This is a genomic window from Thalassomonas sp. RHCl1 (assembly GCF_947387555.1).
GTDB lineage: Bacteria > Pseudomonadota > Gammaproteobacteria > Enterobacterales > Alteromonadaceae > Thalassomonas.
On sequence record NZ_CANDNZ010000001.1, the window covers coordinates 515,389 to 573,059 of the forward strand.

General features: G+C 47.8%; 52 protein-coding genes (1 of these 52 running past the window's edge). 22 read left to right on the forward strand and 30 right to left on the reverse strand.

All coding sequences use genetic code 11. The features are described from left to right. Positions 1-567: 567 nt before the first annotated feature. Genes QL234_RS02350 through QL234_RS02375 form a run of 6 tightly spaced genes read left to right on the forward strand, consistent with a single transcriptional unit; the run spans position 568 to position 5,658 of the window. Entirely contained in the window at positions 568-1,341 is a 774-nt protein-coding gene (locus QL234_RS02350) for a DUF3450 domain-containing protein (RefSeq protein WP_281556249.1), read from the forward strand. A gap of 21 nt (positions 1,342-1,362) precedes the next feature. Next, the gene (locus QL234_RS02355) at positions 1,363-2,727 is read left to right on the forward strand and encodes a MotA/TolQ/ExbB proton channel family protein (protein ID WP_281556250.1); all 1,365 of its coding nucleotides are present in this window, start codon (positions 1,363-1,365) and stop codon (positions 2,725-2,727) included. Between the two features lie 3 nt (positions 2,728-2,730). Further along, positions 2,731-3,258 carry a MotA/TolQ/ExbB proton channel family protein gene (locus tag QL234_RS02360; protein ID WP_281556251.1) on the forward strand — a complete coding sequence of 176 codons (528 nt, stop codon included), beginning with the start codon at positions 2,731-2,733 and terminating at the stop codon, positions 3,256-3,258. 54 nt (positions 3,259-3,312) lie between these two features. Further along, the gene (locus QL234_RS02365; protein ID WP_044832241.1) at positions 3,313-3,726 is read left to right on the forward strand and encodes a biopolymer transporter ExbD; all 414 of its coding nucleotides are present in this window, start codon (positions 3,313-3,315) and stop codon (positions 3,724-3,726) included. 3 nt (positions 3,727-3,729) lie between these two features. Next, a complete protein-coding gene (locus QL234_RS02370) occupies positions 3,730-4,335 on the forward strand; it encodes an energy transducer TonB (RefSeq protein ID WP_281556252.1) in 606 nt (201 codons plus the stop codon). A gap of 9 nt (positions 4,336-4,344) precedes the next feature. Further along, on the forward strand, positions 4,345-5,658 hold the full coding sequence (locus tag QL234_RS02375) for a CDC27 family protein (protein WP_281556253.1): 1,314 nt from the start codon (positions 4,345-4,347) through the stop codon (positions 5,656-5,658). A 19-nt stretch (positions 5,659-5,677) separates the two neighbouring features. On the opposite strand, the gene QL234_RS02380 is transcribed toward QL234_RS02375, so the two are convergent. From QL234_RS02380 to QL234_RS02395, 4 genes are all read right to left on the reverse strand, one after another. Beyond that, on the reverse strand, positions 5,678-7,312 hold the full coding sequence (locus QL234_RS02380; protein ID WP_281556254.1) for a methyl-accepting chemotaxis protein: 1,635 nt from the start codon (positions 7,310-7,312) through the stop codon (positions 5,678-5,680). 110 nt (positions 7,313-7,422) lie between these two features. Next, positions 7,423-8,130: a transporter substrate-binding domain-containing protein gene (locus QL234_RS02385; RefSeq protein ID WP_281556255.1), complete on the reverse strand. Its 708-nt coding sequence runs from the start codon at positions 8,128-8,130 to the stop codon at positions 7,423-7,425. Between the two features lie 179 nt (positions 8,131-8,309). Then, positions 8,310-9,332: an MJ1255/VC2487 family glycosyltransferase gene (locus tag QL234_RS02390; protein ID WP_281556256.1), complete on the reverse strand. Its 1,023-nt coding sequence runs from the start codon at positions 9,330-9,332 to the stop codon at positions 8,310-8,312. Positions 9,333-9,364: 32 nt separating this feature from the next. Further along, complete coding sequence (locus QL234_RS02395) at positions 9,365-9,880, reverse strand: phosphatase PAP2 family protein (protein ID WP_281556257.1); 516 nt, start codon at positions 9,878-9,880, stop codon at positions 9,365-9,367. Positions 9,881-10,540: 660 nt separating this feature from the next. Here QL234_RS02395 and QL234_RS02400 point away from each other — a divergent pair. Beyond that, positions 10,541-11,359 (forward strand): mechanosensitive ion channel domain-containing protein, encoded by an 819-nt coding sequence (locus QL234_RS02400; RefSeq protein WP_281556258.1) that lies wholly within the window; start codon positions 10,541-10,543, stop codon positions 11,357-11,359. 14 nt (positions 11,360-11,373) lie between these two features. Here QL234_RS02400 and QL234_RS02405 read toward each other — a convergent pair whose 3' ends face one another. Beyond that, complete coding sequence (locus tag QL234_RS02405; RefSeq protein ID WP_281556259.1) at positions 11,374-12,279, reverse strand: LysR family transcriptional regulator; 906 nt, start codon at positions 12,277-12,279, stop codon at positions 11,374-11,376. Positions 12,280-12,463: 184 nt separating this feature from the next. Between QL234_RS02405 and QL234_RS02410 the strand changes: the two genes are divergently transcribed. Beyond that, positions 12,464-12,937, forward strand: coding sequence for a carboxymuconolactone decarboxylase family protein (locus QL234_RS02410; protein WP_281556260.1), 474 nt, complete (start codon positions 12,464-12,466; stop codon positions 12,935-12,937). Positions 12,938-12,996: 59 nt separating this feature from the next. Here the strand turns inward: QL234_RS02410 and QL234_RS02415 are convergent, their stop codons facing one another. Further along, complete coding sequence (locus QL234_RS02415) at positions 12,997-13,380, reverse strand: VOC family protein (protein ID WP_281556261.1); 384 nt, start codon at positions 13,378-13,380, stop codon at positions 12,997-12,999. Between the two features lie 495 nt (positions 13,381-13,875). Between QL234_RS02415 and QL234_RS02420 the strand changes: the two genes are divergently transcribed. From QL234_RS02420 to QL234_RS02430, 3 genes are all read left to right on the forward strand, one after another. Continuing rightward, a complete protein-coding gene (locus QL234_RS02420; protein ID WP_281556262.1) occupies positions 13,876-14,778 on the forward strand; it encodes a DMT family transporter in 903 nt (300 codons plus the stop codon). Positions 14,779-14,879: 101 nt separating this feature from the next. Continuing rightward, positions 14,880-15,446, forward strand: coding sequence for a hypothetical protein (locus QL234_RS02425; RefSeq protein WP_281556263.1), 567 nt, complete (start codon positions 14,880-14,882; stop codon positions 15,444-15,446). Positions 15,447-15,838: 392 nt separating this feature from the next. After that, the gene (locus QL234_RS02430) at positions 15,839-18,445 is read left to right on the forward strand and encodes a M9 family metallopeptidase (protein ID WP_281556264.1); all 2,607 of its coding nucleotides are present in this window, start codon (positions 15,839-15,841) and stop codon (positions 18,443-18,445) included. A 100-nt stretch (positions 18,446-18,545) separates the two neighbouring features. Here QL234_RS02430 and QL234_RS02435 read toward each other — a convergent pair whose 3' ends face one another. The 9 genes from QL234_RS02435 to QL234_RS02475 form a co-directional block, all read right to left on the reverse strand. Next, the gene (locus QL234_RS02435; protein ID WP_281556265.1) at positions 18,546-19,628 is read right to left on the reverse strand and encodes a DNA alkylation repair protein; all 1,083 of its coding nucleotides are present in this window, start codon (positions 19,626-19,628) and stop codon (positions 18,546-18,548) included. 118 nt (positions 19,629-19,746) lie between these two features. After that, positions 19,747-20,706: a lipase secretion chaperone gene (locus QL234_RS02440; protein ID WP_281556266.1), complete on the reverse strand. Its 960-nt coding sequence runs from the start codon at positions 20,704-20,706 to the stop codon at positions 19,747-19,749. A 2-nt stretch (positions 20,707-20,708) separates the two neighbouring features. Beyond that, entirely contained in the window at positions 20,709-21,629 is a 921-nt protein-coding gene (locus QL234_RS02445) for a triacylglycerol lipase (RefSeq protein ID WP_281556267.1), read from the reverse strand. A gap of 175 nt (positions 21,630-21,804) precedes the next feature. Next, positions 21,805-22,011 carry a DUF3565 domain-containing protein gene (locus QL234_RS02450; RefSeq protein ID WP_281556268.1) on the reverse strand — a complete coding sequence of 69 codons (207 nt, stop codon included), beginning with the start codon at positions 22,009-22,011 and terminating at the stop codon, positions 21,805-21,807. Between the two features lie 26 nt (positions 22,012-22,037). Next, on the reverse strand, positions 22,038-22,736 hold the full coding sequence (locus tag QL234_RS02455; protein WP_044832258.1) for a response regulator: 699 nt from the start codon (positions 22,734-22,736) through the stop codon (positions 22,038-22,040). 80 nt (positions 22,737-22,816) lie between these two features. After that, the gene (locus QL234_RS02460) at positions 22,817-23,206 is read right to left on the reverse strand and encodes a hypothetical protein (protein ID WP_281556269.1); all 390 of its coding nucleotides are present in this window, start codon (positions 23,204-23,206) and stop codon (positions 22,817-22,819) included. A 158-nt stretch (positions 23,207-23,364) separates the two neighbouring features. Next, entirely contained in the window at positions 23,365-24,831 is a 1,467-nt protein-coding gene (locus QL234_RS02465) for a hypothetical protein (RefSeq protein WP_281556270.1), read from the reverse strand. Then, positions 24,791-25,339: a hypothetical protein gene (locus QL234_RS02470; RefSeq protein ID WP_281556271.1), complete on the reverse strand. Its 549-nt coding sequence runs from the start codon at positions 25,337-25,339 to the stop codon at positions 24,791-24,793. The genes QL234_RS02465 and QL234_RS02470 overlap by 41 nt, the downstream gene beginning before the upstream one ends. A gap of 57 nt (positions 25,340-25,396) precedes the next feature. Further along, entirely contained in the window at positions 25,397-26,944 is a 1,548-nt protein-coding gene (locus QL234_RS02475; RefSeq protein ID WP_281556272.1) for an ATP-binding protein, read from the reverse strand. A 563-nt stretch (positions 26,945-27,507) separates the two neighbouring features. Here QL234_RS02475 and QL234_RS02480 point away from each other — a divergent pair. From QL234_RS02480 to QL234_RS02490, 3 genes are all read left to right on the forward strand, one after another. After that, the gene (locus QL234_RS02480) at positions 27,508-29,067 is read left to right on the forward strand and encodes a serine protease (protein WP_281556273.1); all 1,560 of its coding nucleotides are present in this window, start codon (positions 27,508-27,510) and stop codon (positions 29,065-29,067) included. Positions 29,068-29,302: 235 nt separating this feature from the next. Next, positions 29,303-29,725, forward strand: coding sequence for a MaoC family dehydratase (locus QL234_RS02485; protein WP_281556274.1), 423 nt, complete (start codon positions 29,303-29,305; stop codon positions 29,723-29,725). Positions 29,726-30,239: 514 nt separating this feature from the next. After that, a complete protein-coding gene (locus tag QL234_RS02490; protein WP_281556275.1) occupies positions 30,240-32,975 on the forward strand; it encodes a TonB-dependent receptor in 2,736 nt (911 codons plus the stop codon). A gap of 184 nt (positions 32,976-33,159) precedes the next feature. Here QL234_RS02490 and QL234_RS02495 read toward each other — a convergent pair whose 3' ends face one another. Next, the gene (locus tag QL234_RS02495; RefSeq protein WP_281556276.1) at positions 33,160-33,576 is read right to left on the reverse strand and encodes a YbaN family protein; all 417 of its coding nucleotides are present in this window, start codon (positions 33,574-33,576) and stop codon (positions 33,160-33,162) included. Between the two features lie 146 nt (positions 33,577-33,722). Here QL234_RS02495 and QL234_RS02500 point away from each other — a divergent pair, with 146 nt between their 5' ends. From QL234_RS02500 to QL234_RS02520, 5 genes are all read left to right on the forward strand, one after another. After that, positions 33,723-33,908 (forward strand): hypothetical protein, encoded by a 186-nt coding sequence (locus QL234_RS02500; protein ID WP_348650695.1) that lies wholly within the window; start codon positions 33,723-33,725, stop codon positions 33,906-33,908. Positions 33,909-34,180: 272 nt separating this feature from the next. Continuing rightward, complete coding sequence (locus tag QL234_RS02505) at positions 34,181-35,806, forward strand: alpha-glucosidase (protein WP_281556278.1); 1,626 nt, start codon at positions 34,181-34,183, stop codon at positions 35,804-35,806. Positions 35,807-36,495: 689 nt separating this feature from the next. Next, complete coding sequence (locus QL234_RS02510; protein ID WP_281556279.1) at positions 36,496-39,093, forward strand: TonB-dependent receptor; 2,598 nt, start codon at positions 36,496-36,498, stop codon at positions 39,091-39,093. Between the two features lie 371 nt (positions 39,094-39,464). After that, positions 39,465-39,614 (forward strand): hypothetical protein, encoded by a 150-nt coding sequence (locus tag QL234_RS02515; protein WP_281556280.1) that lies wholly within the window; start codon positions 39,465-39,467, stop codon positions 39,612-39,614. Continuing rightward, entirely contained in the window at positions 39,607-39,888 is a 282-nt protein-coding gene (locus QL234_RS02520; RefSeq protein WP_281556281.1) for a hypothetical protein, read from the forward strand. Before QL234_RS02515 ends, QL234_RS02520 begins: the two co-directional genes overlap by 8 nt. Before the next feature lie 414 nt (positions 39,889-40,302). Here the strand turns inward: QL234_RS02520 and QL234_RS02525 are convergent, their stop codons facing one another. After that, positions 40,303-41,601 carry a multifunctional CCA addition/repair protein gene (locus QL234_RS02525; protein ID WP_281556282.1) on the reverse strand — a complete coding sequence of 433 codons (1,299 nt, stop codon included), beginning with the start codon at positions 41,599-41,601 and terminating at the stop codon, positions 40,303-40,305. 244 nt (positions 41,602-41,845) lie between these two features. Here QL234_RS02525 and QL234_RS02530 point away from each other — a divergent pair, with 244 nt between their 5' ends. After that, the gene (locus tag QL234_RS02530) at positions 41,846-43,429 is read left to right on the forward strand and encodes an AAA family ATPase (protein WP_348650696.1); all 1,584 of its coding nucleotides are present in this window, start codon (positions 41,846-41,848) and stop codon (positions 43,427-43,429) included. Between the two features lie 11 nt (positions 43,430-43,440). After that, positions 43,441-44,322 (forward strand): general secretion pathway protein GspB, encoded by an 882-nt coding sequence (locus QL234_RS02535; protein ID WP_281556284.1) that lies wholly within the window; start codon positions 43,441-43,443, stop codon positions 44,320-44,322. A 110-nt stretch (positions 44,323-44,432) separates the two neighbouring features. Here QL234_RS02535 and leuD read toward each other — a convergent pair whose 3' ends face one another. The 7 genes from leuD to QL234_RS02570 form a co-directional block, all read right to left on the reverse strand. Further along, positions 44,433-45,029, reverse strand: coding sequence for a 3-isopropylmalate dehydratase small subunit (gene leuD / locus QL234_RS02540; protein ID WP_281556285.1), 597 nt, complete (start codon positions 45,027-45,029; stop codon positions 44,433-44,435). 13 nt (positions 45,030-45,042) lie between these two features. After that, the gene (gene leuC, locus QL234_RS02545; RefSeq protein WP_281556286.1) at positions 45,043-46,437 is read right to left on the reverse strand and encodes a 3-isopropylmalate dehydratase large subunit; all 1,395 of its coding nucleotides are present in this window, start codon (positions 46,435-46,437) and stop codon (positions 45,043-45,045) included. Between the two features lie 84 nt (positions 46,438-46,521). Next, a complete protein-coding gene (leuB, locus tag QL234_RS02550) occupies positions 46,522-47,613 on the reverse strand; it encodes a 3-isopropylmalate dehydrogenase (RefSeq protein ID WP_281556287.1) in 1,092 nt (363 codons plus the stop codon). Positions 47,614-47,618: 5 nt separating this feature from the next. Then, positions 47,619-49,205 carry a 2-isopropylmalate synthase gene (gene leuA / locus QL234_RS02555; RefSeq protein ID WP_281556288.1) on the reverse strand — a complete coding sequence of 529 codons (1,587 nt, stop codon included), beginning with the start codon at positions 49,203-49,205 and terminating at the stop codon, positions 47,619-47,621. A 444-nt stretch (positions 49,206-49,649) separates the two neighbouring features. Then, the gene (locus QL234_RS02560) at positions 49,650-51,089 is read right to left on the reverse strand and encodes a capsule assembly Wzi family protein (protein WP_281556289.1); all 1,440 of its coding nucleotides are present in this window, start codon (positions 51,087-51,089) and stop codon (positions 49,650-49,652) included. Between the two features lie 12 nt (positions 51,090-51,101). After that, entirely contained in the window at positions 51,102-52,160 is a 1,059-nt protein-coding gene (locus QL234_RS02565; protein WP_281556290.1) for a CDP-glycerol glycerophosphotransferase family protein, read from the reverse strand. 16 nt (positions 52,161-52,176) lie between these two features. Then, positions 52,177-52,794, reverse strand: coding sequence for a TIGR04211 family SH3 domain-containing protein (locus QL234_RS02570; RefSeq protein ID WP_281556291.1), 618 nt, complete (start codon positions 52,792-52,794; stop codon positions 52,177-52,179). 242 nt (positions 52,795-53,036) lie between these two features. On the opposite strand from QL234_RS02570, the gene QL234_RS02575 reads away from it, so the two are divergent. Then, positions 53,037-54,122: a CYTH domain-containing protein gene (locus QL234_RS02575; protein ID WP_281556292.1), complete on the forward strand. Its 1,086-nt coding sequence runs from the start codon at positions 53,037-53,039 to the stop codon at positions 54,120-54,122. Positions 54,123-54,176: 54 nt separating this feature from the next. Here QL234_RS02575 and QL234_RS02580 read toward each other — a convergent pair whose 3' ends face one another. The 6 genes from QL234_RS02580 to QL234_RS02605 form a co-directional block, all read right to left on the reverse strand. Then, positions 54,177-54,647: a potassium channel family protein gene (locus tag QL234_RS02580; RefSeq protein ID WP_281556293.1), complete on the reverse strand. Its 471-nt coding sequence runs from the start codon at positions 54,645-54,647 to the stop codon at positions 54,177-54,179. An 11-nt stretch (positions 54,648-54,658) separates the two neighbouring features. After that, on the reverse strand, positions 54,659-54,985 hold the full coding sequence (locus tag QL234_RS02585; protein ID WP_281556294.1) for a hypothetical protein: 327 nt from the start codon (positions 54,983-54,985) through the stop codon (positions 54,659-54,661). Positions 54,986-54,988: 3 nt separating this feature from the next. Beyond that, the gene (locus tag QL234_RS02590) at positions 54,989-55,630 is read right to left on the reverse strand and encodes a hypothetical protein (protein ID WP_281556295.1); all 642 of its coding nucleotides are present in this window, start codon (positions 55,628-55,630) and stop codon (positions 54,989-54,991) included. 175 nt (positions 55,631-55,805) lie between these two features. Then, positions 55,806-56,501, reverse strand: a complete 696-nt coding sequence (locus tag QL234_RS02595) for a PspA/IM30 family protein (RefSeq protein ID WP_281556296.1) — start codon at positions 56,499-56,501, stop codon at positions 55,806-55,808. 26 nt (positions 56,502-56,527) lie between these two features. Continuing rightward, a complete protein-coding gene (locus QL234_RS02600; protein ID WP_044832281.1) occupies positions 56,528-56,941 on the reverse strand; it encodes a DUF2170 family protein in 414 nt (137 codons plus the stop codon). Between the two features lie 164 nt (positions 56,942-57,105). Next, on the reverse strand, positions 57,106-57,671 hold the final stretch of the coding sequence (locus QL234_RS02605) for a polyamine aminopropyltransferase (protein WP_281556297.1). The gene runs 1,183 nt beyond the window's last position; the window shows 566 of its 1,749 coding nt (coding positions 1,184-1,749); its start codon lies off the right edge, out of view — the gene reads right to left on this strand; its stop codon occupies positions 57,106-57,108.

The following is a 57,671-nucleotide window of genomic DNA, read 5'->3' on the forward strand; positions in this document are numbered from 1 at the left end:
TTTCCCGCCGAACAAATATTCAGGTTTGATTATGTCTTTATCTTATTGCTTAAGCGATATCAGGGTGAGATCCTCTTGGCGGGTCAGGCGTCCCTACAGCCTGTAGCGTGATTATGGCGCATGACCGGCTTGAATACAATAGTGTTTTTTGTTTCCCTCTGCCTGGCATCGCGGGCTTATTCTCAACAGCATAAGAAAAGACGTATAAGCACTGGTATAAACACTAAGATAAGAACTAAGGGTAAGAAAAGGTTAACCTTTTGTTCATGGTTACGTCATCCGCTGTTCATTTATTAACGGGTAAAATCTCTTCTCTGATTCACTTCAACAGCAAAGTTAAGGCACATAACTTTATGAGCTAAGAATTCGTGAGCTATCGGCGATACTTCGCCGTAAGAAAAAGTTAATGTATCCTTCATGGGCAAGTCATCCCTTGTTCATTTATTCCTTTATTTCATTAAGTTGCAATATTAGTGCAACTTAAGTGTCACAATTGCTGTTTACCATAGCTGGCAATTTCATAACCGAATATCAATTTTTTAGTATTAACTTTTATAAGGTTTTTATATGAACTTGTCCAAACTGGCGAAGGCTTGCGTATGCACCACACTTGCAACGCTGGCGTTGTCTACTCAGGCGCAGTCGGAAAATAACCAGCTTGATAATGTGGTTGCCCAGGGGCAGAAAATTAATCAATCCGCGAGTAAGTCCCAGCTGCGTGTTGATGCCCTTAACGACAAAACTCAGTCAAAATTACAACAATTTAAAACCGTTAATAAAGAAATCGATGGTTTGCAGGTTTATAACCAGCAAATGCAAACCCAGCTGGATAACCAGCTGGCGGAACTGGCGCAAATCAAAGAGTCGATGACCCAGGTCAGCATTATCGAGCGCCAGGTTTCTCCTTTGATGTCACGCATGATCACTACCCTGGAAAGTTTTGTTGAACTTGATGTGCCTTTTTTGCCCCAGGAGCGGGCACAAAGGCTTGCCGGTTTGAAGAAGATGATGGAGCGTGCCGATATCGCGGTAGCAGAAAAGTTTCGCCGGGTACTGGAAGCCTATCAGGTCGAGGTGGACTATGGCCGAACTATTGAAACCTACAGCGGTTTACTTGAGGTGGCGGGCAGCGAGCGTGATGTCGACTTTTTACGTATCGGCCGGGTGAGTTTTGTCTATCAAACCCGTGACGGCAATCACCTTGGCCTTTGGGATCAACAAAGCAAAAGCTGGCAGGAGTTGCCGGCAAAATACCGCACCGATATCAATAAAGCACTGCGTATTGCCCGTAAACAGCTGGCCCCTGATTTAATCATGGTGCCGCTGGATCTGGCTGAATAAGGGTAAACGGGAGTATCAACGATGAAAAAAATAATCAACACAGTATCCGGTTTATTACTGACCGTAACAACAAGCCTGAGTTATGCCCAGCAGGCGGCCAATTTAGACGAGCTGCTTAATCAGCTGGAACAGGGCAAGATTGCCCAGAGCGAACAAAATCAGCGAAGGGAAGCAGAGTTTAAAGCCAAACTCTCCCAACAGGATCAATTGTTAACCTCGGCGAAAAATACCCGGGATCAGCAAATCGCCCTGAGTAGCCGCCTGGAGCAGGATTTCCAGAACAATGAAATCAAACTGGCCAACCAAAGCGATGCCTTGAATAAACGCATGGGGGAGCTTAAGGAGCTGTTTGGTGTACTGCAGCAGGTCGCCGGTGATACCAAGAGCAAATTTCAAACTTCGGTAGTTTCTGCGCAAATTCCCGGACGTGATGTGTTTATGGATGAGTTGGCGAAAAGCATGGGCTCAAGCTCCAAGCTGGCGTCTATCGAAGAAATTGAACGTTTATGGTTTGAATTACAACGTGAAATGACCGAAAGCGGCAAAGTCGCCAAGTTTACCACCGAGATTGTATTGGCCAACGGCGAGCGCAAGCAAAGCGAAGTGACCCGGGTCGGCGGCTTTAACCTGCTAAGCCAGGGAAAATACCTGGAATATATCAATGAAACCGGCTCTATTGCCGAGCTTATCCGCCAACCTTCCGACCGTTACCTGGCTACTGCCGAGCAGGTCACTTTAGCGCCTGCTGCTATCACGCCTTTTGCCCTGGACCCTACCGGCGGCTCTATTCTAGGTCTGTTGGTACAGGCACCCGATACTCAGGAGCGCGTTGAGCAGGGCGGCCCGGTCGGTTATGTGATTTTAGCTATCGGCCTGGTGGGTTTGCTGATTGCGCTTGAACGTTTTATTACCTTGTTTATTGTCGGCTCTAAAGTCAGTCGCCAGTTAAAAGAAAAAACCGCATCCGACAACAATCCGCTTGGCCGGGTGATGTTGGTGAAAACGCAAAACCCGGACATAGACACGGAAACCCTGGAGTTAAAACTGTCTGAGTCAATCTTAAGAGAAGTACCGAAACTCTCCAGCCGGTTGACCCTGATTAAGATCATCTCGGTAGTGGCGCCGCTGATCGGTTTATTAGGTACGGTTACCGGTATGATCAATACCTTCCAGGCCATTACCCTGTTCGGCACCGGCGACCCTAAGCTGATGGCGGGCGGTATTTCCCAGGCGCTGGTCACTACGGTATTGGGTCTGGTGGTGGCCATTCCTATGGTGTTCCTATTTACCCTGCTACATACCCGCAGCCGTAACATCATCAATATCTTGCAGCAACAAAGCGCCGGCATTATTGCCGAGCGGGCAGAAGCGGAAAAAGGAGCATAAACCATGATCATGTTCATCGACATGATGAATGCCATCCGTGAGTTTATGGATACCGGCGGTCAGGTACTGACAGTGATCGCCATGGTTATTTTTGTGATGTGGTTGTTGATTTTTGAACGCCTGATGTTTGTGTTTTACGGCTACCGCAAGGTGAAAAAACAGCTGCAGCAAACCTGGTTTTCACGCAGTGAGCAGCATTCCTGGTATGCCGAGCAAATACGCACCGCCCTGGTGGCCCGGGGCAGTGCCAAGCTTAATCAAAACCTGCCGCTGATCCAGACCCTGGTGGTGTTGTGTCCCTTACTGGGATTGATGGGCACGGTAACCGGCATGATTGAAGTCTTTGATGTGATGGCGATTTCCGGTAGCGGTAATGCCCGTTCCATGGCGTCCGGGGTTTCCCGGGCGACGATCCCGACGATGGCAGGCATGGTGGCGTCATTATCCGGTGTATTTGCTTCAACCTGGTTACAGCGCACGGCAAAGCGGGAAACAGAACTGTTAGAGGATAGTATGCCGGTGGCTCACTAAGCCCTTAAGGGGGTGAGTAAGCACAGGTGATAAGTGAGATAAGGTGTAAAGATTATGCGTTCACAATTAAATAAAATGCTGCAGGAGCAGGAAGAAAACGAAGAAATCAACATGACCCCTATGTTGGATGTTGTATTTATCTTATTGATTTTCTTTATTGTTACCGCTTCTTTTGTCAAAGAAGCCGGTATTGAGGTGAATCGTCCGGAAGCGGCGACCGCAGTGAAAAAAGAGCGGGCCAATATCCTGGTGGCCATCAGTGATAAAGGCGAGATTTGGATCAACAAGCGCCGCATCGATATCCGTGCGGTCCAGGCCAATATCGAGCGCTTAAAGGCAGAAAACCCCCAGGGTACGGTTGTCATTCAGGCGGATAAAAAAGCCACCACAGATGTGTTGATCAAAGTAATGGACTCGGCCCGGGCTGCCGGGGTGTTTGATGTTTCCATTGCAGCGCAAGAGGCTTAATTCATGCGTTATATCACGGCAATCCTGCTGGCTTTAGGGGTAACTTTTTTGTTGCTGTGGGGAATGCAAACCCTGATCACCGGCGGCAATAACGCCCTGACCGAGCCGCCAAAAGGTAATGTGCTTGACTTTATCCGCCTGAAAAAAGAGCCCGATATCGTCAAGAAAGAGCGTAAACCGCAAAAGCCGCCCAAGCCGAAAGAGCCACCACCACCGATGGCACCGCCGCAGATGCAGCAGGCCAACCCTAATGCCTCGGCGGTAAGCAACAGCTTTAGCGCCGATATCCAGGCGGATATGAGCCTGGCGAAAGGGCTGAGTCTTGAAAGCGGCGACGGCGATTACCTGCCGATAGTCAAAGTCGCGCCGGTTTATCCGCGCCGTGCCCAGGCACGGGGGATCGAAGGTTTTGTGATTGTCGAGTTTACCGTCAGTAAAAACGGCTCGGTGATCAATCCTGTGGTGGTCCAGGCCCAGCCTGAGCATATTTTTGACCGGGCGGCGCTGGATGCGGCGGCTAAATTCAAATACAAACCCCGGGTAGTCGACGGAGTGGCGATGGAAGTTGCCGGGGTACAAAATAAAATCACGTTCCAGATAGACGGGTAGGAGATGGTAATGAACGTAAAAAATCATTTATTGATGCTGTTAACCGCCGGGGTTATGTTTACCGCGCCTGCGATCTCCGGTATTGCCGGGCAGGTACAGGCCGCTGAGCCGGTAGCTGCCAAGCAGAAAAAATCGGTGAAGGTGCCGGCGATGCGCGATAGGGTATACAGTCAACTGGCCCGGGCGCAAAAACTGGCGGATGAAGGCGACCGCGTATCGGGTTTTGCCGTGCTGGACAAGGTTAAAGATCGCCTCGACAGTTTAAACAGTTATGAAAAGGCGATGCTGTTTAATTTTTACGGTTTTATGCATTACGCCGGTGATGATATCCAGGCTGCCATTGCCAGTTTTGAGCAGGTGGTAAAAGAGCAGCAGATCCCCGAGTCTTTATTGCTCTCCACCAGTTACTCCCTGGCACAGCTCAATATGCAGCAAGAGAACTATGCCGGAGCCCTGGCCTGGCTGGAAAAATGGCAGGCAGCCAACAGCAAGCCGCTAACGGCAAACCAGCAAATTTTGCTGGCCCAGGTACATTTCCAGCTTAAGCAGTATCAAGGCGCCCTTGGTTATATCGAGCTGGCTATTGCCGGGACGGAAAATGCAGGCGATATTCCGAAAGAAAACTGGCTGGTATTACAAAGGGCGGCTTATTATGAGCTGGGCCAAAGCGATAAAGTCACCTTAGTCATGGAAGCCCTGGTGCGCTATTACGATAAGGCCGAATACTGGCTGCAACTTGGCGGCATGTACGGTGAAACCGGGCAGGAAAAGAAACAACTGGCGGTGATGGAAGCCGCCTGGCAAGCCGGTTACGTGGCTAAATCCAGCGATATTATCTCCCTGGCACAACTTTACCTTTATCATGGCGTGCCTTATAAAGCAGCGAAATTGCTTGATGAGGCAATTGAAAAAGGCGATGTCATTGCCCAAACCCAATACCTGGATTTGTTGGCACAAGCCTATATGCAGGCTAAAGAAGATAAAAAAGCCATTCCTGTGCTGAAAAAAGCGGCGGAGATTGCCGATAACGGCAAGTTTGATGAAAAGCTGGCCCAGACTTATTTGAACCTGGAGTTATGGCCACAAGCGATAACCAGTGCGGAAAAAGCCCTTGAACGGGGCCAGTTAAGCCAGGAAAGTAATATGTACCTGGTATTGGGCATGGCGCAGTTTAATCAGCAAAATTATGACCAGGCGATCCTGGCACTGCAAAGTGCGCAGAATGTTGCTGAAAAATCCGGGCAAAGCCAGAAAATGGCGAAACAATGGCTGGCCTATGTTAAGCGGGAAAAAGGCCAGCAAATGAAGCTGGCAAAACTTTAATCCTGTCTGCCGGGCTGTGTTAATCAAGCTTAAAGCGGGTTACCGAATCGCTTAAGGTGGTGGCGAGCTGCATAGTGCTGCTCGCCATTTCGCCGTTTTCCTGGGCGCATTCATGGTTGCCCCGGGTATGATCCGATAAAATGGTCAGGTTTTTACTGACATCTTCGGTAACCTGGCTTTGCTGCTCGGTTGCCGAGGCGGTTTGCGCGGCGACATCGGCCACCCGCATGGCAGCGGCACTGATGTCGTCTAAAGCGGTTAACGTTTTTTGTGACAGCTCCACGGTCGACTGGGTGGCGGCATTGCCGGTATTAATGGACTGGACGGCTTCATTGACCCCGTTTTGTAAGGCTTCTATCATTTTTTGAATATCTTCGGTACTTTGCTGGGTTTTACTGGCAAGATTGCGTACTTCGTCCGCTACCACGGCAAAACCCCGGCCCTGCTCTCCGGCACGGGCTGCTTCAATGGCGGCATTTAAGGCTAATAAATTGGTTTGCTCTGCGATGCCGCGGATCACCCCAAGCACAGAAGCAATATCGGTGGAATTTTCCGAGAGTTTTAATATTACCTGGGTGGCATTGGCGACGGTCTCAGATAAAGCGGTGATCTCTGCTACTGTGGTTTGTGTGACCTGTTTGCCTTCATGGGTCAGATCATTGACTTGTTGGATTTCCCCGGCGGTTTTCTGGGCATTTTCGGCAACCTCCTTGATGGCGTATGACATCTGGTTAACGGCGGTGACTATCATTTCCACCGACTCTAGCTGGTGCAAACTTGTTTCTTTGATATTGCCGGCGCCCTTATCCAGCTGATCGACTCCCGTGATCACCTGGGAAGACTGTCCGACGATAGACTTTATCAGCTGTGCCAGGCCATTGATTAGTTCGTCAAAGTCATCGGCCACCAGGCCTATTTCATCTTTTCGGTCGCTGTTGATGCGTTTGGTCAGGTCGCCGTCCCCCTGATTCAGTCCCTTAAGCTCAGAGGACAAATGCTCCAGGGCGTCTGCCATGGCTTTGGGGGCAATAATACCGGCGGTTAAAGTAAAGATAATGACGATCGAGCTGATGATCAGCAGGGCATTTTGCTGGCTGTCTACGGATGTGATGGTGTCTTCACTTAAGGTCAGGCTTTTCTCATCGGCAAGTTCCCCGGCAATGTTGTAAAAGTCCCTGAGGCTATCAAAGGCCTGCTTCGAGCCAGTTTCACTTTGTTTTCTTGCCGCATCGCTCTGGCCCTGGTTGACTAAAGTGAATACCTTGCCCGACTCCTGCTTCCATTGGCGGTAAGTGGCATCAAAGCGGCTGAGTTTAGCCAGTATATCCGGATACATAGATAGCAGCTGCTTGTATTTTGCCATGCGGTCACCGGCTTGTTTGGCATTTTCCTGATAGGATTCGAACTGCTTGCCTGCCAAGTCACTGCCGGGTGTTGTCACCAGTATTTGCAGCTCGGCGACACGGGCCTGATAAAGGTCCCGGTCGGCGTTGATAACGGCAGAAATGGCGGGATTAAAATTCTGCCCCAACAACACCATGACTTTTTCGGTTTTTGCCACCAGTAAAAAATTCATGGTGACCAGGATGATAAAAAATGCGGCGATACTGCAGAAAGTGGCGGTATAACGTACCCGGATACTACTAAAATTCATGTGACAACCTAAAATGCGGCCGTTGATTGATCAACTATAGCTCAGGAGCCGTGTTTTCGAAAATCTGGGCCGGGTACTGTCAAATTTTTGCAAGGGAGAAACCGGAACGTCTAAAACACTAAGATGTTATTGATCACTTCACTGGGGATATTTTGTTTGCTGCGCAGGCGGGTTTGCCACTTTAGGGCGATTGCTTTGAGTTCGCCGCTTTGCTGCAGCCGTGAAAATGCCTGTTGCCACCTGTGCAGCAAATCAGGGGAAGTTCCCGTTTTTGACATCAGAATATAAACATCCGATTGATTGGCGACGTATACCGACTCAAATACTTGCCGGTCCAGTTTGAGGCTGGTGGTTAAATGCAACAATCCCTGCAGTTCATATAATATCGAACTAACCCTGCCGGTTAATAACCGCCTGATATTTTGTTCATGGCTTGCAACTGCCGAGAGATTGTTAAATCCCTGCTCGGCCAGCCATTCTTCCCTGACATCGCCGCGCACGACGCCAATGGAAGGCAAGGCTTTAAGCTGATCCAGGCTCTCTATTTTCAGCTGATTTTTCTTTAAAGAAATGACATGCCACTTTTTGGTTTGCACTTGCCCAATCCAGTGAAATAAGTGCTCTCTTTTCGGGGTTCTTGAAAAACTAAACAATAAAATGTTGGCTTTTTGCCTGGCAAGGCGTAAGGCACGCACTTCGGGGATAAACTCTATTTGGGTGCTGTCATCGAGTTTCTTTTGCATGGCTTGGATGATGTTTGTGGCAAATCCGTCGGGCTCGTCCCAGGGGGTGAGATAATTAGCCGGTGGTTCGATCACTGATATGATCCTGAGGTTTTCGGCAGTTATTTTGCCTGAAAAAAATAGCATTAAAAGGACAAGTACCAGTTTCATCTTTACTGACGGGATGTTATTAGGCTCTTTATCTAGCATAGCAGGGAAGCAGTTGCTTCACCCGCTGTGCAGAGGATGCCCGGAGCCTTCCTGACTGAGTTAAGCTAATCTGTTGCCGGCCAGATTTGTTCGACTAAACTTGTCGGCGGCTGCCAGTCGCCTGAGGCAATCCAGCTGGCCAGGGCCTTGGCAACATCGGGTAAATGGCGGGGCTGGCAAGGTTTCAGCCGGGTTAACCAGTGCTCGATAGTGTCACCGTCCAAAGTGTGCATGACTCGGGCATACCCGAGTTTTTCCAGGCTCATGGCATTGGATAATTGCTCCATCTGTCCCTGGATGGGTTTTGTCAGTATCGGTAAGCCCAGGTGCAGGCATTCGCTGATCAGTTCAAAACCTGAGTTGCAGATCACGCCGCGGGCCTTGGTGAGATCATGTTTGAAACCGGCATAGCAGGTTTTCCTTTGTTTGACATTGGCCAGGGTTTTATCCTCAAGCTCGGGGGAGTAGAGGATAAATTCCTGGCCGCTAAATTGGCTCAGTAACCGGGTGACATCTTGCTGATCTTCAAAGGGCAGGTAAACCAGGATGCTGCCGTCTTGCTCGCCCGGGAGCAGTGTGGTGTCTATGATGGGGGGAAAAATGGTGTCATCAAAGGGATACCAGTGCAGGCCGGCGCTGATGCTGGCGGGGGCAAAGTATTTCATGACCATTTTGGCGATCGGGTTGGCTCCGGCCACCGGGGTCTTGTCGCCAAAGGCATACTGGTGGCCTATGCCGATCACGGTTTTATTCCTGAGTTTGCCGGCCCAGGCGGTGACAGGTTCGAAATCCGTGATAATGACATCATAAGGTTCCAGATCTAAGGCATAGATATCCCGGATAAAACGCGCCAGGTTATTATTCACCGCGGTTGCGGCATAATTTACCTTGCCGCGGTTGGTGACAAAGGTTAAGCCCTGACGGTGCTGAAAATCGCCGAACACTTCCATATCGAACAAATCTTCTTTTGCCCTGCCGGAAACCAAATAGGTGACATCAATATTTTGTTGTTTCAGGTATTTTGCCATGATGCGGCAGCGGGAAATATGTCCGTTGCCGGTTGCCTGTATGCCATAAAGTACTTTCATGCTTTGCCTTGGCTAATGGTTAAAGTTAAGGATCAGAATAACTGGCTTACCCCAAGCGCCAGAGTGCTGCCTAAGCAGGCGCCGGCGAGTATATCCGAAGGAAAATGCACCCCTAAGATCACACGTGAGCAGCCGACGGCAAAAGCCCACAGATATAGGGGCAGGGCGATCATCCCCAGGTAACCCAGGGCAATGCCGGCCAGTAAAAAAGCTGCCATGGTATGGCCGGACGGAAAGCTGAACTGGTCGGCCGGGGCGACAACACTGGTGAAATGGGCCACCACCTGTGGCGGGCGCCGGCGTTTCAGGGTGTTTTTTAGTATCAGGTATAACGGTCTTTCGATGCTAAAAGCAATTAAAATCAGGGACATAAATTGCCAGCCATCGTCGGGATATAACAGAGAGTAAACCAGGGGCAGGCTTAATTGCAAATAGCCGTCGCCGCTGCGGGAGACACCGCGGACGAAAGTGATGAATTGCGGATAAAACCGGGATTTCTGACACCATAATAACATGCGTAAATCATATTGATACAAGTCACTTAACATAGCCCTGCCTCCAATGCAGTCTCATTATTGACGAGCATAGAAGCAGCAGTTGACAGTTAAGTGACAGTGAGGTGTCTCTTTAATGACAATTAAGGATAAGTGCCGGTGCCATTATCGGCCGGGGAGGGAGCACTGTGGATATTTTACTGCAAAGGCTTGCGGATCGTCTTGATAGGCGCGAATACAGCTAGGGCAGATACAGCTCTTATCAGTTTGCTGCGGCAACAATCGCAGTAAGCCTTCAGGGATTTCGGCGCTGAAACACCAGCAATGATGGTCTGTCTGTGCCTGGCAAAAATTGTTGTTAAGGCAAAAGGGGCACTGCCTGGTATTTGCTGTTTGCATCATAGAATAAATTTTGTAGTTGCCTGTTTGATGTTATAAAATTCAACGCTATATTTTATATTGTAAATCAAGTGGCTATAAAGTTCTCTTTAGTGAAAATTTCAAATCAGGGCTATTGCTGATCTGCGGTTGCTATCCTGGGTAAGATATGTTGAGCGCAGCGTAAATGAAAGTTCCATTTACGCTGTCAGGATATGAGCAGGGAAAAATAACTCAGGTTGTTCTGAAATGGAGCTGCTGTTAAGGGGCCTGGCGGCGTAAGTGCCACTTTTTTAACGTTAATTCTTAATAATCATTATATTGTGAGTAATAAATATGTTTGAGTTACCTGAAATGGATACCCTGATGGACAGTTATGTCTTGCCCTGGGGTATCAATATTGTGATGGCCCTGGTGATTTTTATTCTTGGTCGTCTGCTGGTGAAATTTATCGTCAGTCTGACCGGTAAGGTTTTTGCCCGGTCGAAAATGGATGACATGCTGAGTAATTTTCTGCTGGTGATCCTCAACACCGTGTTATTGCTCTTTGTGGTGGTGGCCGCCCTGGATCAGTTAGGAGTAGATACCACTTCTCTGGTAGCCCTGGTGGGTGCCGCAGGTCTTGCCATCGGCTTGTCTTTGCAGGGCTCGCTGCAAAATTTTGCTGCCGGGGTCATGTTGCTGGTGTTTAAACCTTTCAGGGCCGGGGATTTTGTTGAAACCGCAGGTATCTCAGGCATAGTGGAAGAAATTCATATCTTTACCACGACCATTTGCACCACGGACAATAAAGAAGTGATAGTGCCTAACGGCGATATCTACGGCGGCAATATTGTGAACTACTCCGCCAAAGAAACCCGCAGGGTGGATATGGTCTTTGGCATAGGTTACGGCGATGATTTGAAAAAAGCCAAAGCGGTCCTTAACGATATTGTTAACAGCCACCCCCTGGTTTTGGCAGAGCCCGCGCCGACGGTTGCCCTGTCTGAGTTAGCCGACAGCAGCGTAAACTTTGTGGTGCGTCCCTGGGTGAAAACCGCAGATTACTGGACCGTGATGTTTGAAATCACGGAAACGGTGAAATTGCGCTTTGATCAGGAAGCCATTTCTATTCCTTTCCCGCAAATGGATCTCCATATGCCGAAAAGTGCTTAATACCTGTGCTAAGCTCAGCTGGCCAGACGGCCGGGCAGATGCTCGACAATAAAATCAATCAACAATCTCAGCAGCGGATTCGGATATTTACTGCCCTTATACAGGGCATAGATATCCCCGCAGTGCTGGTCATCAACAACCGTTTGCCACTCTGGCAGGCAGAGCTGCAATTGTTGTTCGGCCAGGACGTCAAACAACATCCAGTTTGCCAGCTGCACTATGCCTAAACCTTGCAGGGCCGCCTGTAATAAAGGGCTGCCGCCTTTAGTGCTGAAATTGCCGTTAACAGCAACCTTAGTGAGCTGTTTGTCCTTACAAAACTGCCAGTAGTTTTTTTGCCTGTGTCTGTCCAGCAGCAGGCAGTTGTGGCGGCTTAAGTCCTCGGGTACTTGCGGCTGGCCATATTGTTTAAGATATTGAGGGGCAGCGCATAGCTGCATCTTAGTTTTCAGCAATAATCTGCCTTTGAGGCCGGAGTCGACTGGATTGCCTATCCTGATGGCCAAATCAACATTTTCGCTTAGCAGGTCCACCGGTTTGTTGTCCAGATCCAGGATGATGTTTACTTTAGGATAAGTTTTCAGGAAGTCCGCCAATATCGGGGTCAAGTGCAGGCGGCCAAAACTCTCGAATACCGAAATTTTCAGCTCCCCCTTGGCTTCAACAAGTTCCGGTTTTAAAGCCGCCGTCAGGGCATCGGCATCCTGAATTAATTTTTCGGCTCCTTCAATAAACTGCAGACCTTCGGCCGTGAGGCTCAGTTGCCGGGTACTGCGGTTAAGCAAGTTGACCCCGAGCAGCAATTCCAGCTTATCTATCTTGCGGCTGATGGAGGAAGGGGCCATATTCAGCAGCAAACTGGCTTTGGAAAAGCTGCCAGCTTCGATCACTTTAATAAAAATTCGGCTTAACTCCAGCATAAGCATCCTCGCCTTTGTGATGAAATAGTTGCCGCCGGAGGCGGTTGAGTGCTTTCTTGTGTTTGTTTTAAATTATTTTTGCAAAATATGCAAAGCTGTTTTGGTTTTGAAGGGGATTCTAGCGAATGTCGCAATGGGTAACAATGCGCTTGATTGTTATCGCTTGTCAGTAAAAGGAAATAAAATGGAAGAAAGAATCTCTTATCAGCAAGTGCCCGGTGAGCTTATCGGCGCTATGATGCAAATTGAAAGCTATTTAAAGCAAAGCGGCCTTGATGAAAAGTTGCTGAATTTAATGCGTTATTACGTTTCGCAATTAAACGGCTGCGCCTATTGTCTTGATATGCACTTTAAAGAAGCCTTTGCCGGGGGAGAAGAGGATGTGCGCCTGCATTCGGTGGCCGCCTGGCGCGAGACCGACTATTACAGTGACCGGGAGCAGGCAGTGCTGGCCTGGGCGGAAACCGTGACCAAACTCGATAAAAATCCCGGGCAGCAAACGCTGGAGTTTGATGAGCTCAGGCAATATTTTTCACTCGAGCAAATTGCCCAGCTGACTTTGGCCATCACCCAGATAAATTCCTGGAACCGTTTGGTGAAAGCGTTTCACTTCAGGCCCGGGCGGTATCAGGCGGCTCGGGACAAGCTAGAGCATTGAGCATCCCTGGCGGGCTGTTTCACAGCCTGGAGTTGCCGGCGGGTATAGGGGCTTGCCGGCTACCTTTGGTATAACTCCAGCGGCAGGTCATCCGGATCGCTGAAAAAAGTGTATTTTTTGCCGGTATACTCATCCACCCTGACCGGCTCGGTTTCGATGCCGTATTTTGCCAGATGCTGAATAAAGGCCTGGATATCATCCAGGGCAAAGGCTAAGTGCCTTAATCCCCGGGCTTCCGGGTAGCTGGGCCTTACCGGTGCATTTTTAAAAGAGAACAATTCTATCTGGCTGCCGTCGGGTAATTGCAGGTCCAGCTTATAGGAATCCCGCTGCTGGCGGTAATTTTCGGCGAGAACTTTTAACCCTAAAATCTCAGTATAAAAATGTTTGGATTTTTCATAATCGCTGCAGATGATGGCAACATGATGCAGGCCGGTCAGCATAGGCAAGCTCCTGGGTTTTTCGGGTAAAAGTGTAAGTGAAAATACAGTGGAGGTACGTGTGTTTTTTCATTTTTATCATAGGCTTTTTTTGTCCGGCAGAAAACCGGTTTTTGGTTTTTATGACGGCGTTTTATGATGTTTTTATGAATTGAGGGTTTATTGTTTTTTTCCTGTTGACTCGACTCAAGCTTAAGGGCAAGATGTTGGGGTAAAATAAACAAGATTATTAATTAAAATACTGCGCCAACTAGTTACCATGAACTTTATGCTCTTATCGTCACAACCGAACCAGGTCTGCCTGAATATTACCAATAATGGTAATGTCCAATGGCAGAATTGCTCTGTGGCGGGAAGAAAGTGCTAATCTAGTTAGCCAACCCCAAGCCGCAGCAAGTAAAACTGCGGTGTTTGTCCTTTCTCTTTAAATTCCGCAACTTTTCTTACTGCACCTTTACCGTGTCTTAATGTGTTCAACTAAGGAAAAGGAAAAATAACATGTCAGTACCAGCCGCATATTTTGCCGTTGTATTAATCTGGTCTACAACACCTTTGGGAATCGTCTGGAGCAGCGAAACTGTCAGTCCCACCATAGCGGTACTGATGCGCATGGTGATTGCCGCGGTTTTAGGACTCGCCTTGCTCAAATTTAAAGGGATGTCGGTACCGGGTAATAAGCAGGCGATGAAGGTTTATTGGTTTTCGGCGCTCGGTATTTTTGGCGGTATGCTGTTTTCTTATATGGCGGCGGCTTATATCAGCTCGGGTATGATGTCGCTTATTTTTGGCTTATCACCGGTTTTTTCCGGTTTGCTGGCGCAAAAAATCCTTAACGAAGCAAAGTTCAGCCGTACGCGTAAATTGGCTATGCTGGTTTCTTTATCCGGCCTGGCCCTGGTGTGCTCGGATAACCTGTCGATGACGGAGCAAAATCCGTTGGGATTGATCTTTATCTTGTTGGCGGTATTTTTCTTTAGCCTGAGTGCGGTGCTGGTAAAAAGCGTGAAAGTGGCGATTCACCCGATGGCGACTACCGTGGGGGCTTTGCTGGTTTCGATTCCTTTGTTTTTGCTTGCCTGGCTGGTGCTGGACGGTACTATGCCGGTGCACGAATGGCAGGCGAGATCTTTGTGGGCGATCCTTTATCTGGGCGTGTTTGGCTCCCTGATAGGTTTTGTCGCTTATTATTATGTGTTGCAAAAATTAAGCGCCAGTACCGTTACCTTGATTACCATGATAACGCCGGTGATCGCTTTATCCATAGGGGCTTATCTCAATAATGAAACCGTGAGTACCAACCTGATCATCGGGGCGGTATTTGTGATGTCGGGTTTGGCAATATATAACTGGGGAGAAAAGCTGCTTCCGGGTAAGCGCCTGCCCGGCACGGCGCAAGAATAAAAAGTTCGGAGAAAAACAAACTTTTTTCCCCGGCTTACGACTTAGTAGTTATCAGTTAATTTATTAGCGGATAAAACTAGCAACCAAGTCGGGGAAGAGACATGAAACGATTAAATAAAAAAGTACCGGTGATCTTGTTATTAACGTTAGGGCTCACTGCGGCCTTAACCGGTTATAGCCAGGCGGGGCAGGAAACAGATACGGGTTATAGCCTTAATTTATTAAAAGATTGCCAGCTGGTAAAAACCTTGCCGATGACTCCTGAGTTGATAACGCTTCATCAGGAGTTACAGCAGCAAGAAACCCTGATGACTTCCCTGGAATTACCGATAAATGCTATTTCAGCAAAAATTGATGATTATTCTCAACAAATTGAACAGCTGAGCGTGCTGGCGGTACAAGAGGATGAAAATAACCTGCATATAGATAAGAGTTATCTAGCGCAGCAGCAAGTTGCTGTTGATGCCTTAAATCAATTAATTGCCGAGCATCAGCAGGATTTTGATGCCCTGGAACAGCAAGGCCATCAAATCAGCAAAATTGCCCATGATTTTGAAAGGGAAATGAAAACCGTCACTCAAGGTTTTGATTATGATCATATCCGGATCAGCTCTCCAGGCAATGATCATAGTGCAACCGGCTGTGAGCAAAGCGCTAATTTTTTATAAACGAATACTTTTCTTGCCGGAGTAAGCAAAATCTCGCTTGCTCCGTTTTCAACACCGGGGATCTTTTCGCGGATCCTTTCATTATTTTTCTTCGCTGTTTTTCTTTTTTGTAAGCCTTTGAAAATTAATTTTTTATTACCGGAAGGTTTCATTACGTCGTATTAATACGAAAAAATGTCGCCATTCTATTAGCTAAATATACAATATACATTATTCTTTATGTCGTGATTGCGTTCATACTTGGCTGCTGTTTATATACCTGTTCAGGGTTATTGCTATGCTTGCTCAGGTTTAAATGCCCGTCTGTCGCTGATATCACATTAAATAGAAGGAAGTTAACAACTAAAACTAAAACAGCTGCCGCCAAACGGCAGCAATAAAGGAAAATAACAATGAAAATGAAAAGGACGGTTACCCTGATTTCGATGGCGATGCTATCGGCGAGTTATTCGGTTTCGGCAAATGCTGCACATAACGAACATGCGGCGGTTGAGGCACACATCAAAGGCGGACATTCAAGCCATATTCACCATGGGAAAATCCCCCAACATTTACTTGAGCAGGCTCCCGGAACCGGGTTGAGTGCTGAGACTAAGGTTTCAAGATCTGATTTGCGACAAAGGAAAAGGCCGGTATTGTCAAAGCAAAGCAGCATCAGCAATAAATCACTTAACAGCGTTAGTCTGCAAGCGGATGAGCCGGCCATTGCCGCTTGTGATGTCACCGCACAAGGCTTGGCTGCGGTATCGGGTAAAGCCAGGAATGATCTGTTAAAAAGCAGCACCGACTTTGACTGTCTGGAAGACGAGTTATGGGGCGTGCAGCAAGACGTTTTACATTCCCTGTTTAATGAAGCGGCGATGATCGAAATTGCCCGGGAAGCGCAGGCGTTGACGGCGAGCTATCAGGGAGATAACAGCAATAAAATTGCCAACTTTGTGCTTTTCCTGCGGGTCGGTACCTGGGCGCAATGGGGCAATGCCGATGTCATCGGTGAATACACCAGTGCCTTTAACAATGCCGCCTTCGGCTTTTTAGATGCTTTTGCTGCCAACAGCCATTTTTATCAAACCAGTGAAGCCCATGGCGAGATTTTACGGGAAGTGATCACCCTGATGGGAGGCACGGACTTTAGTATCCGTTATCTGCCCCAGGCGATCAGCTGGTTAGGCCGTTACAGCAAAGACTGGGGTTATTATATGCAGGGCAGTTTCACCAGCGTGCTGACCTTGATTTATCGCGGTAATTTTGATGTCAATTTCAGGGATGCGGTTGAAGCAGATCCTACTGTGGTTAATGAGTTGGATGATTTCCTGAAAACGCATACCGACCTTATCGGTCATGACAAGGAATACCAGTTTAATGATGCCGCCATGGAGTTATCGCGCTTTTTAACTTATGGCGGGCAAACCTATGAGTCTGTCAAGGTATTGGTTAAGGCTTTTCTTGATAAGTACAGCGTAACCGGCACTGGTTCGGCTGCCTGGTTAAGAATGGCAAACATGGTAGATTATGCCGATGCGGATAACTGCAACTATTACGGCATTTGTAATTTTAAAGAAGATCTGATGGCTCAGGTATTACCTATTACCCATAATTGCAGCAGCAGTTTACGTGTCAGGGCGCAGGACTTGACCAATGGCCAGTTGCAGGAAATTTGTAGCGACCTGAGTGCCCAGGAAACTTATTTCCACCAGAAGTTAAAGACCAACAATACCCCGGTACCCGATGATAACAACAGCACCTTGGAACTGGTGATTTACGACAGCAGCAGTGACTATAAGCAGTATTCCGGTGTCTTGTTCGGCCACAGTACCGATAACGGCGGGATTTACCTGGAAGGGGATCCGTCCCAGGTCGGTAATATTCCGCGCTTTTTTGCCTATGAAGCGGAATGGATGCTGCCGGAATTTTCCGTGTGGAACCTGACCCATGAATATGTCCATTACCTGGACGGGCGCTTTGATCTTTACGGCGATTTCGCCACCGGCAATGCCCACGATACCGTATGGTGGTCGGAAGGTCTGGCGGAATATATTTCGAAAAAAGACCGCAATGACGATGCCGTGGCCCAGGCCCGGGATAAAACCCACAGCCTAAGCCAGCTATTGCGCACGGATTATAATGACAGCTCAAGTCAAATATATGACTGGGGTTACCTGGCGGTACGCTTTATGTTCGAGGAGAAAGCTGCGGATGTCGATACTATGCTCACTCATGTCAGAAGCGGTGACTATGCCAGCTATGATACCTGGTTAGACAATATCAACAGCCGTTACGACAGCCAATTCTCCAGCTGGCTGGAAACGGTACAAAGCACAGACGGTGAAGAGCCTCCTACGGGAGGGGATGTGCTCAATAACGGTGACCGCCGCACCATCAGTTCAGATGGCAGTGAGCAGCCGGCGTTTAGTTTTGAGCTGGACTCTGGCGCCAGCAATGTTGAAATCAGCATCAGCGGCGGCACCGGCGATGCGGATTTATATGTCAGACACGGTAGTGCGCCGACTCTTGACGATTATGACTATCGTCCGTGGGAAAACGGCAACAATGAAACCGTTAATATTGCCACTCCTGCGTCCGGCCAGTGGTTTATTATGGTGAATCCGTACAACCCTTTCAGTGGTGTTGAGTTGAGTGTCAACTGGCAGCAAAGTGCCCCCGGTGTTCCGGATGCCTGTTTAAGCCAGTCGCCGGTAAGTAGCGGTGAATTGTTTGATGCCACCCCTGTGTGTCTGGAGCAGGGTACCCGGTATGTCTATTTCTGGGCCGACGGCAGTGAAAGTTCGGTGACCATCGGCTCGGCCCATGGTGCAGGCGATATCAGCCTCTATCACAGCAGCGGTAACTGGCCAAGTGAACAGGATCACCACAATGCTTCTGCCACTGCCGGCAGCAATGAAGAGCAAATTGTTGTCAACGCTCCCGCGCGTGGCTGGCACTATATCAAGGCCACAGGGCAAGGCAGTGGTGTTAGCTTACAGCTCAGTATGAACTAGTTATCTTAAGTGTTAACTTGTGCTAATCAACTCAGCCTGCCGCCGTTATGGGGCAGGCTGAGTTTTATTTTATTGCTTGTTGTTAATTGTGCTAAGCAGATCAGGCCGCCGTCAGGGTAAATTCTCCCGCGGCTAATTCCTGGCCGTTGATAATGACCGCCATACCATGTACCCCGGGGTAATGTTTCCTGGTGGATATCGCTTTAAAGGACTGCTCCCGGGTGATGTCTTTTTGCCGGGCATTGTAATCGGCTTCGGCAATTTTAAAGATCTTTCTCGCCTGTTTGCCGTTGCTTTTCATATAATCTATCGCATATTCGATGCGTAACTTGCCCAGGGCCTGCGCCTTTGTCGCCAGGGTAAAGGAAAAGCTTAGCCGCTCTCCCATGGCCACCTGCTTTTGTACCTTAAGGGAGGTGACTTGTATTGCTTTGGGTGGTGCAAAACCAAACAAGGTTAAAATCTCCGGCTCGGCCTTTTTCAGCAGGGTGCGGCAGGCATGTTTGACTAAGCGGTCGGTATTTTCCGTTTGCCCGAACCAGTTTTTGGCTATTCCGGTTACCAGCTTTGGGTGATCTTTGGCAACATCATTGAGGTTATTGGCAACACTGCGCCTGACATATTCACTGGGATCGTCTTTCAGCACTTCCAGTATCGGCAACAGCGGCGAGGGATCTTGTTTAAAGTCCGGCAAGGCCATGGCCCAGGGCAGGCGCGGGCGACAGCCTTCGCTGGCCAGGCGCCTGAGGTGTTCATTGTCCATTCTCGCCCACAGCGCCATTTGCGCCATCATCTGGCGCGGATATTTGATGATAAAAGGTCGCACCGCAAACTCGCTGCTGGCAAATTCGGTAAAATGCGCCAGTGCCGGAATCGAAGCGACATAATCTTCCTGGCCGTACAGCTCAACATAAGCCGGTAAAAACATATACTCAAAGCCGCTGCGCTCGACCTTGATTTGCTTGAGCAATACCAGGTTATGATGATAAGGCCCGGGCAACAGCTGATGCAGGCTGTGGGCAATATGGTTCATGCGCGCTTTTAATTCTTTTTGCTGCCAGGCGGCATCAAAAATCAGCTGCTGGAATTTTTCGCTATCAAAGTCCGGGTAGATTGCCGTCAGTTGCTGTGTTAAAGCAGCGATAAATTCCTGTGTATATACGTTTTTCAGTAGTTCGGCCATAGTGATGATAAGTTTGCTGCAAAGAGAAGGGGCATGTTAGCAAAGGCTACTGACAGCATGTGTCAGTAGCCTTTGCTAAAAATGCTTTTTGTTTTCGCTTTTGTGCTTTACCCCGGAATCAGGGCGTTGTTAACAACTCAGGATGTTTTAAAAATACCTTAAGCCGTTTCAACTCGTTGTCGCTAAAATGCTGCAAGCGGTAGCTTTCAAGCTCTAGGTTATAGCTTTCCTTATCGAGATGGCCGATGGCGGCGATTTTTTGCTGGTAGCTCCTGACTTTTTGCTGCCATAAGCGGTTTTTTTCCCGGGCCACGCGGATCTTTGCTGAGACTTCGGGAGCTAAGGTTAGATTCTGCTCTTTTTCCCCGGTTAACAGCCGGGTAATTTTTCTGGCCGTCAGGGTTGGCTGCAGTGGCGCCAGCTCTTCGGGGTCAAGCTGGCTGAGTTGGTGCTCAATCAGCATTTGCCGCTGCTCTTTATCCAAACTGGTATCCTGGCGGATAGCAACACGCTCCAGGGTTTGCCGGTTATAGTTTTTTTCATGGGCGAAAAATGCCCTGATCTCCGGTTCAGAAAAATACTGGCTTTGCAGATCGTAGACTTGCTGTAAAAACATCCTGCTTTCAATGAGATCTATTTCCCTGTCCACCGCAGGTACATTTTCTTTTAGGGCAAACATGGCGCTAAGGTATTGGCGGTAGCGGTGAAACAGGGCCTGCAGGTTTTCACCGGCATCCGGGGTTAAGTTAAGCCTGTTGGTTAATGCTTGTAGCAAGCTCTCCAGGTTTTTTCCCGACATCTGATGCTGGTGGATAATATCGTCAAATTGGTAACGTAAGGCTAAGTTTAAGGTTAACTGTGCCTTGAGGAAGGTATCCGGCTCGCTGGTTTCACTTGGCAATACATTATTTTCCGGTTTATCTTTGAAGGTTTTTTCCTCCTCTGCCGGAGGCAAAAGCGTTTCTGCGTCCTGCTCTGATGTTAAAGCAGGGAAGTTGCTTACCTGCTGCAGCTTGAGCAAGCTCAGGCCAAACAGCAGCAGGGAAATCGCGGCCAAAGCCGCGAGTATTTTTTTCATGCTTATAAACCCGCTTGTTTTAAACGGTTAGCATGCTGGCGGTATAAGGTTACCGGGTCGGTTTCAAACCAGCTGGTTAAGCCAAAGGCCTGGTTCACTTCATCCAGGTGATTCATATAATAATCATCCTTGATCACTTTCCCCAGGTGAGAGCTGCATGAAGACACCAGGCCGTCATTTTTCTCATCAAAAACCAGGCTGGTAAGTTGCAGGGCGTAATCCAGCGGATCCACCAGGTGAGTGAAAGGCTGGGCGCCTGACCAGGAATAGTAATGAACGCCGTTGCCGGCAACTTTCTCTCCGTCTCCGCAATAGCTGCTTGGCATGCCTTCGGGATACTGGCTGTTAAACGCGATTGAGCCCGGAGTGGTTAACGATTCTGTCATTGCCAGGCTGTCTTCCGGTAATACTTCCCCTTCGCTCAGGCCGGTGATCACATGGGCGAGGGCGTTAAGTCCCTGGCGAATCAGATCTTCGGTAACAGAGTCTTCCTCAACCAGACCCCGCATGACATCGGCGAAGCGGCTGCCCCAGTTGACGCCGCCCACTGAAGTTACCGAAGCGACCAGTTCAGGGCTGACACTGGCGACATATCTTGCGGTAGGACCGCCATGGCTATGGCCTATGATATTGACTTTTTCCGCGCCGCTGTCGAGCAATACCGCCTGGATATAAGTGCGTAATTGCTCTCCCCTGAACTCGGTAGAGTTGGCGGGGGAAACCTGCGCCAGGTAAACCCGGCCTCCTTCTTCCCTTAAGGCCTGGGGGATGCCGTAGAAATAATCTATGCCCCAGATATCATCAAAGCCAAAAATACCGTGAACAAAAACAAATGGATACTTAGTGGCAGCGCTATTGCCCGCCTGAGCGTTTCCTATAACAGACAGCAAAGACATCATAAGAATTATTATACTTTTTTTCATATCTTCTCCCTGGATACCGGTTGATTGTTTTATGGTCGAATTGTTTAAAATTCGATCTATTAGTAATCTGGTCTAACCATTTAGGCAAGAAGTTTTTGCTTTTTTGTCTTGTATTTAGCTTTTTTCGTGAATTTTAACGACAGATGTGACCAGCTGTCATCAAAGGAGAGTTGTATTATTTTGTGTCTTTGGGGGCGCCGATAAGGCACTTTTTACAGTGCAAAGCGTAACCTAACATTTTTTTCCGTCCCTGTTCGGTGGTGACCCAAGGACGGCTCTGCCAGGGGGGCTGGTGGCGCACATGCTGGAAGTGGCCGCAGCTTAACTGCGCCACCCAGTGCTGTTCGTTATCGAGATGGTAACCGGTAATTTCCTGTTCCATAAATTACCGCTTGTAAGGTTTTATGATCACAGCGCCAATAAATAACCGACATTGCGCACGGTTTTGATAATTTTCGGCTCTTTGGGGTCGTCGTTGAGTTTTTTACGGATACGGGAAATACGCAAATCTATCGATCTGTCTATGCCGTCATAGGGCAAGCGGAAGATTTGCTGGTGTAATTCTTCCCGTTTGATGATAGTGCCGACGTTTTTTGCCAGCAGCCACAACAGATCGAATTCGGCGCTGGATAACAGTACCTGTTCGTTATTGTTGGTTACCGTGCGTTTGGTGGCGTCAAGTTTGATTTGCTGGCCATAGCAAAAGATGCCGTTTTCCTGGGATGTTTGCTGGATCGTACTCTGGCGGCGTAATTGCGAGCGGATATGGGCAAGCAATACCCTGGGTTTTACCGGCTTGGCCAGGTAATCATCGGCGCCGACTTCAAGTCCGGTGACTTCATCGATATCATCCCCCAGGGCGGTCAACATAATGATGGCGCCGTTAAAATCAGGACGGATATTTTTGCATATGGTCAGGCCGTCTATGCCCGGCAGCATCAGATCCAGGATAATGACATCGGGACGAAATTCTTCAATGGCTTCAAGGACATTTTCGCCATGATGTAAACATTTGACGGTAAAACCATTGGAGCTGAGGTAGGCGCTGATCAGCTCGGTTAATTCAATATCGTCGTCGATTAAAAGTACGTTGTAATTGCCTGCCATGGTAAAGCTTATATTCCTTAAAAATTGCAAAGGTGGAGTAAAAGGGGGCATTTAAGTGGCAATATTAGCAAATAATGCCCCTAAGATGCGAGTTTATTAATTACGGTAACGGAGGAAAATGCCTGTGGCAGATCAAAATCCAGCCATTTTTTATGGGGGCGGCGTCGGCAGAAATCTTCTTTGATGCGCTCCAGTTTCAGTTGGTTGTTGTACCAAACCTGTTTGAAATATTTTTCTGTGGTGCAGCCATTGGACATCAGCTGGATACTCAGGGTATTTCCCTGGTAATTAATGCCGTAAATAGTTTCTTGTTTTGTCAGCGCTTTTTTCTGTGGTTCGTTGTCAGTATTTTGGTCCTGAATAACCGCTTGCTGCTCGTTAGCACTGTTTTTAGTGCCGGCGTTGCCGGTTAGGCTACAGCTCAGCAGGGCTGTGGAAAGAAAAAACAGGGCAAAGATATTTTTTTTCATGATGATTTCACCTGATAACTATATATTCATATTTAACTGCGATAACGGCATTTTTGCCAGCGATGCTTTGTGTGAATTATGTAGCGCTATGTATCGGCTTGTAGCCTGTTGTCCCCGGCCGTTTTTACGCTTTGTTTCAGTTTCTGCTCCGGGTTTGCTTAAAACTGGTAGCTGAGAAACGCTTCTATCCGCTGCCAGTCATCCTTGCCTGACTGCCGGTTTTTATTGTTGCGGCTTATATGGCCGTTAATACCCAGGGCCAGGTTTTCTGTTAACGGGTATTGCAGGGTAGCGGCAATAGATTGTTTATATTCACGGCCCCAGTTAACCAGGGAAGGATCGTCGATCTCGTACATTAATCTATGGTAATTCACCGTGATAAAGCCGGTTAAGCCAAAAAGTGGTCCCGGGGGCAAGGCATAATTTAAACGGGCGTAAAAAGTTTGTTCATCATAGTTGTTATAAACATCCCGGGCATTATTTTGCAGATAGCGGCTGCCAAGATGAAGTTTCAGCATAGGGTTGAAGTTCAGAGAATATTCCAGGGCGACACTTGCCAGTTGGCTATCGTGAAAATCATATAAACCTTGGTAGCTTTTTTTCCCTTTTGTTACCGCCAGGGTCAGGCGGTTTTTATTTATCGGCATAGAGGCGGATAACATCAGCTTATCTTCATCAAGCAGCTGTTTGTTATCATAATAATGGCCGCGATGGCTGAAGTTGAAGTTAAATAACCATAAGCTGTCACTGAGCAAATTGAAGCCGGTATCGAGCTTTAGCTGGCGGTAACTAAGCTTTTTGTTTTGATCTATCACTTGATTATCCAGGCCTTTTTTTTGCCCTTGTTTTTGGTAATAAGAAAACTGATTACGCCAGCTAAATAATAATGGCGTGGCAAACAGCCGTAGCTTTTTGTCATGGCGGTAATAGTGTTTAAATTTTACTTTTTGGGCGTGATATCTGCTTTGCTTTTTCTCCCGGGCGGTGCTCGTTTCGATAATGTAATTGCTGTCTTCTACCGGGAAGGATTTTTCAGGGTAAACAGCATCATAATAGCTGCTGCTGTCGTAAGCTGTGTTTAGTTCGGGTTGATTACCCGGACTAAACCCTGAAGGGTCAACAACCTCTATGTAATAATCTACCGGGAAACGGGAGCTAAAGGCTTCAATACCGGCATAAGTGCTGAGCTGGGTAGTAAAAAGATGTGAAGCCCTTTGTTTTTTCTCTTTTTTCTTAATAAGTTGTTTTAACGCTGCTAATGTTTTTCTCTCGTTTGTGCTTAAATTCAGTGTTGCTATATGGGCGGCGATATCGCTTGCCAGGTGAAAGTCATTTAAGTTTATGTAATTAAAGGCTAATTCTATATTGATGCGCTTATGGTTTCCGTGCTGTTTTTTAAGCGGGGTCAGCAGCTCAAGCGCCTGGTGATATTGATTGTTTTTCCGCAAAGAAATTGCCTGTTTAAGTAACTCTGCGCTGGAGTTTTCCTTTGCCAGAAGCTGGGGAGGTGTCAGTAAAAACACGGTTAAAGGCAATAGTAATGCCGGGGTTTGCTTTTTCGGCTGGCAAAAGACCGGAAATATATCAGTAATAGTTGTCAGTATCGCTTGCTTGATCTTCAACAAGGTCGTCACTCCACACATCAAGGTTATCTTCAAAATCCATTAAGTCGCTGTTATCTAAGCTGTTAATTAAATTCTCCTGTTCACCGGCGATACCTGCACCAAATGCTTCGGCTGACTTGCCCTGTACTTCTGCGGGCTCTGCTGCCTCCAGCCATTCACCTGTCGGCTCTTCTGTCATTAAAGGGGGGAATTGCACTTGCTCAAAATTGTCCAGGGCAGACATTTGTTCGAGATCGGAAAGTTCCTGCTCCCAGTCATCGATTGGCTCAGGAGCTAAGGCTTCATTGTTTGTCCCCTGTTCGACTTCAAATAATTCGTTTTCCAGATCCAGGGCTAAGTTATCCAGGCTGGTTAATATTTCACTGTCTGTTTTTTCATCGCCTTGCTGGTATGAGTGTGGGGCGCTAATATCATCACTTGCCTGATGTTCAGCTGTTTCCCGGCCGGCCAGGGTAAAACTGGCCAGGAGTAACAAGCATGAAAATGTCGCAAGTGTTTTATATATCATGGCTAATACGGTTATCCGCTACAGGTCGGTAAAAATAATGGCACGGGCCATTGGCGGCTATTCATTGGCGCTGAGCTTTCTGGGCCAGCTAAAGAGCAACTTGGCGCCGCCGCTGCTGCTGTTGGCTACACTGATTTCGCCGGTATGCCAATGGGCGATTTGTTTTACGATTGCCAGGCCTAAACCATAACCGCCGGATTGCCGGTCGCGACTGGCGTCGAGCCGTTTAAAAGGTTCAAATACCGAGTTACGGTCTTTTTCCGGAATGCCGGGGCCGTTATCCGCTACCCAGATTTTTTGTTGCTGATCGCAAAAGTCATAGCCGATTTCTACTTTGTCGGTGGCATATTTAAGGGCATTGATGATCAGGTTTTCTATCGCCCGGTGCAGGTATCGCCGGTCAGCAAAAAAGGTTTCGCAGCTATTGGCCGGGTAGGTAATAGTGACGGCTGGGTTATTTATTTTCAGTTTATGGTTGAGCTGGCTGAAGAACTCACCCACCGAAATCGGTTCCAGATCCAGGGCCGGCAGATCCTGCTTTAATTTTGAAAAGGTCAGTACTTCATCGATCAGGCTTTCAAGTTCGTCGAGATCTTTTTCAATGCCGGAGGCCTGTTTGCTTAGCAGCGGATTTTGATAATCTTCGATTGCCGCAGTGCGAAAACGGATGCGGGTGACCGGGCTCCTGAGTTCATGGGAGATGGCGCCGATCATTTCGGTTTGGGCATCGATAAGTTTATGTATGCGTTGCGCCATGGTATTGACCGTGTTGGATAATTTCCCGATAGCATCTGAGCCCAAAGGGGCCGGCATGGATAAGTCTTTGTCATGGCCGATAAGTTCTATCTGTTTATCTATACTGGCCAGGCGTTTTTCCAGCGGGCTGACCAAGAGATAACTGGAGATGGCCATTAACACTAAAATGGCCAATACACCCAGTAGAATAAGGGATGCCGGGAACCATTCGAAAAAAGGAATATCCCCCAGGACCAGTACATAAGGGCTGTTACCCAGGGGAGCATAGGCCTGCAGTGCCGGTACGCTGGTGGTGGAGTTTTTTAATACCACGGAAATATCCCGTTTTTCTATGGTGCGGATATTGGTTGTCGGCAAATGCAATTTTTTTAAGGTTTTTAATTGAATAGGGTAGTTGAACATAGATCTGATATTGTCCAGTGCCTGCAGCCTTTGCTCGTTTTTATGGCGCCCGAGCTCATTAAGTATCAGAAACGCGCTGGTGCGTACCAGGGAGCTGCCAAAGTCTGCCAGCTTAACCTCTAAATACTGTTCTTTATCGGCGAGTTTGATCAGTACCTGCCCGCCGGATAACAGCGGATTGATATTAAAAACATATGTATCCCGTTGCAGTTGTTGATAGCGCTTAGTTGTCAGTGCTTTGCTGCTGATGTGCCTTTGTTCAAAAGTCAGATCACTGATTTTCTCAATTGCCGATAACCATAACCTTTGCTTTTCACCCTGGTGACGGGCTGCACCTTCGCTGATCAATCGAAAAGTACCGCCATAATTTTCCTGTACATGGGTAGAAATCCGGTGTTTGCTGACGTAATAACTGCACACGGCAATTACCAGCATTATGGCTATCATGGCCAGGAACATTCCCATGTAAATTCTTACAAAAATACTGCGCATTAACTGCTCACCCGGTTGTACTTGGTTCTTTTTATCTGCTTAGGTTTGCCGGGGGAATAAATAAGGTTAGTAAGTTTGCTAACAGGGCCGGTCAAAACTGAGATAGTGATTATGTAGAGTTAGTAAACCGTATTGGCTTGGGGATTAGTAGCAAGCCATTGTAGGCTTTTGTATCGGTTTGTACGGCCTGATTGTACATGCTGGCCTGTTGCCTGGTTTTCGCTGCTAAGCCATAGATTTTCTGGGTTCAGTGCCACTCCCCCTGTCTTGATAATCTCCGGATAATAATCTTTGAAAATATATTTAACTCTTAAAAATCATGTGGTTGATGGTTTTGTATGCGAGTAAGGGAGTTTTGGGCCTTGTTGATACATTTGGATACATTCCGCTAATTTTTGTCACTACAGCGGCGGTGGCCTTGGGGCAATAATCAACTGGCGACATCGGCAATAGCTAGTTGAATTTAATACAGCGGGTGTCGGTTAAGGAATACAACTAAAACTTCAGAGGTTAGAACTATGTTGAAAAAATCGTTAATAGCTTTAGCAGTATTAGCCAGTACATCGGCTTTTGCCGGAACCACCATTAAATCTAATAGTGGCTTGCCTTCTATCCGCATTGTCGGCGGGGAAGAATCAGTTCCTCATTCCCGTCCTTATCAGGTGTCTTTACAATCAACTGACGGCAGCCATTTTTGTGGCGGTTCGCTTATTGGTGACGACCTGGTATTAACGGCTGCCCATTGTATGGAAGGGGTTGATGGTAATAATCCTGAACTTCAGGTACGTGTCGGTGCTCACAGTTTAACTGACGGCTCAGGCCAGGTTATCCAGGTGGCAACTACCTATACCAATCAGGAATATCCGGATTTGTCAAAAGATGTCGCGGTACTGAAATTGGCTGAAAAGGTCACCGACAGCAATGCCGCAGCGCTAACTTTAGCTGATGATGCTTTCTTTACTGCCAACATGGCTGCCGGTAAAGACATGCTGGTTTCCGGCTGGGGGACGTTAAGCTCAGGCGGTGAAATGCCTGATAAACTGATGGAAGTCACCGTACCTTATGTCACCAATGAAATTTGTAACCAGGCATCGGCTTATGACGGTGAGGTTCAGGATACAGAAATGTGTGCCGGTTTAGCCGAAGGCGGTAAAGACTCGTGCCAGGGCGACAGTGGCGGACCTTTGGTGGTAGATACCGGCAATGGCATGGTACAAGTGGGTGTTGTCAGCTGGGGTGAAGGTTGTGCGGCCGAAGGTAAATATGGCGTATATGCCAATGTTGCCAGCCTTAAAACCTGGATAGACAGCGCCGCTGCCGGTAACGAAGAGCCGTCAGGCCTTGTTGGCGGTGATGATGACTGGGAAGGCGATGACTGGGAAGGAGATGATTATGAAGAAACCAGCTATATGGCCTTCCAGGAAAGCTTCAGCTACAGCCCGGATGAAGAAGCGTTAGAGTTTGTTTTAGATGTGCCTGAAGGTATCAATGTACTCTACATTGCCACTGCCGGCGGTGAAGGTGAACTTGATATCGTTGCCGAGAGAATTGGTGACAGCACAGGTGAAGGCGACTGGGGCGACGACGACTTCGGTGATGACGACTTTGGCGATGATGACTTTGGTGATGACGACTGGGGCGATGACGACCAGGGCGATGACGACTTTGGCGATGATGACTTTGGCGATGATGACTGGGGTGATGATGACTGGGGCGATGATGACTGGGGCGATGACGACCAGGGCGATGACGACTGGGGCGACGATGACTGGGGCGACGATGACTGGGGCGATGACGACCAGGGTGATGACTCTGGTGATGACGAATCCGGTGACGACGGCCGTGACTGGTTCTGGAAAAAAGACGGCAATAAAAAAGCCCTGAAAACAGCTAAAGCCACCAGAGAAGGTGATGACGAAGCTGCTGAAGAAGAAACTGAAAGCATTATCGTGGAAGCCGTTGGTGAAGGTACTAATAAAGTACTGTTACTTGAGCGTCCGGTATCGGGTGAGTGGAAGATCACTTTCTCTTCAGCCTCTGAGCTTGAAGATGTTGAATTGACAGTGTTCTCTCACTAAAGCGATAGATACTTTTGTGAATTTTAGTGGAGAAATTCTCTTGAACAGCTTGGTTGATGGACGCATTGATTAACTTGGTTTTTAGAGGAGAAAAGCAGACCTTAAAAGGTTGATGGCAAAAAGCTTCGTGGTAAAACACGAAGCTTTTTTATTTATTACCGGTTTTTAGCTGTGGTTATTTGCAGCTGAAAAGGTAATATCGAGATTTATTTGTAACTTTTAGCAAATGGTTGTCATGGACGAAAAAATTAAATCAGGATACAGCTTTGAAGAGAAAAGGATATTCTCTGAAAGTGACTTGCAAAAATTGGCTTTAGCATGCGGTGATATGAATTTTATTCATCATGATATCAACAAAGCCAAAGACAGCCGCTTTGGTGAGATTATTGCCAGTGGCAGTGCAATTTCAGCGCATTTTTCTGCGATGATTCCCACCCATATATCCAAAATGAGTCCTATGTTAGGTTTGGAAATGTCATTTAAGTTTCCGGCACCCATACGGGCAAATACCGAGATTACGATGAAGTGGCAGGTGAGTGAGACCCAGGAAAAACCAGATGCAGGCACTATAGTTAGACTAACAGGAAAAATCTTTGATGAGGAGAATACTGTTTTAGTCATAGGGACTGCCGCAATAATGTTATTGCCAAACTTATAAGGTCTTTCAGGTTTTTACTTGTCCTGATCCGGCGCCGGTGTTTTTTGGCAAATGGATAAAATACCTGATACCGGCAGTAACCGGCACAAGTTATGGTTCGTGATGTTCCTTTATATTAAGGCTCGAAACAAAAGCCTTTGAAATGCCAGCCCTCAAGTGTCTTTAGTTAAGCCTCTAATCACCGGAAGATATCTCAGCATGCCGGTTCCGGCGAAACCGGGAGATCTTAATGTCAGTTAGCAAGGGGATGCTTCAAAGCCGCAACCTTGCTGCTTTGAAGTACATTTTCTTCATTTTTTCTTCACGCTTATTTAACGAAAAATTCAATGAGTTGAAAAAATAACCTGCAAAAGGTGATTAATTCCTCTATACTCAAAATCCAGCAAATCATTGTATACAATATAATGTATATGTGTTGCTGGTATAACTTATTCCCGAAAATAATAAAAACTCTGATAAAAACAATGCCTTCAGCTGTAACTGGTATGTGGGCGCATAAGCTAAGAGAGGAAATATGAAAACTAAAGGCTTTGAATCTAATTTTAAAAAATCTCTGGTTGCCCTTGCTCTGGGGTCGTTATTGTCAACCGCACCGGGCGTGGTACTTGCTGAAGAAGTCGTGGTCGATGCGGCTGCGCAGCAGGTTGAACGTATTGAAATTACCGGTTCCCGTATTAAGCGGGTGGATACCGTCGGGGCTTCGCCGGTCACGGTTTTTGATTCGGTACATATTGAAAAGCTTGGCTTTTCTACCGTGGCGGAAGTGTTGCAGTTCAGTACTTTTAATGCCGAAGGCAGCGGCGGTAACCGCGCCAATAATACCTGGTCGTCACAGCAAACTATAGAGTTACGAGGCCAGAGCCTGTTTCATACCCTGGTATTATTAGACGGCCAGCCCATGGCTAAATCGCCGATTCTTGATGGCGGTGCGTCCAGTATCAATGACTTGCCCCTGGCGGCGGTTGAGCGTATTGAAGTGCTCACCGATGGTGCCTCGGCTGTTTATGGCTCAGATGCTATTGCCGGTGTGGTAAATATTATCCTGAAGAAAGACTTTGACGGTATTCAGGTAAAAGGCACCACAGAGCGGGCAGAAATCAGCGGCGGTGATCGCAATACCTTTAGCCTGGTTACCGGCACCCGGGGTGAGAGAAGTTCATCCATTTTTGTTTACGAGCATGACGAACGCAGCGCTATCGGCCTTGCGGATATTGATTATGCCAAAGCCCGGGTGGTAGATGGCGATCCCGGCGATATTAACAGCTGGTTTGGTTTGTCGACCTCGTCCCGTGTCATTGTAGACGGCAGTAATTATGACTGGAAATCCCCGCAACGGGATGGTCAGTGTGATAGTTTCGGCAAGCAATATGTCGGCCCTTTAGGTGATTCCGCCTACCCCAATGATGTGATTTGTGCCTATGACTACACCCAGGATGCCGAATATCGCCCTCATACGGTGCGCGATAACATTATGGCCAGCTTCCAGTATGAACTGACCGATGAACTTGAATTTTATGTGCGTGGTTACTGGGCCCATATGAACTCCACCGATGTCTCGGCTGCCGCCAGTGTTCGTGGTGTGACCTTTGAAAATGACCTGCCTGAAACCGATACTCTGATCGCTGTTAATGCTGGAGACAGCCTGCGCTACCGTTTTACCGAGTTTGGCCCGCGCACCGCAGAATATAATAATGATGTCCAGGATTTAAGCTTAAGTTTGACCGGCGACTATGAAGATTTTGACTGGGATTTCAACTATAACTTTAACCGTTATACCATGCGCTCGTTTGGCAGCAACTATGTCCAGGAAGGTTTGGTTGCCGGGGCTATCGGGGTTTATAACGAAGAGTTGGATCAAATTATCGACCCTAACTTATCTAATGTCAGCCAGGGAGAAATTGTTGCCGGTTGGGATCCACGCGATGCCAACTCTGCTGCGCCGGATTATATCAAGGCCAACTTTGACCGCGACCTGGAAATGAAACAGGAGAGTATCAGCGGCGGGGTCGGTTTTGAAACCTTTGAGTTACCAGGCGGCTCTATCGGGGTTTATCTTGGCGCTTCATATCGGGAAGTGCGACTGAAAAATCTGGTAGATGCCCAGTCGGATGCCGGTAATGTTGTTGGTGGCTCCGGTGGTTCTGCCGGCATTTCCGAGCGTGATATCGTTGCCGCCTTTGCTGAAGTTGGCATGCCGATCACCGATGAACTCGAGCTTAATATTGCTGCCCGCTATGATGACTACAGTGACTTTGGCGATACCTTTAACCCTCAGTTATCTGCCCGCTACCAGGTGATGGATGATTTGGTGGTACGCGCTTCCTGGGGTACGGGGTTCAGGGCGCCAACCCTGGTTGATATCAACCAGTTGTCGGCGGTAGGTTATGTTGACGTTAAAGATTATGTCGCCTGTTATAATGATGGCCTGGACTTGCTTGGCGGTGACGAATGTAACATTAGCCGTAATGTCGCCGTGGACACCTCAGGCAACAAAGAATTGACCCCGGAAGAGTCCACCACCTGGAATGTCGGTTTTGCCTATAACATTACCGATGATGCCTATATTAAAGCGGATTACTGGAGTATCGAACTTGAAGAGCTGATCACTGAATTTGATGAGCATGATGTCATGTGGCACTCCGCCCGTTTACTGGCCCAGGGCAGCAGTTCAACCGTAGCGGATGCCTTTCCCGGCACAGGTTTTGAGCGCGATGCCCAGGGTCGCCTGATCGGGGTTAACAGTACTAAGGTTAACCTCGGGGACTCTAAACGCCGCGGGATGGACATCGAGCTGGGCTGGAAGGCTACAACTGAACTCGGTGATTTTTCGGCCGTGGTTAACTGGGCCCATACCTTTGAAACGGTTTTTTCTGAAATCAACGATCAGGGGGTGTTAGAAGAGGGCACGGATGAAGCCGGTGATATTGGTTCGCCGGATGATATCGTCAACTTAAGCCTGAGCTGGAACATGGGGGATCATACCCTAAGTTCTTACACGGTTTTTTACGATAAGCAGGTTGATGCTTTTGATTCCGGGGATAACCCCAACAGCCTGCCTTCCTGGGCTATGACTAACTTTACCTACAGGTTAGATCTTGCCTGGAATGCCGATATTTCCGTCAAAGTGCTTAATGCCTTTGACCGTGAAGTGCCGTTGCAAAAATGGGAAGGTGATGTTACCGACTCTGATTACCGCCTGTACCCGGTGCGTGGTCGGGCATTATCGTTAAGTTACAGCCAAAGCTTTTAAGCTTATCAAATGATAGCTTCCGGGGGCGACCCGGTAGCTTTTAAATAAACGGCTCCGGATGTGAGCCGTTTTTTATACACGGATGTATTTATCCAGCGGATTCATGGACGAGCTGCTATCAGCAATTATGCTGTGAACTCATGTTTTTATAGGGCTCTGAACGACGGCCGTGATTGGCAGGGCATTAAACCTCATTGCCCTGTTTGTTTTGCTTTAAAACAGTCTCTCCTTCTTTGGCGTTAATGCGTGACGGCCTGCTCCAAATATAAGCCAGGGCAATGATCACGGTGAGCACTACCAAGAGCTTGGTCCACCAGGCAAGGCCAAGAAAAAATATCGGGTAGGAAATCATAACCAGCATCATAGTTGTAGACAGGCATTTTACTTTAAACGGAATAATACCGTAGCTTTCCCAGTCGCGCAGCATGCCGCCGAATAGGCGATGATTAAGCAGGTAAAGGTGAAATTTTTTCGAGCTTTTGGAAAAACAATAGGCGGCCAGGATAATAAAAGGGGTGGTGGGTAACAGCGGTAATATGACTCCGATGGCGCCGATCAATAAAAAGGTAAAACCCAGAAAAAGGTGAATAAGTCGGTACATGGAGATTATCCTGTGCTGTAATTAGCGCTATTATACCTGAAAATAAACAGGTCAAAAACCGCCTTAAAGTGAAGTATTTAGATCTCTTTAAGATGTTTGTAGTGCGCTAAAGGCACAGGAAAAGGAGAATATCAGTGAAGCTGATAATGAAAACTGAATTTGATAACCTGAGATTAAACGACGATCACGGTTATGAAACCGACAGTAACGGCGATAAGCAGGTGGTTAAAATCTACTGCGGAGAGCAATTGATAGCCAAAAAAATCAAGCATAAAAAGTCGCTGCGTTATTTTGCTATCGACGGCTATGAAAAATTTTTGACTGCGGAGTAATTTGCCTGCCGTTGCCGGAAAAAGGCAATGGAATTTTCTCCTATATCCGGCTGCGGCACGGGGAAGTTTATCAGGCGGTATTTATCGGTGACATTTTGGCTCCGCCATACATACGTATGCATAGCCGCTAAGCCCCCGGGAATGGCTGCATACGTATGCAGACTTATTGCACAAGGCCTGCCGGGTATTTATGCTGAATCCTCTTTCTCCTTCGTTGTGATCTTATTCACCAAAATGAAAAATAATCACCGTAATGACAATTTGGATTGCCAATGAAACAACAACCCTGGTGGCGTGGCGCCGTTATTTATCAAATTTATCCCCGCAGCTTTATGGATGCGAATCAGGACGGAATAGGAGATCTGGCCGGTATTGTTGATAAATTCCCGTATATCAAAAGCTTGGGCGTGGATGCGATTTGGGTGTCGCCCTTTTTTAAATCGCCGATGAAAGATTTTGGCTATGATATCAGTGACTATCGTGAAATTGACCCCATGTTCGGCTCTATGGCAGATTTTGACCGCTTGATTACCGTGGCCAAAGAGGCTGGGGTGAAAGTGATCATCGACCAGGTGCTCAGCCATACTTCAGATCAGCATGCCTGGTTCCAGCAAAGCCGCCAGGATAAAAGCAATGACAAGGCCGACTGGTACGTCTGGGCAGACGCCAAGCCCGACGGTACGCCGCCAAATAACTGGTTATCTATTTTCGGCGGCAGTGCCTGGCAGTGGGAACCGCGCAGAGAGCAGTATTACCTGCATAACTTTTTAACCGAACAGCCGGATTTGAATTTCCATAACCCTGAGGTACGTCGTCATGTGCTCGATAATGTCGAGTTTTGGCTTAAGCGCGGGGTAGACGGTTTCCGTCTTGATGCCATCAACTTCTGTTTCCATGATCAGCAATTACGGGATAACCCGGCCAAGGCCAGTGAAGACAGAAAAGGGCGGGGCTTTAGCGAAGATAATCCTTACGCCTATCAATATCACCATTATGATAATACCCGGCCGGAAAACCTTGGTTTTATGGAAGACATCCGTGCGTTAATGGATAAATATCCCGGGGTGGTATCGCTCGGGGAAATCTCCTGTGAAGACTCCCTCAAAGCCATGTCCGACTATACCCTGGGCAATAAACGCTTGCATATGGCCTACAGCTTTGAGCTGTTAACCAAAGATTTCAGTCCGGCCTATATCCGGAGCACAGTAGAAACCCTGGAAGCAAACTTAACCGACGGCTGGCCTTGCTGGGCGATAGGCAACCATGACGTTACCCGGGTGCTTAGCCGCTGGGGTAAAGGCAATACCAGCCCTCAATTGGCGAAAATGCTTAATGCCATGTTGTTATCCCTGCGCGGCAGTGTCTGCACCTACCAGGGGGAAGAGCTGGGCCTGACGGAAGCGGAAATTGCCTTTGAGCAGTTACAGGATCCTTACGGCATTACCTTCTGGCCAAACTTTAAAGGGCGTGACGGTTGCCGTACCCCTATGCCCTGGTTTGAACACCAGGTAAATGGCGGCTTTTCGTCGGGGGAGCAAACCTGGTTGCCTGTACCACAAGAGCACAGGGCCAGCGCCGTTGATCGTCAGCAGCAAGCGCAAGACTCGTTATTATCGGCTTACCGGCAATTTGTCCGCTGGCGTAAATCGTATCCTGAGCTGTTATACGGCGATATTGAATTTATTGATACGCCGGATGATATCTTAGCTTTTATCCGTCGCGATCAGGACAGGGCCCTGCTTTGCTGTTTTAACTTTGCTGATAGCACCAGCTTGATGCCATTAATGTCCGGGATGAAGTTGTCTGCGCTTGAAGGGCATGGATTTCAGTCGCTGAGCCAGGATAATGATGCTCTGGTGTTAGCCCCGCATCAGGCGGTATTTGCCCGGCTGGTCTAACCGGGCTTAGCCTGTTATAGATTTGTTTTTCCATCAGGCCGGCGGTAATTATTGCTTAATTACCGCCGGCTTTTTTTATTCTTCATTGTTTTCCCCGGGTATGCCTTGGCCGGATCTTTTAAGTTAACAGTCGTCTGTTAATGGCCGCCATTATCTGGTGTGTCAGGAATAGTTATTTAAAATTTTTAGCTAATTATTTGTTCTGGTTTGGCCTGGAATTGACGGATTAAGCAACAGCAGTTACCCGGGCGGTGACCGTCAATAAAAGTTGGCTGATTTTTGCTGTTGTATTCTTGTAAATTTATTGTACTTTATTTGTTTGATTTTTTTACGGATAAAAAAAATTTTTATTTTTATTTATTTTTTTTTGAACTTTTTCATTTTCGATGAAATACGAATAATTTCGCAGGTGTGTTTTTTTTGAAATGGCTATAAGTATCGCCAATTATGGGGCTGCGGGCTTTGATCATAATCAAGGTGTTTAAGGTTAAAGGTTAACTTACCTTGAATAATTGATGGTTATTTAACCGAATAAAGTTCGGTTTGAGTTCCAAGCCTCTTGTAATGCGGTTTTAGCTGTTTTATAAATAATTGCAGCTAGTGAATTTTTGAGCAATAACAAAAATCACTCAGTGAATAAAAATAGATAATTATAAAAACTTAATTACCATTATTGGGAAGGAAATAACATGTCTACTAAATTTCGTACCGCTACGTTAGCCCTAGCCGTGGGCTTTGCGTTAGGTACAGTGCCAGCCTACGCTGCCGAATCTGATGCCGCAGCAAAAGAAAAAGACGTTGAGAAAATAGTGGTTGTTGGTTCTAGGGCCGCGCCACGTTCTGTTGCCGATTCTCCGGTTCCTGTTGATCTGATCGGCGGTGACGAATTGGCTAAATCCGGCTCTACCGATATGCTCGATATGCTGGTGGGAGCGATTCCTTCTTTTAACGTTCGCGCTCAGCCTATCAGTGATGCTGCTACCTTGATTCGTCCGGTAAACCTGCGCGGTTTATCTTCAGACAGTACCTTAATTTTATTAAACGGCAAACGCCGTCACCGTGCCTCGGTTATTGCTTTCCAGGGAGGCGGGGTTAACGATGGTGCCCAGGGTCCTGATATTTCCGTTATTCCAAGTGTTGCATTAAAACAGGTGGAAGTATTACGTGACGGTGCTGCGGCCCAGTACGGTTCAGATGCCATTGCCGGTGTCATGAACTTTGTCTTAAAAGATGATGCCGACGGCGGTTCTATCTCGGTAAAACGTGGTGAATATTACGAAGGCGACGGCGCCGCAACAATTGTTGACGGTAACCTGGGTTTGCCTTTCACCGATGATGGTTTTGTCAATTTAAGTTTTCAGTTGAAAAACGCCGATGCGACCAGCCGCAGCGTACAAAGACCTGATGCCCAGGGATTGAGCGACTCAGGTAACACTTCGATAAATGATCCGGCGCAAGTCTGGGGTAACCCGGAAATTGAAGATGATATTACCCTTTTTGCTAATGTCGGCCTGGATTTAGGCAATGATAATGAGTTTTACATGTTTGGTAACTACTCCGAACGTGATGCTACCGGTGGTTTCTACTACCGTAACCCGCATAACCGCGGTAACGTTTACTCGGTTGATGACGGTGAAACCTTATTGGTGGGAGATTTGGACGGGGTAGGCACGGGTATTGAGTGTGAAACTATTCCTATTTTGGTTGACCCTGATACCGGTAACAGTAACGTCCTGGGGCAGGATGACTATGCCTTAATTGCCGATAACAGCACCGCATATGGACAGAACTGTTTTGCTGTGAATGAGATGTATCCGGGCGGTTATACCCCTTCATTTGCCGGTAATATTGTTGATACTGCGTTAACAATTGGAACTAAAGGGGAAATCAGTGGTGGTTTCCTTGATGAAGCCTACTATGATTTGAGCGGCTCGGTTGGCCGAAATGCTTCTACCTTCTTCCTGAACAATACCATTAACCCGTCATTAGGGCCGGAAAGTCCGATGTCATTTGAAACGGGTAAATATATCCAGTTAGAGAAAACCTTTAACTTTGATATTTCTAAAGGGGTTGAAGTTGGTCTGGAAGAGCCGATGAATGTTGCTGCCGGTCTGGAATGGCGTGAAGAAAGCTTTGAAATCGTGGCCGGTGAAGAAGCCTCCTGGAAAGCGGGTGACTTGGCGGATCAGGGCTTTAGCATAGGTTCACATGGTTTTAAAGGTTTTGGTCCTGAATCAGCCGGTGAAAATGTTCGCCGCAATGTTGCCGCTTATGTGGATGTAGAAACCTACTTTACCGATGCCTTTATGATGGGGGCCGCGGTACGTTATGAGGACTTCACCTCTTTCGGCGATACCCTTAACTATAAGCTAACGGGGCAATTCTCTGTTAACGATGAATTCTCTTTACGTGCTTCACACAGTACCGGTTTCAGGGCGCCGACCGTAGGTCAGGCCAATGTGGTTAACACCCAAACCTCTATTGTTGAAGGTGATTTAATTCAGACCTTCCTGGCGCCACCGACTGATCCGTTATCTTCTTTCTATGGCGGTAAAGAGCTGGATCCGGAAGAGTCAGTCAGCTACGCCTTTGGTGGGGTTTATTCTGACGGTGCTCTATTTGTAACTTTGGATTATTACAACATTGAAGTAACCGACCGTATTGCCCAGTCGAGCCAGATAGACGTAGATCCTAATGATTACGATGCTCTTAGGGCGGCAGGTGTACAAAATCCTGAATTGATTTCAGCGGTAACTTACTTTGCCAATGATTTTGATACCACTACTCAAGGTGTTGATTTAGTTGCTAACTATGGTATGGAGTTATTTAACGGTGATACTCAGCTTAGCCTGGCGTATAACTGGAATAAAACCGACGTAGATAAATTTAACCCTGAAACCACAAACGAAGGTAAAGTACGTCGCCTGGAAGAAGGTATGCCAGAGCACAGAGCCACCTTTACCATAGCCCAGAGCTGGGATTCGGTCAGTATGTTTGTACGTACCAACTATTTTGGTGAGTATTATGCTACCCATGCCGATGATACTTCTGAATGGGGTTCTGAAACTGCATCATCGGCTGTAACCGTTGATGCCGAAGTCAGCTACTTCTACAGCGACAGCATTACCTTATCAGCAGGTGCCAATAACCTGTTCGACCAGGAAGCTGAAGAATTAAAACGTGGTGATGACCCTGCTTACGGTGTTTTAGGCGCTAAGTTTTACGAAAGTGGTCCGTTTGATTACAACGGCGGTTACTACTACGTGAAAGCTACTTATAACTTTTAATCTTTTGAGGTTAATAAGTTAATAAAAAGCCACATCGACGGATGTGGCTTTTTTATACACGGATGTATTTATCCGGCTGTGTTTTCGTTGACTGTTGCAGCCCTGTAACAAGTCATCAACCCCTGTTTTTATTCATATTTTTCATGTGGTTGATGTTTTCGTACTGCTATCAATACAGTGCAGGCAATTAACATAAATATTAAATGCCAACCCAGCCTGATTTTTCCGGTATTTTGTACTATCACTAACAGGTGAATTCCCCGTCAACGGAGGTGTTTAAAGAAGAGAACCAGCAGATAAACCAAGCGCTGCCCCCAAGTGCGACCACACTCAGAGACAGCTAACCACAACAGATAAAGTGAGTATCCATCATGGCTAAACCTAATGATATGCCAGAGTTTCACTCGGTTAAAGTTTCTTTAACAGAAAATATACCAGCCCCCATCGCCAGGCAGCCGCCGGCAGGTTATACCAACAGCTATATGCCGTTAACCTGCAAGGGAGGCAGAACTCATGTCTGAATCAAACTTACCGCTTACAGAAGATGAAATCAGAAGAGAGCAGCTGTCGAGCGATTTTGTCAATCTTAGTGATGACTTTAGTAAATTCAGTGAAGAATGTGCCTTTTTGTTTGATGCTTTTGCTGCGGTTGGCCGCGAGCCTGAATGCATCACCCCACATACCAGCGAAGGTATCAGGCACCTATGTTATTGGCTCAAATATCAGGTTATCGGTTACCGGGAGAAAATAGATGGGATGCAAGATAGCTGGAGAGTGCTTAGCCGCAAGAAGTAATGTTAACTACATAAGATTGACTATGGCGTAAACGGAGCAAAAGCCGGGCGAGTTAACGATAATAAGAGTTTCAGCTATGTCAGTGACCCGCCCGGTACTAAATGCAATCCAGGCCCCCTGAGGGGAATCGCCTTCCTGTTAGCGCATTTTAACTTAAGCGTTCGTGTTTACCTGTCTGTCTCTAGCAATTTATACCTTTTATCGCTATTGGCTACTAATCCTTATGTCGTGATAATCCCCCGTATAACTGAACTTTTCATACCGCAGTCTATACCGTGGTAAATAATTAACAGCAACACTAAATGTAAACAAAGCCATTTATCCAGTGCTTTACTTGTATAAAAAAGGATGAATAGGAGCTGGTTTTATATATGGCTCTGTCCCGTCCTGAGCTGGCTTGAGTAAATGCTTTATTTAGGGATGAGCAGGTGCTGTATGCGCGAGTTTTACTTTTACTTCGCCGATTGCCGCCAACCTGGCTGCATCTATCGCTTTTTTAATTTCCAAGCCCTTAAGCCCCTGCTCAACAAAGGCTTTGGCATTGATGGCGCTGGCTGCTTTTGCCGCAGCTCTTAAGTAGGCGGCCTGGGGGTAGGTTTTGTCTTCAAAACCTAAACGTCCTTTATAGTCGGCTTCACAACTCAGGAGAAAGTCTTCAAATTCTTCTGCTTTGCGCCAGGCATCTAACTGGTTAAACAGTTTTAATATCCTATGCTCATCAAGCTGAAAAGCCTTGTGGCACATCAGGTGAAATTCGCACACTTTCAATGCCAGGCGTTTGCAGTCGTTGGGAATTTTAAAGCGTTGGCATACCGCCTCCACCAGGGGCAAGCCGCTGGTTTCATGGCCGGGGTGGCTGGGTAAGGTTTCTTCTTCCGTCAGCCCTTTGCCTAAATCATGGCACAGGGAGGCAAAGCGGACACTGGTTTTATTTGACAGCTTAACCGACTGGGCCAACACCATCATGGTATGTAGCCCGCTGCATATTTCCGGGTGCCAGCGCTCAGGGTTGGGAATACCCCAGAGAATATCCAGTTCGGGAAAGAGCTCTTTAAGGGCACCGCACTGGCGTAGTACCAAAAAGAAAACTTCGGGGTTTTCTTCATCCAGACTACGCTGCATTTCTTTCCAGACTCTTTCTGCCGTTAATTGCTGCAATTCGCCGCTGGCGGAAATTTCTGCCATTAACGCGAGTGTCTCCGGGGCGACACTAAAGCCATATTGGTAATAACGGGCGGCAAAGCGGGCAACCCGCAAGACCCGCAACGGATCTTCAACAAAGGCATCAGACACATGTCGTAACACTTTGTTATTAAGATCTTGCTGGCCGTTATAGGGGTCTATGATCTCGCCGCTGTCTGACATTGCCATGGCATTAACCGTTAGATCCCGGCGCTTAAGATCTTCTTCTATGGTAACGTCGCTATCGGCGTAACAGACAAAGCCGGTGTAGCCCTGTCCCTGTTTACGCTCGGTTCTGGCCAGGGCATATTCTTCCTTGGTTTTTGGATGCAGAAATACCGGAAAGTCTTTGCCTACGGGCATAAAGCCGAGATCAAGCATTTGTTCCGGCGTTGCCCCGACCACTAAATAATCCCGCTCGGTGACCTCCCGGCCCAGTAGCTGATCCCTGACGGCGCCCCCCACCAGATAGGTATCAAGCGTGGAAGAGATATTATTGTCAGCAGGTTTATCGGCAACAGACACAGACATAAAAAAGACCAAAAGTTAACGCACAAAAGAAGCAGTTTACCATAAATCTGCCTTTATCTGGGTGACAAATTGATGATAGCCGTCGATGTTAATGGCCAACTGGCCTTTCGGCCTTTGACTTATCACAGGCAAAGGGGTAGTTTTACACGGTAATTTTATTCACCGTTTTCAGCTTATGTACACAGGATATTTTGGTTTAAAGGAAATCCCCTTTTCAATAGCGCCCAACCCTCATTATTTATTTATGAGTGTCCGTCACCGTGAAGCCCTGGCCCATTTAACTTACGGTTTAGGTGAAACCGGCGGTTTTGTGCTGCTCACCGGGGAAGTGGGCACAGGGAAAACCACCGTCAGCCGTTGTTTGCTGGATCAGTTGCCGGAAAATACCCAGGCAGCCTTTATTTTAAACCCGACCTTATCAAGCCAGGAGTTGCTGGCTACCATCTGTGATGAGCTGAAAATTCGCTACCGAAAAACCGGGGCGACCCTGAAAACCCTGACCGATAAAATTCAGGAAAAATTGCTGAAAAATCATCAGGCGGGGTTAAATACCATTTTGATCATAGATGAAGCCCAGCACCTGCAGGCGGAAGTCTTAGAGCAGTTAAGGCTGTTAACCAACCTGGAAACCCACACCAAAAAGCTGTTGCAGGTGATCCTCATCGGCCAGCCGGAATTGCAGCAATTATTACAAAGGCGTGATTTAAGACAGCTGGCACAGCGCATCACCGCACGATACCATTTGCTGCCCCTTAACCGGGAAGAAGTGGCGCAATATATCCAGCACCGCCTGGCAATTGCTGAATGTCAGCAGCCCTTGTTTAACCGCCGGGCGATCACCACCATACACCAGCTGTCCAAGGGTATTCCCAGGCTGATTAACCTGTTATGTGACCGTGCGTTGCTCGGCGCCTACGGCGAAAACAAACAGGTTGTGGATAAAAAGCTGGTGTTGGGGGCTTCGGTTGAAGCACTCGGGGCTGAGCTTAGCAGGCAGCCCTGGTGGCAAAAAAGCGGCGGTAAATTAGCCCTGGCAGCGGGGCTGTTGGCACTGACCCTGACATTGGGCTTTGTTGCCGGAAATTATCAAGACAATGCTCTGGCTCAGCAACAAGAATCGTCCCTGCTGGCCGATGAAGCCAATAAGGCGCTGCAAACGACAGAAGCTGCTGAGCAAACACGGACTTCTCCTGAAACAAACTGGCCTTTAGTGATAGATTCCAGCCGCAGTTTACCCCTTGCTGTTAGGCATTTGTTTAGCCTGTGGCGTCTGCAGGTGGAAGATGAACTGAGTGAGCCGTGTCAGGTGGCAAGCAGTTATGAGTTAAGCTGTTATTGGTTTAAAGGTACTTTGCCGGCATTATTGAAGCTGAATTATCCGGCGGTCTTTAAGTTTATCGACACTAACGGCGTTGCCTTTTATGGTACCTTACTCGGGATCTCCCAATCAGGGGCATCAACCGATGGGGAAAGAGAGAGTTACCGTTTCCAGTTTAATCACCAGCAGCTGGAGATTGATAAAGCCTGGTTAGATCGCTATTGGCAGGGCGGGGCGGTGATATTCTGGCAGCCGCCTAAAAATGCCTTTTTTGAGGCCGTGACCAGCATAGGCGAGCAAAGCCCGGTTGAACTAATTCAGTGGCTGGAAAACAAGTTAAGCGAAAAGCAGCAACGACCGGCAAGAGAGGTTCAGGCCCTGGATGCGATGTTGAAAAACCAGCTGCGCCAGTTCCAGCGACAATACGGCATCGACAGCAGCGAAGCCAGGGAGCAAACCCTGATGTTATTGACCAATACCGTGGACCTGGGCCAGCCCATTTTTAAATAATTGAAGATTTTATGTCATATATATTAGAAGCACTTAAAAAAGAACAAACCAGTCAGGGACAGACGCCGACCTTACAGTCCGCTCCTGTGCCTGTGGCCATCGAAACCCGCTCAGCCTCAATAGGTTGGGGCGTATTGCTGACCCTGGCTATTTTTGCCGCTTTGCTGGCCGGTTACTGGTTGGGACAAAACAATCAGCAAGCGCAGGTTTTACCCGCTAATCACCAGCCGTTAAGTCAGGCTCCCGGGCAAGTTGATATTATTAGTGACAATAAGGGGCAAACGGCTCAGGCCTTAACACCCGTACCAAGTGAGCCTGTGGCTGAAGCTGCGACAGTTCCGGCAATAAATTCAGCGCCGCCTGTTAACAACAGCAATGAAAAAATTGCCGCCGAAAGCTACTTTGAACATCCCCCCGTTAAGCAGAAAGTGGAAAAACCTAGCGAGCCACAAATGGTGGTCAGTGCAGAAAAACCAAAGCAGCTGCCCCTTGATTTTAAAGTGGCACCACAAGCGGGAGTTTCCGATGATATGCTGGCCAGGTTCCAGTCTGCCATTGATGAAACCGGCAATAACGGTTTTGACGAAAACAGTGATGCTCAAGAGGGTGATGCTGATGATATGTCAAGTGCCGCCGCCTCAGGGGTAACGCCTTTAGGCAATATGCCGCTTTGGGTACAGCAAGGGATCCCGGATTTGCAATTTGAATTGCATATATTTGCCACTGATGGTGAAGGCTGGATCCGGGTCAACGGTGAAGATAAGTATCAGGGAGATCGTATTGCTGAAGACTTGACCCTGACGCAAATCTTGCCGCAGCAGGTGATTTTAAATTATCGCGGTGAAGACTTCAGTTTACCTGCCTTATCCAATTGGTCTTCGGCCGGAAATTAATTTTTCTTTTCTCACTCTTTCACATCCGTGTGATCGGGACAGTACATAAAAAAGGGCCGGATTTTATACCGGCCCCTTATTCTTAGTTCTTAGATATCAGCTATGCCGACCTATTGCCAGGCGGGCATTTTATCTTCGAATGCTTCAATTTTTTCCAGCTTGTTTAAGGTCCAGCCGACACTGTCGATGCCCTGCTCCAGGCAGTATTGCTGGAAGCTGTCCAGAGTAAAATCAAAGCGGCTGTCGCCAAAGCTGATATGATTGTTTGCCAGGTCGACATTTAACTCAATTTCCGTTTTTGCTGTGGCAGCAAACAACTGGTTAATTTCCTCATCGCTGAGCTTGATCGGCAAGATACCGATGTTAATGCAGTTGGCGTAAAAGATATCGGCAAAGCTCGGCGCAATAATCACCTTAAAGCCGTATTCCTGCAAGGCCCAGGGGGCATGCTCCCGGCTGGAGCCGCAACCGAAGTTCTCCCGCGCCAGCAAAATTGAGGCACCTTTATACCTGGCTTCATTTAAAATAAAATCAGGGTTATTTCGGGTGCCTGCGCCGTCGAGGTAGCGCCAGTCGTGGAATAAATGCTGGCCAAAACCAACACGTTCGGTTTTCTGTAAAAACTGTTTGGGAATGATTTGGTCGGTGTCGACATTGGCAATATCCAAAGGCACAACCAAACCTTGATGTCGGGTAAATTTTTCCATGATCTTTCCTGTATTAGCTGTTTAAGTCGACAAAGTGTCCGGCAATGGCCGCGGCGGCGGCAACTTCCGGGCTCACCAGGTGGGTGCGGCTGCCGCGCCCCTGGCGACCTTCAAAGTTTCGGTTACTGGTGGAAGCACATCTGTCGCCTTCCGCCAGTTTATCGTCGTTCATGCCCAAACACATGGAGCAGCCGGGCAGGCGCCATTCAAAACCGGCGTCGATAAAGATTTGCGCCAGGCCCTCTGCTTCCGCCTGCTCTTTTACCCGGTAGGAGCCAGGAACCACGATAGCATCTACCTTGGAAGAAACTTTTTTACCTTTAGCCACGGCGGCAGCGGCGCGTAAATCTTCGATGCGCGAGTTGGTACAGGAGCCGATAAAAACCTTATTGATATCGATATCGGTGATCTTGGTGCCTGCGGTTAAGCCCATATAGGCCAGGGCTTTAACGCAGGACTCTTTTTCAACCGGATCTGCAAAATCATCGGGGGAAGGCACCGCGCTGTCAATTGCCGTCACCTGGCCCGGCGTAGTGCCCCAGGTTACCTGGGCCTTGATGTCTTTGGCTTCTAAAGTGACCACGGCATCATATTGGGCATCGCTATCGGATTTCAGGGTTTGCCAGTCATTGACCGCTTGTTGCCAAAGTTCACCTTGAGGGGCATATTCCCTGTCTTTCAGGTAGGCAAAGGTGGTTTCATCCGGGGCAATTAAACCTGCCTTGGCGCCAAATTCTATGCTCATATTACAGACCGTCATGCGCTCTTCCATGCTCAGCGCTGTGATGGCCTCGCCGCAATATTCCACCACGTAACCTGTGGCTCCGGCGCTGCCGGTTTTACCGATAATCGCCAGGATAATATCTTTGGCGCTGATACCGACACCCACCTGGCCCTTAACCTCGATTTTCATGGTTTTGGCCTTGGTCTGGCGCAAGGTTTGCGTGGCCAGCACATGCTCGACTTCCGAGGTGCCGATACCAAAGGCCAGAGCGCCGAAGGCGCCATGGGTAGCGGTATGGGAGTCGCCGCATACGATAATGGTGCCCGGCAGGGTCAGGCCCAGCTCAGGTCCCATGACATGCACTATGCCCTGGTTTTTATGGCCCATGCCAAATAACTGGATACCGAATTCTTTACAGTTTTTCTCCAGGGTGCGCAGCTGATTGGCGGCCCCTTCTCCCGCGGCATCGATGGCGACAGAGCGGGTGGAAATATTGTGATCCATAGTGGCGATGGTGCGCTGGGGTTTACGCACCGGGCGGTTATGGAATTTTAAATTTGCAAATGCTTGCGGCGAGGTCACTTCGTGAATAAGGTGACGGTCAACATATAATAACGGCGTTTCACCGGCTTTTTCTTCAACCAGGTGCCGTTGCCATAATTTCTCGTATAAGGTGGTTGCCATGTTATAAGTCCTTACTGCTGATATATGGAAAATGAGCCTTGGTGTTGCAACTATCTATTGTCGGATATAAGGTGGTTGCCATGTTTATAAATCCTTAATGATATTGCAAATATAATCGCCCATCTCGCTGGTGGACTTGGCCTGGGAAGCGGTTTCCTGCGTTAACAGGTCCCGGGTAAATACCTGGTCAGCCAGGGTTTTTGCGACCGCCTGTTCTATAGCTGTTGCCGCCTGGTTTTGATTTAAGCTGTAACGCAGCAACAATGCCGCCGATAAAATCTGGGCGATGGGATTGGCGATGCCTTTACCTGCAATATCCGGCGCTGTGCCGCCGGCGGGTTCATACATGCCAAAGCCTTGCTCGTTTAAGCTGGCGGAGGGCAATAAACCCATGGAGCCGGTGATCATGGCGCAGATATCCGATAAAATATCGCCGAATAAATTCGAGCATAACATGACATCAAACTGGTCCGGATAACGCACCAACTGCATTGCGGCATTGTCGACATACATATGTTCAAGTTCAACATCCGGGTAGTCTTTTGCTACTTCATTAACCACTTCACGCCATAATTGCGAACTGGCCAGGACATTGGCCTTATCCACCGAAATGACCTTGTTGTTGCGCTTTTGCGCCGCTTCAAATGCCAGTTTGGCAATACGGGTGATTTCTTTGCGGCTGTAGACCATGGTGTCAAACCCGGTTTCATCCGGCGTGCCCTGGTTTTGGCGTCCCTTGGGTTCACCAAAATAGATGCCGCCGGTAAGCTCGCGCATCACCAGGATATCAAAACCCTGGCCTGAAATATCGGCCCTTAGCGGTGATAAATGGGACATGGCACTTTGCAATTGCGCCGGGCGCATATTGCAGAACAAACCAAAATGGCCGCGCAGCCCTAATAAAGAGGCGCGCTCCGGCTGCTCCGTTGGCGGCAGGTTTGCCCATTTGGGACCGCCGACCGAGCCGAAAAGAATCGCATCTGCCTGCTCACAGCCCTTGATGGTGGACTCGGGCAGGGCGGTGCCGTGATTGTCTATGGCGCAGCCGCCGACATCATAATGATGAAAATTCAGGGGAAAGCTGTATTTATCGGCAACGGTCTTCAGGACTTTTTCTGCCTGCGCCATAACTTCAGGGCCTATGCCATCACCGGCTAAAATTGCAATATTGGACATTTGGATTAAACACCTTGTGGTTTAGAGATTGAAGAGGATGGCGACTGCTTGGCACCGGCTTCTTTTTTTAACGCGCTGATGGTTTTCGCGCGATGAATACTGTTTAAGGTATGGATCAGCGCCTGCCCCGAGGCTTCGATGACGTCTGTTGCCAAGCCAAAACCGTGGAAGTTGCGCCCCTGCCAGGTGACCACTATATCTGCCTGGCCCAGACCGTCTTCCCCGGCACCTTTATTGGAAATCTTATAATCGGTGACTTCAAATTCGATATCCACCGCCTGTTTGATGGCGCGATATAACGCATCCACAGGTCCGTTGCCGGTGGCGGATTTGATTTGTCGCTCTTCACCCGAGGCCAGTTTGATACTGGCGGTGGCAAATTCGCCGCTGCCCGATTGCACCGTTAAATAATCGATATGATAAAAGTCCTGCATCTCCTGTTGCTGGATATTAAACAATAACGCCTCCAGGTCATCATCAAAGACCTGGCCTTTTTTATCCGCCAGCGCCAGGAAGTCGGCATATAACTGCTCCAGGTCATAATCGCTGTCCTGATAACCCAGGCTGGCCATGCGGTGTTTGATGACGTGGCGGCCGCTGCGGGAGGTTAAATTCAATTTGGTTTTGCTGATGCCGACACTTTCCGGGGTCATGATCTCATAGGTATTGCTGGCTTTTAACATACCGTCCTGGTGAATACCCGAGGAGTGGCTAAAGGCATTACCGCCGACGATAGCTTTATTTAATTGCACCGGCATATTGCATAAATGGCTGACCAGTTTGGAGGTACGGGCAATTTCCTGATGCTGGATGCCGGTGTGTAAACCCAACAGGCTTTCGCGGGTTTTTAAGATCATCGCCACTTCTTCCAGTGAGCAATTACCGGCACGCTCGCCGATGCCGTTGACGGTGCATTCGATTTGTCGGACCCCTGCCTGCACCGCGGCAATGGAGTTGGCTACCGCCAGGCCCAGGTCGTTATGGCAATGCACGGAAATAACCGCCTGGTCGATATTGGGCACCCGGTTGAATAACTGAGTGATGATGCCGCCGAATTCCGTCGGCACGGTATAACCTACGGTATCGGGAATATTGACGGTAGTGGCGCCGGCTTTAATTGCCTGTTCGACCATGCGGCATAAGTTGTCGATGGGCGTGCGCCCGGCATCTTCACAGGAGAATTCAACATCATCGGTGAAACGGCGGGCATATTTGACCGCATGTACTGCCATGGCTTCGATATCGGAAAACTCTTTGCGCAATTTTTGCTGAACATGCACGTCTGAGGTGGAAATAAAAGTATGGATGCGAAACGCTTCGGCGGGTTTTAACGCGTCGGCGCAGGCTTTGATATCGGCTTCCACCGCGCGGGCCAAGGCACATACCCGGGAGTTTTTGACGGTTTTGGCAATCTGTTGTACGGATTCAAAGTCACCGGGAGAGGACACCGGGAAACCCACTTCCATGATATCCACCCCCAAGCGTTCAATCGCCTGGGCAATTTGAAGTTTTTCATGCACAGACAAGCTGGCATTTAAGGCTTGTTCACCGTCCCGTAAGGTGGTGTCAAATATGATGACTTTGTTATCCATTGGTTATCCTTTGTTCTCTCTGTATGTTAAGTAAACCAGCGTCTAAAAACTCAGGCATAAAAAAACCCGCGTTACTGACGCGGGTTTTATATTTTTCATTATTAATTAAGCAATAAAAAACTATCCGCGTACCTTAAGTACGAGGAGGAGGTTAATTCGAATTGTCTTAATTAATTGTGTCATATGGTTTAACGTAAATTTGTTCGTTATTTGTAAGTTTAAACTAGCTTAAACGCGCCTGGGCTGTCAATGAAAAATTGTAATAAATTTACAGAAAAATGTTGTTAAAGGTCGGGCAGCTTTTTAAAGGCAATCACGAAAAAGAGAGCTAAGGTGATAGTCAGCAGACAACTAAGCTGAAAATAAAGGGCAGGTAAAGGCTTGAAGTACACTTTAGCAAAGAGAAGTGTACTTCAAACGCAGATGTGAGTTTTGAAATTTGGCTTAGAACTTATATTCCCAGCTCAGAGAAGCTTCAAAATCATTCTCGGTTTTGTTGTTGATTTCAGTTTTACGCGCCTGGGCGCCCACTTCCCAGCGGCTTTTCGCCCAGGTAAAGCGGTAACTGCCGCGCAGTTCCAGAATTTCCTGGTGGCTGAGGCTCTCGTCTGCAATGATTTTGTCTTCATTGTTTTTATTCAGCTCTATCATCGCCACACTGGCTTGCCAGTAGTTGTCGTTTTCCGGCTGGGCGATCACCCCTAAGGTGATGCTGCTGGCATTGCTGCCGTAGGTGCTGCCGATACCTTTGCCGCGGTAGCGGTAGCCTGTGCGGTAAATGTCGTGTTCATAGACACAAGCACATTCGGCATGATAGGTGTCCGAAGCTTCGAAATAGACGCTGTAGAGGTTGTCACCTAAAAAGAAGTCGGCGTCAATCCCACCAAGGTGGCTGCGCTTGGACGGTGCTACCGAGCTGATACCATAGTCTTCAAAACCCATCTCGTAATAAACGCCGACGTTTTGCCCCAGGACGCTGGTACTCCACCTTAAATCGACCGAACCCAGATCGTTAACATCGGTTTCGTTATTGACCTTATTATCCGATTCATTCGGTATTACGATATCCCAGAAATCCGAAAAGCCATTGCCCCGGCCATCTCCCCCCCACATGGTGGAGCGGGAAAGTCCCAATTCCAGCGAAGAAAAAGGCTTAAGGCTTAACCGGCTGCTCCAGAGCCGGGTGTTAGGGATTGCACGGCCGCGATCTTCCATTTTCCCGATAAAGGTGGTGAAGCTCCAGGGGCCGAGCCAGCTTAACCAGGGAGTATCAAATGGCACTGCCTGTTGGCGGTTAAGGCTGATGCCGGGGATTGGGCGGGCATTGGTCGACATTAACAAAGCCGTGTCCCAGCCCGGGCCCCACCACATAGGGACGGCGCCGCCGATAACATTCCAGTTGCCCAGTTTATAAGCGAGATAGGAGCCGTCGAGCCGGAAGTTTTTATCGTCTATGGCGTCGCTTACCTTGTGTATTTCCAGATGGGCGGCAAAGTTACTGCCGACAAAGGTTTTTTTGCTGGTTATTTCGGTTTTTTCACTCTGCGTGTCGCCAAAGTGTTTGAATTTAGGTCTGTCAGTGGCAGCGGCCACTTTAATCGAAGCCGGTTGGCTGGATTTCTTTGCCTGGTTTAAATGGAAGACCACACGCTGATAACTGCGCTCTAAATTTTTATCTAAGATGTTGAAGTCGACCTTATCCAGATCGGCGGCAATATCGGCCCACATCAGGGGGTAACGGTTGATGGGCGCTTTGATCACATCGTGATCGGATAACAGTTGGATATCGGCGCGCAGGTAAATATTATCGGCTTCAACCCAGGGGGCGGCCTGAACAAAAGAGCTAAGGGAAGCGCATGTTAAAAGGGCGCAAAAGAGTTTCATGGACATCCTAAATTAGTTGTTGGTCTGGTTCAGTTGGGGAAACAGCTCTTTTAAATAATTGGCGGCTCTAAGGCCTGCTTGACCGTCGAGCTGGTCGAACATAATTTTATTGGCTTTAGCCCTGGCCTGTGCCAGGTGCTGTGGTTTGGTCAGGGCTTGTTTAATTGCCCCTTGTAGCTGGTCAAATTGATCGATTTGAATGCTGAATTCTTTGATCAGCTGTTTAACTTCCTGTACCGTGCGTTTGCCGTCATCTACGGTGAAGGTCACCATATCTTTTTCCAGGGCGCAGCATTCCGCCAATACCGAGCTGGTATCGCCGATACAGACATCTGCCAGTTGGATATAAGGCACGATATCTGCGGTATCGATAAAAAACACCTGCTTGGTATTTTTTATCTTCTGTTTGATTTCGTCTTTGGTCCAGGGGTGTACCGTGACCAGGATGTTGTAATCGGCGGTTAAGCTGTCTAATTTATCATACCAGTGGCTGATGGCAGATACGCCGGAATCATTCCAGGTGGCGGTAAACAGCACCGTTGGCTTGCCTTCGTCCAGTCCTGCGCCTTTGGCCAGGGCAGCCAGCTGCTCGGTATCGACGCTGCCGTCAAACATGGGGTCGAGTTTTGGAAAACCTACCGCTTTGGCGCAGGTAATTCCTACCGCTTGTGCCCGCTCTACTTCCCGGGAGCTGGTCATATAGAAATGATCTAATAAATTATAACCTTTGCTATTGGCAAAAGGTTTAAAGGTATAGGCGCCGTGGCGCATGCCGACTTTTTTCATGCGTGAGGCCGGGAATTTATAACCCGCCTGGCGGCACATGATTACCCCTTTGGGGAATACCGGGTAAACTTTTGACGGCACGCCAATCGCCGCCAGCTCTTGCTGGGTTTTTTTGTCTTTGGCGATAATTTTTAACGGCGGCAAATGTTTTTGCACCGAGGCGAATATCTGGTAGTCGAGGGCGTTGGCGCAATAAAGCATGACATCTTTATTGAGGTTAAATAACTCGCGCACTTCCCAGATCACCGTATAGGGGATCTTTAACAGGTAATAAGATAAAACCACTTTGTGTTATTTCCGGTTAGGTCCAGCGATCCATCTTGTTGCTGCGGCCACCGATAAGTTTAGGAATGAGCAAGCCAAACAGCAGGCCAAGGGCAAGCACTATGGCGCCATTTTTAAACCATTCTATTTTGATGTCCTGATCCTGGCTTTTTAGCTGTTCTTTAACGACAGCAAGTTGCTGTTGCAACTGGGCGGTTTCGTCTTCAATGGCTTTGCTTTTGCCGTTTAAGCTCTCAATGGTTTTTTGCGCTTCATTCAGTTGTTGTTTTAACTGGCTGTTTTCATCGGCGGCGCTGGTAAGTTGCTCGTTAAGCTCGGCGATAACAAAGCGCAGTCCGGGTTTTTGAGAGATATATTTGCTCTCTACCCAGGCGGTTCTGTTGCGGCTGTCGATAATTTGTGTGTAATTGTTTTCTTCTTTGCCGGTCAGGGTGATTTGTGCACCGGCGGTGACGCTGCCTAATATTCTGAAGTTATTACCGGCGCCGGCATGCATATAGATGATAAGCTCATCGGCAATATAACCCGGAGTCTCTTCTGAAGATGGTGCCTGTGAAGCGGTTTCTTCTTGGGCTAACACGGGGAATGACAAGCCAAACAGGACACTGATAAGTAAACAACTCACTCTTTTCATTGAACAACCAAACGCAATTAAACCTTCTGGGACAAGATATTAGGTCTTTGGCTCTTTTTTGGCAAGCTAAGATTAAGGATCTTGTGCTAAAAATAGGCTTAACCGCCAGATAGAGACTCTAATTGCTGTTTTATTGCTATACCGGGTAAAAGACTATCGGGTATTATGGCGCTAAACAGTTATTGCCCTTCCTTAATTCCCTGTGGTTGCGGTAGCGGACAAAGAGTAGATAGACAACTTCCATGGCTATGAATAAAGCAGATGAAACCGAAATTGAGCTTAAATTTTTGCTTGGGCAAGTTATTGATGCAAAAGCGGTAACTGAGCTTTTACAGCAGCAAAACTTCAGTTTTGAGCAAAGCGCCGGCAAGCTTAAAAATAGTTATTTTGATACCCCGGCCCTTGATTTGGCACGAAATGATATCGGGCTTAGGATCCGTAGCGGTGAAAACCTGTACGAACAAACGGTGAAGACCGCCGGGCGGGTGTTGTCCGGACTGCATCAAAGGCCCGAGTATAATCTTGCTTTGGACAACAGGGAAACCTTGCCGAAATTGCAGCTGTTTCCCTCAGCTATCTGGCCGGATGGTGTAGACATAGCACAGATACAGCAAGCGCTGACGGCTATTTTTACTACTGACTTTTATCGCACCACCTGGAAAATAGCGGGTAAGCACGGCGTCGTTATCGAACTGGTTTTAGATTCGGGCACCATAGAAAGTCAAGGCAGGCAAGCAGCTATCGCCGAGTTTGAGCTGGAATTGTTTTCGGGTAAAGGTGCACCGGCTATGGAGATGCTTTTTGAGCTTGCCAACTTACTGCTGGGCTCCTTTAAACTACGTCCCGGGGTAAAAAGCAAAGCGGCGCGGGGATATGCTTTATGGCGGGGAGCGCCAAAGAGCAAGCCGGAAGCTTTTTCCCGTCAAGGTTTGTTAGTTTCGGCTTTAGCAGACAGGGAAAGTTTTTATGCCCATCTGGACTTTGCCCTGGGGCAATTACAGCTCGGGGTTGAGTATTGCTTTTTATCGAGCAGTCCGAAAAGGCTGAGTGCTGTCAGTGAACCCTTACTTTTTCTTGAGCGGCTTTTCAGTTTGGCCCCGGAAAGTCTTGTTGTTGCTAAGGAGGAGTTGGCAATGCAGTTTAAACAGGTTGTCGGTTTATATTCGGCGCTTGAGTTGCAGTTTGACCGGGCCGGTTGTGATGGCAAAAACGGCGTTGGTGATGACTGCCTGTTGTTGGAATTTTGCTATGAACAGACTTTTAACCGCTTACAGCTAGCTTTACTGAAGCTCTTGATAGACAGGGAGTTTCTGCCTGACGGGATTTGATTGGCAAATTTTCCTGGGATGTTGGGAGCTGTAGCGCAACAGCTCCGCTAAAGGTTACTTGGATTGCTTTGTTACCAAGAGCTCTATTTTGTCTGCCAGGAGATCTATTTTTTTCTCAAGTTGCTGGTTATGTTCCAATATCTCGGTATTTTGCTTACGTAATTCCCGGTTTTTGACATTGGTATCGGAAAAGCCGACAAAGCGGTCGATAAATTGTGCACCAATAAAACCCACCATACCGACACCGATATAAAACATGGCACCGACCACGATCCTTCCCCCCAGGGTGACAGGGAAATGATCACCAAAACCTATGGTACTGGCACTCATTTGCAAGGTCCAGAAGGCATCTTTATAGGTCATGATATTGCTGTCCGGGGCTGAAGCTTCAAACTGCAGCAGTAAAAAAGACAGCGCGGCTATGATGACATACAGGGCGACTAAAGTGATGAGCAGCAGATAACCCGAGTGATAATTTTTTACACCGAATTCATCTACGCTATAGGGAGTAAGTTTTGTATTCATGGTCCGCGTTCTTATTCACTTTTATTGGCGACATGATTGATGAGTTCATCCATCAGTTTTCTTTTTATTTCCAGCTGCTGTTGTGGCTCAAGCTGGTATTTTTCTGCCAACACCTGGTAATCTTCCGGCCCGAGCGACACGGTTAATCTTGGCCTTTTCGGACGTTTGTTGGTGGACAAGCCTAAAATAGAACGGATTTGATCCGAAGGGCTGAGGCCAGCCTGCAGTGCTTCCGTTCTGATCGCCAGCTGAATTTTTTCATCCATATCAAAGGCAACCTGTACCGCCTTAACGGCTTTGACAGAAGACTGCCATTTTTCGGGGACTTTTCTTGCCACAGTTTAACTCCCGGGGTACATATCTATGATATCGGTGACAGGGCGATATAAGGTTAAAAACACATCGGTGTCCCCGTCTGACCATACCTCTACTTCAATGCCAAAATCTTGCTCGGCGTCATGTAACACATATTGCTCGAATTGTTCGCCGCTGTCACTACCCTGATAAGCACTGAGGCTTTCACTGCGGTGATCTTTTCGGTGAAAATAGCCGACCACGGCAAAGGCATTTTGCTGATACTGTTCGCTGGTCCAGCCGCTGGTTTTGGCGGTATCGCTTTGACGCTCAAGAAACGCCTGGCCGGGTTCGTCGAAAATGGTGGCAAAGCTGTCGAGATCAAACAGGCTTTCCACATCCTGGTGTGCTATTTTCAGGGAAAATTTTAAATAGATCTTATCGTCAACATCAAGGGATAAATAAATCTCGTTGTCGTTATTGCCCGTCAATACCCATTCGGTCTGGGTATGGTGTTCAAATTCATAGCTGTTGACGTCGCTGACCTGAAACTGCTGCTGCCTGAGGGACTCGGGTAAGGCAAAACTGTCGGTGAGAACAATAATATCGTCTTTTTTGAGATCTTTTACCGAAGTTAAACTGCGCTGTGGTGTTTGCTCTTTGCCAAAAACACGCTTGAAAAAACTCATTATTGTGTCCTGCATTAAATGTTGGATTGAACTGCGTTGGGAGGAATGATTTTAGTTCCGATAGCAGTTTAGCCGGTTACCCCAAATGTTAATAATAACGGGGTAACCGGCTGGTCTTTTTAGCTTTATTAGCTTTGCCTACAGGGCAAAGTTAACAATAACAGGGGCTTTGCCCTTAGCCTTTGTTTTGTTTCGCTTTGATGCGATTCAATACCGAGTTGGCGCTATTGTCCGCAGCGCCGATGCCGGCTTCTTTCAGCTGGGCGGCTAACGAGCTGTCGCTGTTTTCTGACTCAAGTACTTCGGCGGCTTTCATTTGATCATCAAACTTTTGCTGCTTCGCCTTGATACGCTCCAACGAGTCTTTGGCATTTAACAGCTTAGAGTTGCTCGAAGAGAAGTTGTCGGTGATTGCAGACGTCGCTTTTTGCACGCTTTCCGTGGTTTTAACCATAGACAGCTGACGTTTGTATTCTGCCATCTGGCGCTCGCTTTTCTTCACCAGCTCTTTTAAGCGGCTGGCATTGGCATCAAAGCTGTCTAATGCCTGTTGCTGATTGGCCAGCTCAGACTCTAAAGTAGAGATCTTTTCGGCAACCGCCAGGGCAAGCTTTTCATCGCCTTTTTCCAGGGCCTGTCCGGCATAACCTTCGTGCTCAGTGATCTCGCGCTTAAGGCGGTCAACTTCACGGCTTGCTGCCATTTGCTGGGCCATGACGCCGGTTAAGTCACGCTTGGCCTTGGTCAGGTGATGCTCGGCATCGCGAATTTCCTGTTCAAAAATGCGGGTGGAATTCGAGTCGACGATAGCTTCACCAACTTCTGTCGCGCCACCTCGAATAGCTGTCATTATCTTTTTAAAAATACTCATATTATCACTCCTCAAAGAATGGTCGCTTAAATTAAATATTCACTCATGTCATCGATAACTTCGATGGCATTGTTACTCAGTACCGCCAGTTCGTGCTCTATATCTTCAAAGGTTGAATTAATAGACAAGGCACCGAAAGTTACGTATTTATCGCCGATTTTAGAAAAGGCGGATAACGGCATCGGGATGTTCATTTCCAGCATGCTTTCATGCATATCATGCAGGGCATCCGGTTTTACTTCTTCAACTCCCCATAAATAGGTGATACATAATATTTGATCGTCGGTAACGGAAACAAAAATTGGCAGCTCTTCACGGCCTGTTACTGTGATCTGTAAAACATCGACTTCACCGGATATCGGCTGACAGTCAAAAACCATACCTGTGTCTGAGTCATCAGCTAAGGTGTTCAGGTAGTCGGCTATTTTATGAATGTTCATTGGATCCCTTATTTGTTATCTAGGCCAAAAGCTTGCGCTTTCAGCGGGTTTTTACTGATCGACATATTATGTCAATGAGCTTAAGTTAAACATTAAGACATAATATGTCAAGCGACTATGGATTATTTTTTCACTATTGCTTGTTATTGCTATTTCGATACGGCTTACTTTTGCAAATGGGCCTCGTTTAATCCTTGCTGGTCGCGCCAGGCATTTTGATGCAACTGATACAAGGTATGGCTACCGAGATAGTTTACGTCAACCTGTTCACTTTCCAAGTAAAAATCTTTGGGGAAAACAAAAGCGCTTTTAATCATAGCAAGGCTTAACCAGTGGTGGGGCACGGTGAGCTTATTAAGCTGCTCCAGCCTGGACAGAGGACTTGCCCCCATTTTAGCGGCTATGGTCCAGCCCCACTCGCCGAAGCTGGGAACATTGTCATGGTACTGCTGTACCCGGGGAAAGTCTGCCGCCGCCAGGGTTTTGCCGATAGAAATAAAGGATTTCTTGGCATGGTAGGGACTGGTTGACTGTATGCCGATAATACCGTCACCGGCGAGCAGTTGTTTTAACCGGGCATAAAAATTCACCGAATAGAGCTTGTTTAAATCCGGATGGCTGGGGTCGGGTAAATCGACGATGATGGCATCATAAACCTTGCCCTGCGACAATAAGTTATCTATTGCGATAAAGGCATCGCTTTGGATGATTTCCACCCTGGGATCTTGCA

Coding starts and splice junctions, on each gene's coding strand:
- leuD (WP_281556285.1), bottom strand. CDS start 45,029: ATGGAAAAATTTACCCGACATCAAGGTTTGGTTGTGCCTTTGGATATT.
- QL234_RS02470 (WP_281556271.1), bottom strand. CDS start 25,339: ATGATATATAAAACACTTGCGACATTTTCATGCTTGTTACTCCTGGCC.
- QL234_RS02575 (WP_281556292.1), top strand. CDS start 53,037: ATGGCTATGAATAAAGCAGATGAAACCGAAATTGAGCTTAAATTTTTG.
- QL234_RS02355 (WP_281556250.1), top strand. CDS start 1,363: ATGAAAAAAATAATCAACACAGTATCCGGTTTATTACTGACCGTAACA.
- QL234_RS02520 (WP_281556281.1), top strand. CDS start 39,607: ATGTCTGAATCAAACTTACCGCTTACAGAAGATGAAATCAGAAGAGAG.
- QL234_RS02485 (WP_281556274.1), top strand. CDS start 29,303: ATGGACGAAAAAATTAAATCAGGATACAGCTTTGAAGAGAAAAGGATA.
- QL234_RS02445 (WP_281556267.1), bottom strand. CDS start 21,629: ATGAAAAAAAGTATAATAATTCTTATGATGTCTTTGCTGTCTGTTATA.
- QL234_RS02420 (WP_281556262.1), top strand. CDS start 13,876: ATGTCAGTACCAGCCGCATATTTTGCCGTTGTATTAATCTGGTCTACA.
- QL234_RS02490 (WP_281556275.1), top strand. CDS start 30,240: ATGAAAACTAAAGGCTTTGAATCTAATTTTAAAAAATCTCTGGTTGCC.
- QL234_RS02410 (WP_281556260.1), top strand. CDS start 12,464: ATGGAAGAAAGAATCTCTTATCAGCAAGTGCCCGGTGAGCTTATCGGC.
- QL234_RS02455 (WP_044832258.1), bottom strand. CDS start 22,736: ATGGCAGGCAATTACAACGTACTTTTAATCGACGACGATATTGAATTA.
- QL234_RS02515 (WP_281556280.1), top strand. CDS start 39,465: ATGGCTAAACCTAATGATATGCCAGAGTTTCACTCGGTTAAAGTTTCT.
- QL234_RS02595 (WP_281556296.1), bottom strand. CDS start 56,501: ATGAGTATTTTTAAAAAGATAATGACAGCTATTCGAGGTGGCGCGACA.
- QL234_RS02375 (WP_281556253.1), top strand. CDS start 4,345: ATGAACGTAAAAAATCATTTATTGATGCTGTTAACCGCCGGGGTTATG.
- QL234_RS02360 (WP_281556251.1), top strand. CDS start 2,731: ATGATCATGTTCATCGACATGATGAATGCCATCCGTGAGTTTATGGAT.
- QL234_RS02415 (WP_281556261.1), bottom strand. CDS start 13,380: ATGCTGACCGGCCTGCATCATGTTGCCATCATCTGCAGCGATTATGAA.
- QL234_RS02525 (WP_281556282.1), bottom strand. CDS start 41,601: ATGTCTGTGTCTGTTGCCGATAAACCTGCTGACAATAATATCTCTTCC.
- QL234_RS02580 (WP_281556293.1), bottom strand. CDS start 54,647: ATGAATACAAAACTTACTCCCTATAGCGTAGATGAATTCGGTGTAAAA.
- QL234_RS02500 (WP_348650695.1), top strand. CDS start 33,723: ATGAAAACTGAATTTGATAACCTGAGATTAAACGACGATCACGGTTAT.
- QL234_RS02365 (WP_044832241.1), top strand. CDS start 3,313: ATGCGTTCACAATTAAATAAAATGCTGCAGGAGCAGGAAGAAAACGAA.
- QL234_RS02590 (WP_281556295.1), bottom strand. CDS start 55,630: ATGAGTTTTTTCAAGCGTGTTTTTGGCAAAGAGCAAACACCACAGCGC.
- QL234_RS02405 (WP_281556259.1), bottom strand. CDS start 12,279: ATGCTGGAGTTAAGCCGAATTTTTATTAAAGTGATCGAAGCTGGCAGC.
- QL234_RS02380 (WP_281556254.1), bottom strand. CDS start 7,312: ATGAATTTTAGTAGTATCCGGGTACGTTATACCGCCACTTTCTGCAGT.
- QL234_RS02600 (WP_044832281.1), bottom strand. CDS start 56,941: ATGAACATTCATAAAATAGCCGACTACCTGAACACCTTAGCTGATGAC.
- QL234_RS02400 (WP_281556258.1), top strand. CDS start 10,541: ATGTTTGAGTTACCTGAAATGGATACCCTGATGGACAGTTATGTCTTG.
- leuB (WP_281556287.1), bottom strand. CDS start 47,613: ATGTCCAATATTGCAATTTTAGCCGGTGATGGCATAGGCCCTGAAGTT.
- QL234_RS02425 (WP_281556263.1), top strand. CDS start 14,880: ATGAAACGATTAAATAAAAAAGTACCGGTGATCTTGTTATTAACGTTA.
- QL234_RS02495 (WP_281556276.1), bottom strand. CDS start 33,576: ATGTACCGACTTATTCACCTTTTTCTGGGTTTTACCTTTTTATTGATC.
- QL234_RS02440 (WP_281556266.1), bottom strand. CDS start 20,706: ATGAAAAAAATACTCGCGGCTTTGGCCGCGATTTCCCTGCTGCTGTTT.
- QL234_RS02475 (WP_281556272.1), bottom strand. CDS start 26,944: ATGATAGCCATAATGCTGGTAATTGCCGTGTGCAGTTATTACGTCAGC.
- QL234_RS02450 (WP_281556268.1), bottom strand. CDS start 22,011: ATGGAACAGGAAATTACCGGTTACCATCTCGATAACGAACAGCACTGG.
- QL234_RS02535 (WP_281556284.1), top strand. CDS start 43,441: ATGTCATATATATTAGAAGCACTTAAAAAAGAACAAACCAGTCAGGGA.
- QL234_RS02530 (WP_348650696.1), top strand. CDS start 41,846: ATGAGTGTCCGTCACCGTGAAGCCCTGGCCCATTTAACTTACGGTTTA.
- QL234_RS02505 (WP_281556278.1), top strand. CDS start 34,181: ATGAAACAACAACCCTGGTGGCGTGGCGCCGTTATTTATCAAATTTAT.
- leuA (WP_281556288.1), bottom strand. CDS start 49,205: ATGGATAACAAAGTCATCATATTTGACACCACCTTACGGGACGGTGAA.
- QL234_RS02570 (WP_281556291.1), bottom strand. CDS start 52,794: ATGAAAAGAGTGAGTTGTTTACTTATCAGTGTCCTGTTTGGCTTGTCA.
- QL234_RS02560 (WP_281556289.1), bottom strand. CDS start 51,089: ATGAAACTCTTTTGCGCCCTTTTAACATGCGCTTCCCTTAGCTCTTTT.
- QL234_RS02435 (WP_281556265.1), bottom strand. CDS start 19,628: ATGGCCGAACTACTGAAAAACGTATATACACAGGAATTTATCGCTGCT.
- QL234_RS02460 (WP_281556269.1), bottom strand. CDS start 23,206: ATGAAAAAAAATATCTTTGCCCTGTTTTTTCTTTCCACAGCCCTGCTG.
- QL234_RS02350 (WP_281556249.1), top strand. CDS start 568: ATGAACTTGTCCAAACTGGCGAAGGCTTGCGTATGCACCACACTTGCA.
- QL234_RS02395 (WP_281556257.1), bottom strand. CDS start 9,880: ATGTTAAGTGACTTGTATCAATATGATTTACGCATGTTATTATGGTGT.
- QL234_RS02430 (WP_281556264.1), top strand. CDS start 15,839: ATGAAAATGAAAAGGACGGTTACCCTGATTTCGATGGCGATGCTATCG.
- QL234_RS02390 (WP_281556256.1), bottom strand. CDS start 9,332: ATGAAAGTACTTTATGGCATACAGGCAACCGGCAACGGACATATTTCC.
- QL234_RS02480 (WP_281556273.1), top strand. CDS start 27,508: ATGTTGAAAAAATCGTTAATAGCTTTAGCAGTATTAGCCAGTACATCG.
- QL234_RS02510 (WP_281556279.1), top strand. CDS start 36,496: ATGTCTACTAAATTTCGTACCGCTACGTTAGCCCTAGCCGTGGGCTTT.
- QL234_RS02370 (WP_281556252.1), top strand. CDS start 3,730: ATGCGTTATATCACGGCAATCCTGCTGGCTTTAGGGGTAACTTTTTTG.
- leuC (WP_281556286.1), bottom strand. CDS start 46,437: ATGGCAACCACCTTATACGAGAAATTATGGCAACGGCACCTGGTTGAA.